56 protein-coding genes, 1 pseudogene and 1 CRISPR repeat array (1 of these 58 cut by a window edge) are annotated in these 56,704 nt (G+C 58.6%); of the genes and pseudogenes, 29 read left to right on the top strand and 28 right to left on the bottom strand.

Annotation, left to right across the window (positions count from 1 at the left end; translation table 11 throughout):
- The first annotated feature begins 50 nt into the window (after positions 1-50).
- Positions 51-818: direct repeats of the CRISPR family, unit length 36 nt; unit sequence GTCCCCACTCGCTGGGGAAATCTATAAATTGGAAAC.
- 54 nt (positions 819-872) lie between these two features.
- Genes NZ705_05600 through NZ705_05610 form a run of 3 tightly spaced genes read left to right on the top strand, consistent with a single transcriptional unit; the run spans position 873 to position 3,840 of the window.
- Positions 873-1,472: a nicotinate-nucleotide adenylyltransferase gene (locus NZ705_05600; protein MCS7292437.1), complete on the top strand. Its 600-nt coding sequence runs from the start codon at positions 873-875 to the stop codon at positions 1,470-1,472.
- Positions 1,469-2,140, top strand: a complete 672-nt coding sequence (locus NZ705_05605) for a hypothetical protein (protein MCS7292438.1) — start codon at positions 1,469-1,471, stop codon at positions 2,138-2,140. Before NZ705_05600 ends, NZ705_05605 begins: the two co-directional genes overlap by 4 nt.
- Positions 2,137-3,840 (top strand): NAD+ synthase, encoded by a 1,704-nt coding sequence (locus NZ705_05610; protein MCS7292439.1) that lies wholly within the window; start codon positions 2,137-2,139, stop codon positions 3,838-3,840. The genes NZ705_05605 and NZ705_05610 overlap by 4 nt, the downstream gene beginning before the upstream one ends.
- Here NZ705_05610 and NZ705_05615 read toward each other — a convergent pair.
- A complete protein-coding gene (locus NZ705_05615; protein ID MCS7292440.1) occupies positions 3,837-4,589 on the bottom strand; it encodes a phycobilisome rod-core linker polypeptide in 753 nt (250 codons plus the stop codon). The genes NZ705_05610 and NZ705_05615 overlap by 4 nt on opposite strands.
- A 467-nt stretch (positions 4,590-5,056) precedes the next feature.
- Here NZ705_05615 and NZ705_05620 point away from each other — a divergent pair, with 467 nt between their 5' ends.
- From NZ705_05620 to NZ705_05640, 5 genes are all read left to right on the top strand, one after another.
- A complete protein-coding gene (locus NZ705_05620; protein ID MCS7292441.1) occupies positions 5,057-5,575 on the top strand; it encodes a phycocyanin subunit beta in 519 nt (172 codons plus the stop codon).
- 56 nt (positions 5,576-5,631) lie between these two features.
- Positions 5,632-6,120, top strand: coding sequence for a phycocyanin subunit alpha (gene cpcA, locus NZ705_05625; protein MCS7292442.1), 489 nt, complete (start codon positions 5,632-5,634; stop codon positions 6,118-6,120).
- A gap of 85 nt (positions 6,121-6,205) precedes the next feature.
- The gene (locus NZ705_05630; protein ID MCS7292443.1) at positions 6,206-7,057 is read left to right on the top strand and encodes a phycobilisome linker polypeptide; all 852 of its coding nucleotides are present in this window, start codon (positions 6,206-6,208) and stop codon (positions 7,055-7,057) included.
- A 161-nt stretch (positions 7,058-7,218) separates the two neighbouring features.
- Complete coding sequence (secF, locus tag NZ705_05635; protein ID MCS7292444.1) at positions 7,219-8,142, top strand: protein translocase subunit SecF; 924 nt, start codon at positions 7,219-7,221, stop codon at positions 8,140-8,142.
- Positions 8,123-8,446 carry a DUF565 domain-containing protein gene (locus NZ705_05640; GenBank protein MCS7292445.1) on the top strand — a complete coding sequence of 108 codons (324 nt, stop codon included), beginning with the start codon at positions 8,123-8,125 and terminating at the stop codon, positions 8,444-8,446. Before secF ends, NZ705_05640 begins: the two co-directional genes overlap by 20 nt.
- Here NZ705_05640 and hisG read toward each other — a convergent pair.
- The 5 genes from hisG to NZ705_05665 all read right to left on the bottom strand — a co-directional run bounded on the left by hisG (position 8,366) and on the right by NZ705_05665 (position 11,024).
- The gene (gene hisG / locus NZ705_05645; GenBank protein ID MCS7292446.1) at positions 8,366-9,049 is read right to left on the bottom strand and encodes an ATP phosphoribosyltransferase; all 684 of its coding nucleotides are present in this window, start codon (positions 9,047-9,049) and stop codon (positions 8,366-8,368) included. The two genes, NZ705_05640 and hisG, sit on opposite strands and share 81 nt — an antisense overlap.
- A gap of 2 nt (positions 9,050-9,051) precedes the next feature.
- A complete protein-coding gene (locus tag NZ705_05650) occupies positions 9,052-9,243 on the bottom strand; it encodes a hypothetical protein (protein ID MCS7292447.1) in 192 nt (63 codons plus the stop codon).
- A gap of 110 nt (positions 9,244-9,353) precedes the next feature.
- Positions 9,354-9,614, bottom strand: coding sequence for a hypothetical protein (locus NZ705_05655; GenBank protein ID MCS7292448.1), 261 nt, complete (start codon positions 9,612-9,614; stop codon positions 9,354-9,356).
- The gene (locus tag NZ705_05660) at positions 9,611-9,865 is read right to left on the bottom strand and encodes a LuxR C-terminal-related transcriptional regulator (GenBank protein ID MCS7292449.1); all 255 of its coding nucleotides are present in this window, start codon (positions 9,863-9,865) and stop codon (positions 9,611-9,613) included. Before NZ705_05660 ends, NZ705_05655 begins: the two co-directional genes overlap by 4 nt.
- Positions 9,866-9,893: 28 nt before the next feature.
- Positions 9,894-11,024 (bottom strand): tetratricopeptide repeat protein, encoded by a 1,131-nt coding sequence (locus NZ705_05665; protein MCS7292450.1) that lies wholly within the window; start codon positions 11,022-11,024, stop codon positions 9,894-9,896.
- Between the two features lie 82 nt (positions 11,025-11,106).
- Between NZ705_05665 and NZ705_05670 the strand changes: the two genes are divergently transcribed.
- Genes NZ705_05670 through NZ705_05685 form a run of 4 tightly spaced genes read left to right on the top strand, consistent with a single transcriptional unit; the run spans position 11,107 to position 15,254 of the window.
- Positions 11,107-12,216: a GTPase domain-containing protein gene (locus NZ705_05670; GenBank protein ID MCS7292451.1), complete on the top strand. Its 1,110-nt coding sequence runs from the start codon at positions 11,107-11,109 to the stop codon at positions 12,214-12,216.
- 40 nt (positions 12,217-12,256) lie between these two features.
- Positions 12,257-13,204 carry a c-type cytochrome biogenesis protein CcsB gene (gene ccsB, locus NZ705_05675; protein MCS7292452.1) on the top strand — a complete coding sequence of 316 codons (948 nt, stop codon included), beginning with the start codon at positions 12,257-12,259 and terminating at the stop codon, positions 13,202-13,204.
- Positions 13,205-13,239: 35 nt separating this feature from the next.
- On the top strand, positions 13,240-14,304 hold the full coding sequence (gene bchI, locus NZ705_05680; protein ID MCS7292453.1) for a magnesium chelatase ATPase subunit I: 1,065 nt from the start codon (positions 13,240-13,242) through the stop codon (positions 14,302-14,304).
- On the top strand, positions 14,289-15,254 hold the full coding sequence (locus tag NZ705_05685; GenBank protein ID MCS7292454.1) for a TAXI family TRAP transporter solute-binding subunit: 966 nt from the start codon (positions 14,289-14,291) through the stop codon (positions 15,252-15,254). The genes bchI and NZ705_05685 overlap by 16 nt, the downstream gene beginning before the upstream one ends.
- Positions 15,255-15,298: 44 nt before the next feature.
- Here NZ705_05685 and NZ705_05690 read toward each other — a convergent pair whose 3' ends face one another.
- The 3 genes from NZ705_05690 to trmFO form a co-directional block, all read right to left on the bottom strand.
- Positions 15,299-15,892, bottom strand: coding sequence for a peroxiredoxin (locus tag NZ705_05690; GenBank protein MCS7292455.1), 594 nt, complete (start codon positions 15,890-15,892; stop codon positions 15,299-15,301).
- Between the two features lie 61 nt (positions 15,893-15,953).
- Positions 15,954-16,988, bottom strand: coding sequence for an S-methyl-5-thioribose-1-phosphate isomerase (gene mtnA / locus NZ705_05695; protein ID MCS7292456.1), 1,035 nt, complete (start codon positions 16,986-16,988; stop codon positions 15,954-15,956).
- A 30-nt stretch (positions 16,989-17,018) separates the two neighbouring features.
- The gene (gene trmFO / locus NZ705_05700) at positions 17,019-18,353 is read right to left on the bottom strand and encodes an FADH(2)-oxidizing methylenetetrahydrofolate--tRNA-(uracil(54)-C(5))-methyltransferase TrmFO (protein MCS7292457.1); all 1,335 of its coding nucleotides are present in this window, start codon (positions 18,351-18,353) and stop codon (positions 17,019-17,021) included.
- Positions 18,354-18,701: 348 nt separating this feature from the next.
- Here trmFO and trmD point away from each other — a divergent pair, with 348 nt between their 5' ends.
- Positions 18,702-19,406, top strand: a complete 705-nt coding sequence (gene trmD, locus NZ705_05705) for a tRNA (guanosine(37)-N1)-methyltransferase TrmD (GenBank protein ID MCS7292458.1) — start codon at positions 18,702-18,704, stop codon at positions 19,404-19,406.
- Here the strand turns inward: trmD and glgA are convergent.
- From glgA to NZ705_05740, 7 genes are all read right to left on the bottom strand, one after another.
- Positions 19,379-20,875 (bottom strand): glycogen synthase GlgA, encoded by a 1,497-nt coding sequence (gene glgA, locus NZ705_05710; GenBank protein MCS7292459.1) that lies wholly within the window; start codon positions 20,873-20,875, stop codon positions 19,379-19,381. The two genes, trmD and glgA, sit on opposite strands and share 28 nt — an antisense overlap.
- 77 nt (positions 20,876-20,952) lie before the next feature.
- Positions 20,953-22,356, bottom strand: a complete 1,404-nt coding sequence (locus NZ705_05715) for a DUF4189 domain-containing protein (protein MCS7292460.1) — start codon at positions 22,354-22,356, stop codon at positions 20,953-20,955.
- A 61-nt stretch (positions 22,357-22,417) separates the two neighbouring features.
- A complete protein-coding gene (gene tkt / locus NZ705_05720; GenBank protein MCS7292461.1) occupies positions 22,418-24,424 on the bottom strand; it encodes a transketolase in 2,007 nt (668 codons plus the stop codon).
- Between the two features lie 56 nt (positions 24,425-24,480).
- The gene (locus NZ705_05725; protein ID MCS7292462.1) at positions 24,481-25,326 is read right to left on the bottom strand and encodes an alpha/beta fold hydrolase; all 846 of its coding nucleotides are present in this window, start codon (positions 25,324-25,326) and stop codon (positions 24,481-24,483) included.
- On the bottom strand, positions 25,323-27,443 hold the full coding sequence (locus NZ705_05730) for a transglycosylase SLT domain-containing protein (GenBank protein ID MCS7292463.1): 2,121 nt from the start codon (positions 27,441-27,443) through the stop codon (positions 25,323-25,325). The genes NZ705_05725 and NZ705_05730 overlap by 4 nt, the downstream gene beginning before the upstream one ends.
- Positions 27,444-27,581: 138 nt before the next feature.
- Positions 27,582-28,349: a prepilin peptidase gene (locus tag NZ705_05735; protein MCS7292464.1), complete on the bottom strand. Its 768-nt coding sequence runs from the start codon at positions 28,347-28,349 to the stop codon at positions 27,582-27,584.
- Positions 28,346-28,705 (bottom strand): single-stranded DNA-binding protein, encoded by a 360-nt coding sequence (locus NZ705_05740; protein MCS7292465.1) that lies wholly within the window; start codon positions 28,703-28,705, stop codon positions 28,346-28,348. The genes NZ705_05735 and NZ705_05740 overlap by 4 nt, the downstream gene beginning before the upstream one ends.
- A 61-nt stretch (positions 28,706-28,766) precedes the next feature.
- Between NZ705_05740 and NZ705_05745 the strand changes: the two genes are divergently transcribed.
- Complete coding sequence (locus tag NZ705_05745; protein ID MCS7292466.1) at positions 28,767-29,681, top strand: cobalamin-binding protein; 915 nt, start codon at positions 28,767-28,769, stop codon at positions 29,679-29,681.
- Here the strand turns inward: NZ705_05745 and NZ705_05750 are convergent.
- A complete protein-coding gene (locus NZ705_05750) occupies positions 29,642-31,198 on the bottom strand; it encodes a DUF3370 domain-containing protein (GenBank protein ID MCS7292467.1) in 1,557 nt (518 codons plus the stop codon). The two genes, NZ705_05745 and NZ705_05750, sit on opposite strands and share 40 nt — an antisense overlap.
- Before the next feature lie 95 nt (positions 31,199-31,293).
- Here NZ705_05750 and NZ705_05755 point away from each other — a divergent pair, with 95 nt between their 5' ends.
- Genes NZ705_05755 through petA form a run of 3 tightly spaced genes read left to right on the top strand, consistent with a single transcriptional unit; the run spans position 31,294 to position 33,062 of the window.
- Complete coding sequence (locus NZ705_05755) at positions 31,294-31,503, top strand: LapA family protein (GenBank protein ID MCS7292468.1); 210 nt, start codon at positions 31,294-31,296, stop codon at positions 31,501-31,503.
- A 49-nt stretch (positions 31,504-31,552) separates the two neighbouring features.
- Positions 31,553-32,098, top strand: a complete 546-nt coding sequence (locus tag NZ705_05760) for a cytochrome b6-f complex iron-sulfur subunit (GenBank protein MCS7292469.1) — start codon at positions 31,553-31,555, stop codon at positions 32,096-32,098.
- Positions 32,099-32,120: 22 nt separating this feature from the next.
- Complete coding sequence (gene petA / locus NZ705_05765; GenBank protein MCS7292470.1) at positions 32,121-33,062, top strand: apocytochrome f; 942 nt, start codon at positions 32,121-32,123, stop codon at positions 33,060-33,062.
- Between the two features lie 110 nt (positions 33,063-33,172).
- On the opposite strand, the gene NZ705_05770 is transcribed toward petA, so the two are convergent.
- From NZ705_05770 to cobM, 5 genes are all read right to left on the bottom strand, one after another.
- Positions 33,173-33,610, bottom strand: a complete 438-nt coding sequence (locus NZ705_05770) for a hypothetical protein (protein MCS7292471.1) — start codon at positions 33,608-33,610, stop codon at positions 33,173-33,175.
- A gap of 12 nt (positions 33,611-33,622) precedes the next feature.
- Entirely contained in the window at positions 33,623-33,775 is a 153-nt protein-coding gene (locus NZ705_05775; protein MCS7292472.1) for a hypothetical protein, read from the bottom strand.
- A 49-nt stretch (positions 33,776-33,824) separates the two neighbouring features.
- Positions 33,825-34,496, bottom strand: coding sequence for a thiopurine S-methyltransferase (locus NZ705_05780; protein MCS7292473.1), 672 nt, complete (start codon positions 34,494-34,496; stop codon positions 33,825-33,827).
- A gap of 80 nt (positions 34,497-34,576) precedes the next feature.
- A complete protein-coding gene (locus tag NZ705_05785; protein MCS7292474.1) occupies positions 34,577-35,923 on the bottom strand; it encodes an FAD-dependent oxidoreductase in 1,347 nt (448 codons plus the stop codon).
- Between the two features lie 427 nt (positions 35,924-36,350).
- Positions 36,351-37,091 (bottom strand): precorrin-4 C(11)-methyltransferase, encoded by a 741-nt coding sequence (gene cobM, locus NZ705_05790; protein ID MCS7292475.1) that lies wholly within the window; start codon positions 37,089-37,091, stop codon positions 36,351-36,353.
- Positions 37,092-37,220: 129 nt separating this feature from the next.
- Here cobM and NZ705_05795 point away from each other — a divergent pair, with 129 nt between their 5' ends.
- The 7 genes and pseudogenes from NZ705_05795 (at position 37,221) to NZ705_05825 (ending at position 43,170) form a co-directional block, all read left to right on the top strand.
- A complete protein-coding gene (locus NZ705_05795) occupies positions 37,221-37,499 on the top strand; it encodes a helix-turn-helix domain-containing protein (protein MCS7292476.1) in 279 nt (92 codons plus the stop codon).
- Positions 37,500-37,818: 319 nt separating this feature from the next.
- Positions 37,819-37,911, top strand: a pseudogene (locus NZ705_05800) (transposase).
- A gap of 635 nt (positions 37,912-38,546) precedes the next feature.
- Positions 38,547-38,966 (top strand): archease, encoded by a 420-nt coding sequence (locus NZ705_05805; GenBank protein ID MCS7292477.1) that lies wholly within the window; start codon positions 38,547-38,549, stop codon positions 38,964-38,966.
- 119 nt (positions 38,967-39,085) lie between these two features.
- Entirely contained in the window at positions 39,086-40,465 is a 1,380-nt protein-coding gene (locus NZ705_05810) for an RtcB family protein (GenBank protein MCS7292478.1), read from the top strand.
- A 672-nt stretch (positions 40,466-41,137) separates the two neighbouring features.
- Entirely contained in the window at positions 41,138-41,380 is a 243-nt protein-coding gene (locus NZ705_05815) for a hypothetical protein (protein MCS7292479.1), read from the top strand.
- Between the two features lie 565 nt (positions 41,381-41,945).
- Positions 41,946-42,707 (top strand): 23S rRNA (guanosine(2251)-2'-O)-methyltransferase RlmB, encoded by a 762-nt coding sequence (gene rlmB / locus NZ705_05820; GenBank protein MCS7292480.1) that lies wholly within the window; start codon positions 41,946-41,948, stop codon positions 42,705-42,707.
- A 145-nt stretch (positions 42,708-42,852) separates the two neighbouring features.
- The gene (locus NZ705_05825; protein ID MCS7292481.1) at positions 42,853-43,170 is read left to right on the top strand and encodes a DUF1816 domain-containing protein; all 318 of its coding nucleotides are present in this window, start codon (positions 42,853-42,855) and stop codon (positions 43,168-43,170) included.
- On the opposite strand, the gene NZ705_05830 is transcribed toward NZ705_05825, so the two are convergent.
- Positions 43,128-44,309, bottom strand: coding sequence for a glycosyltransferase (locus NZ705_05830; protein MCS7292482.1), 1,182 nt, complete (start codon positions 44,307-44,309; stop codon positions 43,128-43,130). The two genes, NZ705_05825 and NZ705_05830, sit on opposite strands and share 43 nt — an antisense overlap.
- A 39-nt stretch (positions 44,310-44,348) precedes the next feature.
- Here NZ705_05830 and ubiG point away from each other — a divergent pair, with 39 nt between their 5' ends.
- From ubiG to NZ705_05855, 5 genes are all read left to right on the top strand, one after another.
- Positions 44,349-45,116, top strand: a complete 768-nt coding sequence (ubiG, locus tag NZ705_05835; protein ID MCS7292483.1) for a bifunctional 2-polyprenyl-6-hydroxyphenol methylase/3-demethylubiquinol 3-O-methyltransferase UbiG — start codon at positions 44,349-44,351, stop codon at positions 45,114-45,116.
- Between the two features lie 79 nt (positions 45,117-45,195).
- Complete coding sequence (locus NZ705_05840) at positions 45,196-47,634, top strand: phosphoketolase family protein (GenBank protein ID MCS7292484.1); 2,439 nt, start codon at positions 45,196-45,198, stop codon at positions 47,632-47,634.
- Positions 47,635-47,716: 82 nt separating this feature from the next.
- Positions 47,717-48,727, top strand: a complete 1,011-nt coding sequence (locus NZ705_05845) for a 2-hydroxyacid dehydrogenase (protein ID MCS7292485.1) — start codon at positions 47,717-47,719, stop codon at positions 48,725-48,727.
- Between the two features lie 19 nt (positions 48,728-48,746).
- Positions 48,747-50,381: an alpha-D-glucose phosphate-specific phosphoglucomutase gene (locus NZ705_05850; protein MCS7292486.1), complete on the top strand. Its 1,635-nt coding sequence runs from the start codon at positions 48,747-48,749 to the stop codon at positions 50,379-50,381.
- Between the two features lie 122 nt (positions 50,382-50,503).
- Complete coding sequence (locus NZ705_05855) at positions 50,504-51,040, top strand: rhomboid family intramembrane serine protease (GenBank protein MCS7292487.1); 537 nt, start codon at positions 50,504-50,506, stop codon at positions 51,038-51,040.
- Here the strand turns inward: NZ705_05855 and NZ705_05860 are convergent.
- The 5 genes from NZ705_05860 to NZ705_05880 all read right to left on the bottom strand — a co-directional run.
- Entirely contained in the window at positions 51,035-51,868 is an 834-nt protein-coding gene (locus NZ705_05860) for an SH3 domain-containing protein (GenBank protein MCS7292488.1), read from the bottom strand. The two genes, NZ705_05855 and NZ705_05860, sit on opposite strands and share 6 nt — an antisense overlap.
- A complete protein-coding gene (locus NZ705_05865) occupies positions 51,849-53,390 on the bottom strand; it encodes an AAA family ATPase (protein MCS7292489.1) in 1,542 nt (513 codons plus the stop codon). The genes NZ705_05860 and NZ705_05865 overlap by 20 nt, the downstream gene beginning before the upstream one ends.
- Before the next feature lie 2 nt (positions 53,391-53,392).
- Positions 53,393-53,902, bottom strand: coding sequence for a DUF177 domain-containing protein (locus NZ705_05870; GenBank protein ID MCS7292490.1), 510 nt, complete (start codon positions 53,900-53,902; stop codon positions 53,393-53,395).
- A 39-nt stretch (positions 53,903-53,941) separates the two neighbouring features.
- On the bottom strand, positions 53,942-56,071 hold the full coding sequence (locus NZ705_05875; GenBank protein MCS7292491.1) for a DUF839 domain-containing protein: 2,130 nt from the start codon (positions 56,069-56,071) through the stop codon (positions 53,942-53,944).
- 122 nt (positions 56,072-56,193) lie between these two features.
- On the bottom strand, positions 56,194-56,704 hold the end of the coding sequence (locus NZ705_05880; GenBank protein MCS7292492.1) for a GTP-binding protein. 989 nt of this gene lie beyond the right edge of the window; 511 of the gene's 1,500 nt are visible here — the last part of the coding sequence; the start codon falls outside the window, past its right edge; its stop codon occupies positions 56,194-56,196.

Raw genomic sequence — 56,704 nt, forward strand, 5'->3', positions numbered from 1 at the left:
TAAGGCTTAGACATGAAAAACCTCTATGAACTCATTAGCCCTATTCTATGCCAAGCTAAACGTTTTTAGCTATATAAATTGGAAACACAACGGTTGTGCTGACGACGGTCATAGCAATACCTCCTAAGTCCCCACTCGCTGGGGAAATCTATAAATTGGAAACAGAAAAATAAAATCCGTTCAGAGCTTAGAGAAATTAGTCCCCACTCGCTGGGGAAATCTATAAATTGGAAACAAGGCAAAGGCCGCAAAGACCCCCGATAGTCTTGCTTGTCCCCACTCGCTGGGGAAATCTATAAATTGGAAACTAACTGGTACTCCAAGGCCTGTTTGCGAAAACTCTTGGGTCCCCACTCGCTGGGGAAATCTATAAATTGGAAACTGACAGGAACCTAAATCAGGGGAATAGTTGATCGCAGTCCCCACTCGCTGGGGAAATCTATAAATTGGAAACCAGTTGTAGGCCGTGTCCTCGCTTAACCCTAAAACTTCGTCCCCACTCGCTGGGGAAATCTATAAATTGGAAACCCCAGAAGGGCCTGCGGGAGTGCCCCGCCTGGAACTGCGTCCCCACTCGCTGGGGAAATCTATAAATTGGAAACTCCATGCGAACGTAGTGAACCTTGTACTCTACCCTTGTCCCCACTCGCTGGGGAAATCTATAAATTGGAAACGATTACGAAAGTCTCCCCGCTGGCCAGGCGGGGTTGAGTCCCCACTCGCTGGGGAAATCTATAAATTGGAAACGCAATACCCCCGCCGCCCTGAAGACCTGCGCGAACGTCCCCACCCGCTGGAGAAATCTATTTGGAAACAAATCGTTGGATTTTTGGTTAGAATCACTATAATTTCGAGGGCGGCCTGAACCAACCATGACGACTCCCCTACGGCTAGCGCTGTTTGGCACCAGTGCGGACCCGCCGACGCTGGCCCATGCCCAGATCATTCGCTGGCTGGCTCAGGAGGACGAGTTTGACCAGGTGCTGGTGTGGGCAGCGGATAACCCCATGAAGCCGAACCAGACGCCCTTGCCGCACCGGATGGCGATGCTGGAGCGCTTGGTGCAGGAGCTAGGGGAACCGAAGGTGCGCTTGGCGCCGGAGTTGAGCCACCGGTTTACACGGGTGAGTGTGGCGCGGGTCAAGGAACAGTATCCCCAAGCAACAATTACCTTGGCCTTGGGAGCGGACTTGTTGCCCCAGTTGCCCCGCTGGCACAAAGCGGAAGAGTTATTTCCCCAAGTGGAGGTGGTGATTATTCCCCGCACGGGTTACACGCTGGCGCCTGCCGCCCTGGATTGGTTGCATCAACACAGCCCTCGCGTGCGCATCGCCCCGATTACGGTGCCGGACTGGTCATCGCGGGCGTTTCGGGAGGGTCAATGCTTTGAAGAACTCAGCCCCGCCGTCCGGGCCTACATCCAGGAACACGGACTCTATCAGGAGGTGCAGGTGCCTACCCCACGCCGATGACCGAACTCCAGATCACGGTGGATGTGGTGACAGTGATTTTTTCGGTAGATACGGAGGCGCAGCGCCTGCTGGTGCTGTTGTGCATGGGAGAACCGGCGCGGTTGCCAGGAATGCCCCTCAGCCATGAACTCACCCTAGCGGAACAGGCCTACCAAGTGCTGGCCACCAAGGTGCAAGTGGAACATCTGTACCTAGAGCAACTGTACACGTTTGGCGGACCGGGCCGGGATGAGCGGGAAAGTCCTACGCGCCGTTGCCTGTGTGTGGCCTACTTTGCCCTAGTGCAGTACCAGGAAACGGTCTTGTTGCCAGGGCCGGAGCCGGTGCAGTGGGTGCCGTTTACGGAATTGCCGCCCCTGGCGGGAGACCACGCCGAAATCGTGCGCTATGGGTATCAACGGTTGCGCAATAAGCTGGAGTACAGTCCAATTGCGTTTCAGGTGCTGCCGGAGTTGTTTACCCTGGGGGAACTGTATCAACTCTACACCACCATCTTGGGGGAAGATTTCAGCGATTATTCCAACTTTCGCGCCCGCCTGTTGAAATTGGGCTTTTTACAGGACACGGGCCAAAAAGTCTGTCGAGGCGCGGGGCGACCGGCGAGTTTATATCGGTTTGACCGCGAAGCGTTCTTACCCTACAAGGACAAGCCGATGGTGTTTATATGAGCGAATTGCGGCTGGGGTTGGCCCAACTGAACCCGACGGTGGGGGACCTGGTGGGCAATAGCGAACAAATTTTGCAGGCGGCTAAACAATGCGCCTTCCAGTCGGTGTCGCTGTTGATAACGCCGGAGCTGTCCCTGTGCGGGTATCCCCCCCAAGACCTGGTGCTCGACCCCCTGTTTGTGGAGAACTGTCAAACGGCCCTGCACAATCTAGCCTTAAAAATTCCTCCCAAAATTGGCGTTTTAGTCGGGACAATTCTCCCCAATCCCGACTGGTGGCAAAAGGGCGAAAAACCGCTGTTCAACGGTGTAGCGCTCCTGCTGGATGGCCGGATTCGGTACACCTTTTACAAGCAGCTCCTACCCGATTATGACGTGTTTGACGAGCACCGCTATTTTCAGCCGGGCGCTCAGGTGAATGTGTTGCGCTGGCGGGGGGTGCGTCTTGGCATTACCATCTGCGAAGACCTGTGGAACGACGAGCAGTTCTGGAGTGGTCGCCGCTACCCCGAAAATCCGGTCACGCGCCTGATGGAGCAGGGAGTGGATGTGCTGGTCAATCTGTCAGCGTCGCCCTACTGGCTGGGCAAAGGGGCGCTGCGGGAATCCCTGCTGGCTCACCACGCCCGCAAGTACCACGTGCCGCTGATTTACGTGAACCAAGTGGGGGCCACCGACCAGTTGGTCTTTGACGGGCGCAGCGTGATTGTAGATGAAACGGGACAGGTTATCCACCGGGGGCGGGCCTTCCAGTCGGAGGTGCAAATTGTCACCTACCGCCAGGGTCAATGGCAGGATACCCATGTCCATCCCGCGCCGGACCCCTGGGCCGAGGTCTGGCAAGCGCTGGTGCTGGGCCTTCGGGATTACGTCCGCAAAAGCGGCTTTCAGCGGGTGGTCCTCGGTCTCAGCGGCGGGATTGATTCATCGCTAGTGGCGGCGCTGGCGGTCGCAGCCTTGGGAGCCGAACAGGTCTTGGGGGTACTGATGCCGTCGCCCTACACCTCGGAGGCCTCCCTCGCCGATGCGCTGGCCTTGGCCGCTAACTTGGGGATTCAAACCGAGAAGATTCCCATCCACGACCTCATGGCGGCCTACGACGCGGCCCTGGCACCCTTATTTGCCGGCTATAGCCCCGATGTCACCGAAGAAAACCTGCAATCACGGATTCGCGGCACGTTGCTGATGGCCCTGGCCAATAAATTCCACGCCCTAGTGCTGGCCACTGGGAACAAGTCGGAGCTGGCGGTGGGTTACTGCACCCTGTACGGGGATATGTGCGGCGCGCTGGCCCCCATCGGCGACCTGTACAAAACCCAGGTCTATGCCCTGGCTCGCTGGTACAACGAACAGATGCGCGCGCAGGGGAAAACCGCCCTGATTCCCGAACCTATTTTCACGAAGGCCCCCAGCGCCGAACTCAAACCCGGCCAGACCGACCAGGATACCTTGCCGCCCTATCCCGTCCTGGACGACATCCTGCAACGGTGGCTGGAGCAACGCCAGACCCCTGAACAGATCACAGCGGCGGGCCATGACCCTGCCCTCGTCGCCCAGGTGATGCAGATGGTGCAACAGGCGGAATTCAAGCGGTTTCAAGCAGCGCCAGTGCTCAAGGTTTCCGAGCGCGCCTTTGACCGGGGCTGGCGGGTACCAATAGTTGCCCAACCCCCCCGCCACCGACTGTCTCTCGACCCCTAGCGACGCCGGGGCACCGCGGCCAGGAAATCGTCAGGGATGGAAACGGTCGCCGGCGGCGTTTTGACCGTGTAGATAAGTAGGCGCGCCAACTCGCGGTAATCGGCGGGATCGCCCCCCTTGCGGCCCCGGTCGGGGATCCGTTTGGCGGGAAGACCAGCCCCCAACTGGGGAAAGCCCAGTTTCTTGCGGTAGTAGTCTCCATAGCGAGGTGTCTTCAAGTTAAAGGGCGTTTCCCCCTTCTCCCGCTGGGGCAGAATCCGCCGCCGCTGATACGGCACCGTATTGTCGCCGAAATTCTCCATGTACTCGTCGCTGTTGAGCAGAGCGTCCACAAACCCCTTGATGCCCTGGGTGCCCAGCACAATGGACCAGGCAATTTTTTCTCGCTCATTGTAGACATCCCGCCCTAAGACCCGCTGCACCACCAGTTCCACAAACCGGTAGTTGTCGTTGCAGTCGTAGTTATTGCGCCGGAACGCCTCCGAAAGCAACAGCCCCCGGATGAAATCCCGCACTGTGATCTGGCCGTAGCGCAACTGGGACTCCAAAATCGTCTGGCGGTTGAACTTGATGATCTGGTGCTCGCTGAAAATTTGCCGGTAAGCCGCCCAAATCAAGCCATCCATGTCGCTGGGAGACAGCAAATTCTCCGTGGTAAAGATGCGGGGCTGCTCGTCGCTCCCCACTTCGTAACCCACTACCCGCTGGTTCTGGCTGGTCGGCCCATAACTGAGCAAAGGTAACGCCATCGTGCCTCTCTCCAAAAATTGCGCGTTACTCTCGATAATACTCAAGAATCGTCGGCGTAACCCGCCAGCCCGAATTGTTAAAAAATAAGAACAAAATCCCCCCGCCGCCCCACCCCTAAGCCGCCTACCTTTGCGTTTTACTAAGGAAAGTAAAGTTTTATTGCGGAAATAGGGGGAATTTGGTTCAGGGGCTGGGCAAGTGGAACACGGGTAATACTGGCTTGGTGTGGGTTTGCGGCGGTTTGTGCTGGGCAATACTGCCTGAGGAGCCTGTAATGATTCTTAAAAAAGTCCGTTCTAATCTTCAGTTATAAAGGGTTTTGGGGAAGCACGGCTTCGGTGTCCCCTTGGGACTCTTCTGAGAAACCATCGCGTTTTTGAGAGGAGGGACGAGGGGAGCCAGGAGTGTGTGACTTCCGCCGTAACAACTGTCTAAAGAAGATTTCGTTAAAAGGAGATTCACATCCATGTTGGACGCATTTGCCAAAGTGGTTGCCCAAGCAGATACTCGGGGGGAATTTATCAGCGCCGCTCAGATTGACGCTCTGTCGGCGATGGTGGCCGATAGCAACAAGCGGTTGGATGCCGTGAACCGGATGACCTCCAATGCGGCGACCATCGTGACCAATGCGGCGCGCGCCCTGTTTGCCGAACAGCCCCAGTTGATCCAGCCGGGCGGGAATGCCTACACCAGCCGGCGGATGGCGGCCTGCCTGCGGGATATGGAAATCATCCTGCGCTATGTGACCTATGCGACGCTGGCGGGCGACCCGAGCGTGTTGGATGACCGCTGCTTGAACGGGCTGCGGGAAACCTACCAAGCGCTGGGGGTGCCGGGGGCTTCCGTGGCGGTGGGTATCCAGAAGATGAAGGAAGCGGCGATTGCCATCATCAATGACCCCACGGGCATCACGCGCGGCGATTGCAGCCAGATTGTCTCTGAAGTCGCCAGCTACTTCGACCGGGCGGCGGCGGCGGTGGTCTAACACCGGATGGCTCTGATTGTTGTGTTGAGTTGTTTTTCTGAAGGAGTGGATCGATCATGAAAACCCCTTTGACTGAAATCATTGCGGCAGCCGACAGCGAAGGCCGTTTCCTGAGTAACACGGAACTGCAAGCGGCGTTTGGCCGGTTTGGTCGGGCGCAAGCGGGTCTGCAAGCGGCCAAGGAACTGACGGCCAAGGCGGAGCAGTTGATCAAGGGAGCGGCCCAAGCGGTTTATAACAAGTTCCCCTACACGACCCAGATGCAAGGCCCAGAATACGCCTACGACGAGCGGGGCAAGGCCAAGTGCGAGCGGGACATCGGTTATTACCTGCGCATGATCACCTACTGCTTGATCGTGGGCGGCACGGGCCCGATGGATGAATACCTGATTGCCGGTTTGGATGAGATCAACCGCAGCTTCAACCTGTCCCCCAGTTGGTACATCGAAGCGCTGAAGTACATCAAGGCCAACCACGGGCTGACGGGGCAAGCGGCGACGGAAGCCAATAACTACATTGACTACGCCATCAACGCCCTGAGCTAACGTCTGAGGGCGTGAACGAACCCGGTGGGACAACCTGCCGGGTTTCTTTTTGCAGGGGCTGTTGCATTTTGGGGGAAAGCGTTTTATGACCACATCCACGTCGGCGAAAAATTTGGGGATTAGCGAGTTTAACCGAGACGAACGCATCGAACTGCGCAGCAACCCGACCGAAGCCGACTACGACCGGGTGATCCGGGCGGCGTACCGGCAAGTGCTGGGGAACGACTACGTGATGGCCTCGGAACGGTTGCGGTTTGCCGAGTCGCAACTGCGCAATGGCAATATCACGGTGCGGGAGTTTGTGCGGGCGCTGGCCAAATCGGAACTGTACAAGCGCAAGTTTTTCTATCCCCATCCGCAGGTGCGCTTTATCGAGTTGAACTACAAGCATCTGCTGGGACGGGCGCCCTACGACGAGCTGGAAATCAGCTTGCACAATGATATTTACGCTAACCAGGGCTACGACGCAGAAATTGACTCCTACATTGACAGTCAGGAGTACGCGGATAACTTTGGTGAAAATATCGTGCCCTACTACCGGGGCTTTTGGAGTCAGCGGGGCCAGAAAACCGTAGGCTTTACGCGCATGTTTCGCTTGTACCGGGGTTACGCCAACAGCGACCGGGCGCAGGTGGAGCAGCGCAATCCCCGTCTCATTTGGAATCTGGCCCGCAACACGGCCAATACGGTGATTCCCCCGTCGGGAGTGAGCGACGCCTGGGCGTTTCGTCCCACGCCAACGGCAGCAGGGCCAGCGCGGCAAGGGGCCTTAGTGGGCGATAGCAGCCGGGTCTATCGGGTGGAAGTCACCGGGATTACAGGTCCACGGGTGCGGCGCAGTACCCAGACGTTACTCGTGCCCTACGAGCAACTCTCGATGCGGATGCAGCAAATCCAGCGGCAGGGAGGACGGATTGCCAGCATCACCCCGGCCTAGAAAGGTGCTGGAATCGCTGTAACTTCCAAATCATTGGACAGGCCCCCTAGGGGTCTTTTTTTCTGGTGTCGGTAAAATGGTGGGGTATATGGCGTAATTCCTGGTTTTCCAGTCCCCTTTTTTGGAAACGAAAGTAGCTTGGCGGTAGCAAAGAGGCGGCAATGGAGACAACCTGGCGAGTCACGCGGTATCAGCAACTGTGGTGGGGCATCTCCTTGGGGGTGATCCTGGCGGGAGTGGTGGCCATGGTTCTCCTTTGGGTACAAACGGGATTCCCCCTGCGGCCCAGCATTGACTTCATCGGGGGGACGCGGTTGCAGTTGGAGCGGGATTGCTCGCAAGGGTGTCCGGAACCTCTGACGTTGCCTCCATTGCGGTCGGCGCTGACGGAATTGGGATTGGGCAGCAGCAGTCTGCAAATTGTGGGCGGCCAGGCGGTATCGGTGCGCACGCGGTTTTTGACGCCTCAAGAGCGGGAACAGGTGCAGGCCAAATTGATCCAGGTGATGGGTAAAATTGACCCCCAAAAAACGCAGATTGACAGCATCGGCCCCACGTTTGGCCGCCAGGTTTTGCTCAGGGGGTTACTGGCGCTGGCGGTGGCGTTTCTGGGAATTGGGGTTTACCTGGCGGTGCGGTTCCAGGTGGACTATTCGGTGCTGGCGTTTGTGGCCCTGCTGCATGATGTGCTGGTGACGGTGGGGGTGTTTGCGCTGCTGGGACTGGTCGCCGGCGTAGAAGTGGACAGTTTGTTTGTGGTGGCGCTGTTGACCATCGTGGGGTTTTCGGTAAACGACACGGTGGTGATCTATGACCGGGTGCGGGAATTGCTCAAGTTGCACAGCGATTGGCCCATTACCCAGGTGGTGGATACAGCGGTGGCCCAGACCCTGACCCGTTCCATCAACACGACGTTGACCACCATCTTGAGCCTGGTGGCGATCGTGTTGTTCGGCGGAGAAACCCTGCGCTGGTTTGCCCTGGCCTTGATCGTCGGGTTTGTCAGCGGCGCCTACTCCAGTATTTTTATTGCCAGTACGTCCCTGGCCTGGTGGCGGAGTCGTCATGCAACAAACCCGGCTTAATCAGATTGCCGACCAAGTTGGGCAGTCGGTGCAGCGCTGGGTGGCCTGGCCCTTGAACCGCTGGCTGCTCCACCTGGTTTTCCTGTTTGGAGGGGCGTTTTTAGCCGCCTCGGTTAGCACCAGTCTGGGCGCTCTAGCCCAACTCGATACAGTGGGGATGCTGGTGCTGATAGCGGGCACCGAACTCATCAGCTGGTGGACCTACAGCCGACGGCGGGTGGGTTTACTGCTGTCGCTGCTGAACACCCTCAAGGTGGGTTTTATGGGCGGTATGTACCTGGACGCGCTCAAGCTGGGCAGTTAACTCCTGCACGCCCTGGTAGTTGAGCCGGTAGCTCAAGGGATGGGCGATCCAGCGGGCGGTGCTGTGGAACAAAACGTCGCATTCGACTAAACCGTTCTCCCGCAGGGTGCGACCTGTGGCCACCAAATCCACAATCGCTTCCGCCATGCCCGTCAACGGCCCTAGTTCCACCGACCCCGCCAAGGGCACGAGTTCTACCGGCAAATCCAAAGCCGTAAAAAATTCGCGGGCGCAGCGGGTGAACTTGGTGGCGACGCGGGCGTAGGGAGGCAAATCCAACGCGCAGCGGTAAGGACTGTCCTGGCGCACCGCCACCGACATCCGGCAATGGCCAAAGCCTAAATCCAGTAATTGCGCCACGTCCGCCCCCGATTCCCGCAGCACGTCATAGCCGACAATGCCCACGTGGGCCTGGCCCCGCGCCACATACACCGGCACATCCTGGTTGCGCACTAGCAGGGCCTGCACGCCGGTCTGAGGGTCGCGCATTTGCAAAAGCCGGTTGTCCGCCGCCAGTAAGGGACGAAAGTCCAACCCTACCTGGTACAAGCGGTCAATGCTCTCGGCCAGCAGGGAACCCTTGGCCAAGGCAATCACCAGCATCGTTACCCCAGCATTTGCCGGGAGATGAGTTTTTCCAAGTCCGCCTGGGTCTGGCTGAGCATTTGCTCCCGCCCATCTTGACTCTGGGGTGAAACTGGCGGCACGAGATTGCGAAACTGCAATGCCATGTGCACCTGGAGATGGGCGACGTAATCCCGTAAATCTTCCCTCAGCGCTGAACTGGGGGTTTTCATAACGGCTATCCCTCAGTTGGATACGAACGCAACAGGCTCTAGTAAGCTAACACAGATGCCCGGTACTGTTACCGGCCCCTTTATCAAGCTTAACAAGCCGGTCAAAGTTCCTAACAGGATGTAACAGGAGGCGTTTCTTGCCAGGGGCGTTGGTAGCGGCGGGCGTAGTAGTCTAGCAGGCGTTGCAGGCGTTCACCCTGTTCTGGGGTCTGCCAGCGACAGGTAATGCCTCCCACCTGGCTGTGTTCGTAGGCAAACGGCAGCATCTGGGGGATTAGAGTTGTGTCAATGCCAAAAATAGCGCAGTGAGCCGCCAACTCCCGGTATACCCCCAACGGCAACTCCGGCTGGTAAAACGTCCGTTCCGTCATTCAGGCAGCAGACAGCAGTTCACCCCGTCCACGCAGACCTTCCCCGATTGCAGCGCCCACCGCACCAGGGCAACCCGGTTTTCCGTGGCGGTTTTGGTGAGGATGTTGCTGATGTGGTTGTCCACCGTCCGCTTGCTGATTTCCAAGCGCTGAGCGATTTCCTGGTTTTTCAACCCAGCAGCCACCAGCGCTACAATCTCCATTTCCCGCTCCGAAAGTAATGGCTGACGTTGAGTCGGTCGCTGTGCCATAAGCCCCTACCCATACCGCTATTTATACTCAATTCCCATCATAGGGCAAAGGGGGGACGGGTTCAGGACGTTTGCTCGGTTTAGTTTTGGCGCGAGGCGGTTGGAGCTGTTGTAAAAGCGCTTCCACCTGATGGACCCCCTGGGCGTTCTGCTGTTGATGGTAAAGGCGGCGGGCTGTCTGTAAGGCGCTCTCGGCTTCAGCGTTCCTTTTTTGCTGGTACAGGGCTAAGCCCAGTTGATGGTGAGCAAGAGCCAATTCCGGTTCCAACCGCACTACCTCCTGGTAGGCCGCCGCCGCCTGGTCCCACTGCTGCTGCTGCATGTAGAGTTGGCCGAGATGGGTATAGGCGCGGGCCGGTTGCAATGCAATGGCCTGCTCATAGGTGCGGATAGCCCCCGCCAGGTCGCCGCTGGTCTCCTGCAGGCGCGCCAGTTGGAAATAAAGCTCGACGTCACGGGGGTTGAAGGCCAAGGCCTGGAGAAGAATGCGTTTTGCTCGGGGCACGTCCCCCTGCAGGGCCCAACTCAGCGCGGTCAGCCGTTGAATCGTCGTGTCTCGGGGGGCGAGTCGAGCGGCGCGGGTGAGCACCGCCAGCGCTTGCTGAGGTTGGTTCAGGGTCAACCAAAGCCGTCCCTGGGCCTCCAGCAGCGGTACCGACTGGGGATGCTGGGCAACCCCCCGGGCCAAGGTGGCCAGCGCGGCTTGCGGTTGCCCTAACCGCTCCTGGACAGCAGCTAACCCAAGGTACGCCGTCACTTGCCGGGCATTGACCCGTAAACTGCGGGTGTAGGTGGCCGCTGCCTGGTCCCATGCCCCTAACTCGGCCTGTACCCGCGCGAGGGCATTGAGATAATCCGGGTTCTGGGGATTCAGGCGCACAGCCTGTTGGTACGCCTCCAGCGCCGCCGACCAATCCCGGCGTTGACTGTACAGGTAACCCAGCGTGGCCCATACGGCACCGTCATTCGGCGTCCGCTGGGCAATCTGCTGATAAATCGCAAGCGCCGCCGCCCAATCTCCCTGGCGTACCAACTCTCGACCTTGGCGCAGGAGAGAAGCGACGGAATTCGTGGGTTGCGCCACCACCCAATGGGGAGTTGCTGCCAGCGTTGCACCCACAACAAGCAGACTGCCCAACCCGAGCTGTTGGAGGAACATTGGGGGGGGAGTGTACGTGGACTTTGGCAACCCAGGATACAATGACGGCCAGATTGAAAACAACCCGGTGCCAGTGTTGAGGATGGAACAAACAACTTTCTGGCAAGACGTTCAACGCTGCAGCGACCGCTATTGGCAACGCTGGCAAAACCGGCTGGGTACGCCGCCGGTGGGGACGTCTCCCTACTGGTCGGTGGTGATTATCGGACGACCGGGTGTGGGGAAGTCCACCCTGTTGCGCCACTTGATTCACCCCTTGACCCTGGCGACCGGCCCCACCTGCTGGCCGGTGAGCGTGTTAACGCCGGACCCGCCCATCCTGTGGACGGATACGCCGGGTTGGACGCCGGAACAAACCCCGGTGATTCAGCAGGCCTTGGTGGCTGCTGACCTGTGCCTGTGGCTGGTCACGCCGGGATATCCCCCGGAACTAGAGCAGCTCTTGCGGGACTGGGGACGGCCCGTGATCCGCGTGGTACCCTGGGGAGTCGGCGACCTTTCCGAGCCAGACCCGCCCTTAGCTAACTGCATCGCCACCGTTGTGGTGCGTTTATTTCCCGGGACGCAGCGGGTGCGCACTGAGTGGCCGGACGGTCGAGGGGAATGGAGCGAGCTTCCCCTGCCAGTGGACGTGAGCGCCCTACAAACCCTGGTGTCGGAGGTGCTCCAGTACCGGGTCGCCATTCGCTGTGTGAATCAGTTGCTGGTCCTAGCCCGACGGGAGCGGGAATGGGTCGCGCAGCAGCGCCAAACTCCCCTGCCCTGGGGACCGGTGGTGGTCAAGGCCCTGGCGATGGCCCTGACGCCGGGACTCCTGTTGAAGCTGGCGGTGTCCTGGTTGACTGATTTATGGACCGTGGTGTGGCTGAGCCGCGCCTATCAATTGCCCATCACCCGCCATGGGATTGAGCGGCTGGTGGTGGCCCTCGGTCTCAGCAGCGGCGCCATCGGTCTGGCAAGTTGGGCGGTGTGGGCGGACGGCGGGTTCGCCCTATTCAACGCTAGTCTATGGGGCGCACTGACCGGTTATGGGGTGCAACGGGTAACGCGCGCATACCTGCAACAGGGCCTAGCCTGGGCGCCCGACGGTCCCCGGACCCTCCTAGAGCGCATTTACCGCCAACTGCGACCAGGAAACTGGCTGCACACTTGGGTCGGCCACTGCCTGCATCTCGTGGGCGACCTGTCATAATAAAAAACGTTGCCGCCGTAACAAATTTTGTGAATGGTTTATGAATCTAGTGGTTTTGCAAGATTGGCTGGACAATGGGGCTTTTGTCCTGTTGCTGCTTACGACGGGGGTCTATTGGGTGAGCCTGGCGTTTCGCCGCAACTGGCTTGCGTGGGGTACGGCGGGCATGGTGCTGGCAAATCTCACGACGGCGGCGCTGTTGTTGGCCCGTTGGCTGGAGGCGGGCCATTTTCCCCTGAGTAATCTCTACGAATCGTTATTTTTTCTGGCCTGGGGCCTCACGGCGTTTCACCTGCTGGTCGAACGCTGGAGCCGCAGCGCTTGGGTGGGCGCCGTAACCGCTCCCGTTGCGATGGGGGTCACGGCTTTTGCCACGTTGTCTTTACCGCCCCAGATGCAGCGGTCAGCTCCCCTGGTCCCCGCCTTGAAGTCCAACTGGCTGATGATGCATGTGTCGGTGATGATGCTGGCCTACGCGGCATTGCTGGTGGGTTCCCTGCTGGCGATGGCGTTCCTGGTGGTGACGCGGGGACAGGAGCCACCCTTGCGGGGGAGTTCCGTTGGCAGCGGCGCTTACCGGAGACAACCAACCGCGTTGACCTTGCCGGCGCGCCAGGAGCCTACTGCCGTACTGACCCGCCCAACCCTGGCCCTCACACCGGAGCAGTGGACCCTGGCGGAGACTCTAGACAACTTGAGCTATCGGGTCATTGGTCTGGGGTTTCCCCTGTTGACGCTTGGGATTATCTCGGGTGCGGTGTGGGCCAATGAGGCCTGGGGTGCGCCCTGGAGCTGGGACCCCAAGGAGACCTGGGCGTTGATTACCTGGCTGGTGTTTGCCGCCTATCTGCACGCCCGTATCACGCGCGGCTGGCAAGGACGACGGCCCGCCCTGTTGGCAACGGTAGGGTTTGCTGTGGTTTGGGTGTGCTACCTGGGGGTGAACGTCCTAGGCAAGGGGCTGCACAGCTACGGCTGGTTCTGGTGATGGCACAATAGACCTGGAGCGTTGCGCATTGCCCGATGGTCGTGACCGCTACCCGTTCTCTGACGCGCCCGGTGTTTCCCTTCAGCGCCATCGTCGGCCAGGAGGAGATGAAACTGGCGCTGTTGTTGAATGTAATTGACCCCAAAATCGGCGGGGTGATGATCATGGGGGACCGGGGCACGGGGAAATCCACGACTGTCCGGGCGCTGGTGGACGTCCTGCCAGAGATTCGCGTGGTGGAGGGCGACCCTTTCAACTCTGACCCGGACGACCCGGAGTTGATGGCGGAAACCGTGCGCCAGGCCAAGGAGCGGGGCGAACCCTTGCGTGTTGTGTTCAAAAAAGTGCCGATGGTGGACTTGCCCCTGGGGGCAACAGAGGACCGGGTCTGTGGCACGATTGACATCGAAAAGGCGCTCACGGAAGGCATCCGAGCCTTTGAACCGGGGTTGCTGGCGCGGGCCAACCGGGGGATTCTCTACGTAGACGAGGTGAACCTGCTAGACGACCACCTGGTGGACGTGTTGCTGGATGCAGCGGCGTCGGGCTGGAACACGGTGGAGCGGGAGGGCATTTCCCTGCGGCACCCGGCCCGGTTTGTGCTGGTGGGGTCGGGCAACCCCGAAGAGGGGGAATTGCGGCCCCAGTTGCTGGACCGGTTTGGGATGCACGCGGAAATTCGCACCGTCAAGGACCCGGCCCTGCGGGTGCAGATTGTGGAGCAGCGGACCGCCTTTGACCGCGACCCCTGGGGATTTCTGGAGCAGTACCGGGAGCAGCAGGAGCAATTGCGGGCCCGGATTGTCCGAGCGCGGGAGTTGCTTCCCCAAGTCCAAATCGATTACGACCTGCGGGTCAAAATCTCGCAAGTGTGCGCCGCCCTGGATGTGGACGGGTTGCGGGGCGATATTGTCACCAACCGGGCCGCCAAAGCGCTAGCCGCCTGGGAAGGCCGGACGCTGGTCACTGAAGAAGACATTCGCCGAGTGCTGGTGTTGTGTTTACGCCACCGCCTGCGGAAAGACCCCCTCGAGCCGGTGGATTCGGGGTATCGGGTGATGCAAGTCGCCAAGGAGGTCTTCCAGTGGGCCGAGGCCTGAGACGCCGGTGGGTCTTGGGGGTGCTGGCGGCGACCGTGAGTGCCGTTCCCGCCCTAGGGCAATCAAAAGCATCTTTAACCTTGCTGACCGCGCGCCCCGGTAGCCTGTACGAACGGGCGGGCCAGGCGTTTCGTAAAGTGCTGCAACCCCAGGGCTTTGACGTGGTGGTGAAAGAATCGCCAGGTTCGATGTTTAACCTGGAACAACTGGCTCAGGGGAAAGCGGATTTGGCGCTGGCCCAGATGGACGCCTTTGTGCTGTTCAAGCAGCAGCATACCCCCCGGCGCGCTCGCGTGGACAACCTGACCGTGATCGGCCCGGTGAACGAGGAACTGGTGCATCTACTGGTGCGTCCAGGGATTCGGTCGCTGGGGCAATTGCGGGGCAAACGGATCGGTGTGGGACCCCAGGATTCCGGCACCTACGTCAGCGCCCTGCTGGTGCTCCAGATGGCGGACTTGGACGTGACGCGCGAGCGGCTGGTCACAGGAGAGATTCGCCAGGGCGTTCGGGAGTTGCAGGCGGGTCAGTTGGATGCCCTATTTGTGACAGCGGGCATCGGCGCGCCCCAACTCCAAGCCATCCCTGCTGGCGCTCCGGTCGAACTGCTGGCGTTGGACCAAGCGCTGCTGAACCAGGCAAAAAACAACTTCCCCGAAGCGGCGGCTCTGTACCAGCTTAGGTCTCTTCCTGCGCGCACGTATCCCTGGCAATCCCGCCCGGTCACCACGCTGGCGACCTATTCCTACTTGTTTGCGCGGCGTTCCTTGCCCCAAGCGCTGGTCTATCGCTTGACCCAGACCCTGGCCCGACACCAACAGGCCCTGCGCCAGGCGCACCCCTTCTGGGCGTTGTTGACGCTGGACCGACGACAGGAGACCTTTGCTGCTGGTTTGACGTATCACCCCGGCGTGCAACAGTATTTGAACGAACAAAAAGTCCCCCGTTGAACTACAGGGGACCGGCGCGTTGGACTCTGTAACTACCAACTGTTTTACACCGCCGCGAAGTATTCTTTGGCCTTCGCCGGGTCAGGAATCATGGTTTTTTCGCCGGGCTTCCAGTTGGCCGGGCACACCTCGTCGGGGTGGCTTTGCACGTATTGGATTGCCTGCAGCGTGCGCAGGGTTTCGTCCACATTCCGGCCAAAGGCCAGGTTGTTGATAGTGGCGTGTTGGATGATACCCTCCTTGTCAATGATGAACAACCCCCGCAGGGCCACCCCCTCCGGCGTCAACACGTTGTAGGCCTGGCTGATGGTTTTCTTCAAATCCGCAATCAAGGGGTATTTCAACTCGCCCACGCCCCCGTCTTTGCGGTCGGTTTGGATCCAGGCCAGGTGGGTAAATTGACTGTCTACTGACACGCCCAGGATTTCTGTATCCAACCGGGCAAAGTCCTCGTAGCGGTCGCTAAAGGAGGTCAACTCCGTCGGGCACACAAACGTGAAATCCAGGGGATAAAAAAGCAAGATCACATACTTTTTACCCCGGTAGTCCGACAGCCGGATGGTCTTGAACTCCATGTCCACCACCGCTGTCGCCTCAAAATCGGGGGCCATTTGCCCCACCTGCAAACACCCTTCCATGCTTTTGCCTCCTGTCACGCTGGACACCTCTGACTATATCATACTCGTAACGATTTTGAGTTTAGGGTTGAAGCTGGTGGAGCTGGTCGGGGCTGACCACGCCCCGTTCGGTGATGATGCCGGTGATGTAGCGGGCGGGTGTGACGTCGAAGGCGGGGTTAAACACCTCAATCCCTGGCGCGGTCAACCACTGCTCGCCAATGCGATAGACCTCGTCAATGTCCCGTTCTTCGATGGGGATTTGGGAGCCGTCGTCGATACGCCAGTCCACGCTGGACAGGGGGGCCGCCACGTAAAAGGGAATCTGGTGTTCCCGCGCCAGCACCGCCAGGGTGTAGGTGCCAATTTTGTTGGCCGTGTCCCCGTTGCGGGCGATGCGGTCGGCTCCCACCACCACCGCGTGGATGAGTCCTTTGGCCATGCAGTAACCGGCCATGTTGTCGGTAATGAGCGTGGCGGGGATGCCCTCTTGCACGCACTCCCAGGCGGTTAGGCGAGCGCCCTGCAGGCGGGGGCGGGTTTCACACACATAGACCTGGAGCAACCGTTGCGCCGCATGGGCCGCCCGCACCACCCCTAGCGCGGTTCCATAGCCCACCGTTGCCAGCGCCCCGGCGTTGCAATAGGTCATCAGGTTCAGGCGGTGGGGCTGTGCTGGAAGACAGGCCAGGCCGTGTTCCCCAATGCGCACGCAGGTGTTGTACTCGTCAACGGCTAGCCCTTGGGCTGTTTCCACCAGCTTTTCCTTGAGAAAGGCGACGGGGCCGACCGTTTGCCGCGCCGTGTTGAGCATCTGGTCAATGGCCCAGAACAGGTTAATGGCGGTGGGACGCGTGTGGCGCAGGGCTTGGGCGACGCTCTCCAGGTGTTCTAAAAATGCCTGGCGGTCGTCGGTGTCTACCTCTTGAGCGGCCAGGGCGATGGCAAACGCAGCGGCAATCCCAATGGCCGGCGCCCCCCGCACCATCATAGTTTGAATCGCCGTCACCATATCTAGCGCCCGGCGGATTTCTACGTAGGTGAGTTCCAGAGGCAAGCGGTTCTGGTCAATCAGGCGCACGTGGTCGTAGGCCCACGCGACAGGCAGGATCGTCATGGCACGCGCAGTTACGGTTCACTTCCCAGTCTAGGGGCAAGCGGCAACGCTTGTTTGCTGTCGCCAGGCGGCCAAATCCGTTAACGCCCGTTGACTGTAAGCCTGATAGCGAGCGGCTTTGTGCTTGGGTGGTGGGTCCAGCGGGGGTAAGAGGCCGAAGTTTGGCGGCATGGGTTGGAAATCGGCGGACGCTGCCGAGCTAATGAAGTGGAACAACGCTCCCATCATGGTCGTGGGCGGCAGCGTGAGTAACGGCCATCCTTTGGCCAACCGCACGGCATTGGTACCCGCCAGCCAGCCACCTGCCACTGCTGCAGCGTAGCCTTCAGTTCCCGTGAGTTGCCCTGCGGCAAACAGGTGGGGGTAGTCCCGAAATTGCAACGTGGCCTGGAGCAGTTTCGGAGCGTTGAGGAAGGTGTTGCGGTGCATGACCCCGTAGCGGACAAATTCTGCCTGCTCCAGTCCCGGAATCATCCGAAACACCCGCTGTTGCTCGCCCCAGCGCAGGTTGGTCTGAAACCCCACCAGGTTCCACAGCCGTCCTTCTCGGTCTTCAGGGCGCAGTTGCACCACTGCATAGGCCCGCGTTTGCGGATGTCGCGGGTCGCGCAGGCCCACTGGTTTCAACGGCCCAAACCGCAAGGTGTCTTTGCCCCGGCGCGCCAGCTCCTCCACCGGCAGACAGGCTTCAAAAAATTTCCGTTCCGCCTGCTCAAAGTCCTTCAGGGGAACCTGTTCGGCGGTCACTAGCGCTTCCCAGAACCGCTCGTACTCCGCCTGGTTCATGGGGCAGTTCAGGTAGGCTGCTTCCCCCTTGTCGTAGCGGCTGGCGAGAAAGGCAATCTCCCGGTTGATGGACTCTCCCAGCACAATCGGGCTGGAGGCGTCGAAAAAGCTCAAGTAGTCCTGGCCGGTGAGCTGTTGCAGGCGCGACGCCAGGGCGGGACTGGTCAACGGGCCGGTCGCGAGTACGACGATGCCAGGAGGAAGGTCGTGCACCTCTTCACGGCGCAGGGTAATCAGGGGATGTTGGGCAATCAGGTCGGTCAACGCCCGGCTGAAGTGAACTCGGTCCACCGCGAGCGCCGCTCCTGCTGGTACCGCGTGCTCATCGGCAACCCGGATGACGAGCGACCCCAACTCCCGCAATTCCTGGTGCAGCAATCCCGTGGCCCGGTCCACCGCCCGCGCTCCAAAGGAGTTGCTGCATACCAACTCGGCCAATTCCCCCGTGTGATGGGCGGGTGTTTGCTTGACAGGGCGCATTTCCCACAGGGTTACCGGCCATCCCGCCTGAGCAATTTGCCAAGCCGCTTCCGTCCCGGCTAACCCGCCGCCAATCACGTGGATGGGCGTTGTCGGCATGGTTCAACCCTGAACACCTGCTGTTCCATCGTAACAAGCGACGGCTGAGACGGGGCAAGACGCCGAGATTTGGCAAAATGTGAGTAGGCCAACCAGGAAACCAGTGATGTCGTCTGCGTTTTCAAGAGCAGGTCCTGGCGGAGCTACGGCATATCAACGCCCGATTGGACAGAAAATTAACCCGGCTGGATGCGGAAATTCGCAATCTCAACACCAAACTCGATACCGACAACGAGCAGCTGGAAACCTATCCAAAATTCTCGGATGTGATTGTCTCAGCAACGGTTGCTTTGGCTGTCAGCGCCCTGACCTTGATTTATTCCCCTAGGGCTATCCCCAGGCGAAACGATGCGCTTTGACGTGGTGACCCTGTTTCCGGAATTTTTCACCAGTCCCCTGGCGACCGGCCTGATTGGGAAGGCCCTGGCCAAGGGTGTGGCGACGGTGGTGTTTACAAATCCCCGCGATTTTACCACGGACAAGCACCAGCGGGTGGATGACGAACCCTATGGGGGCGGCGTGGGCATGGTGCTAAAACCGGAACCCATTTTCGCGGCGGTGGAATCCTTGCCCCAGTTGCAGCCGCGCCAGGTGATTTTGCTCACACCCCAGGGGGAACGTCTCACCCAGGCCCACTTCCGGGAGTGGTGCCAGTATGCCCAACTGGTGCTTATCTGCGGGGCCTACGAAGGGTTTGACGAGCGAATTCGCTACCTGGCCGACCGAGAGATTTCCTTGGGAGATTTTGTGCTCACCAGCGGGGAAATTCCAGCCCTAACCATCATCAATGGGGTGATGCGCCTGTTGCCGGGCACGGTGGGCAAGCCTGATTCCCTAGCCTCCGAAAGTTTTAGCAACGGCCTGCTGGAGTATCCCCAGTACACCCGCCCGCCGGAGTTTCGGGGGTGGCGCGTTCCCGACGTCTTACTCTCAGGCAACCACCAGGCAATTGCCCAGTGGCGCGCTGAGCAACAACGCCTGCGCACCCGTGAACGTCGCCCCGACCTATTGCCGCCCGACGACCCTCAGACCCCAACCGGTACGGCTTCCTGACGCTCTGGCGCCTGGGACGGTTGTCGTTCCTTCTGCTCCTCGAGTTTTTCTCGTTCCTCGGGGGGCAGGAATTCTGGCGGCAACCCGTGGGTGGGGGGCAACCCGTAGATGGAGTTGTACAGGGCATGGTACTGGCGCGCCGATTCTTCCCAGGTGTACCGCGCCGCCATGCCCCGCTGTTGCAACGCCCGCCATTCCTTGGGGTGGCGATAGGCCTCCCACGCTCGCACTAAGCAAGTGTAGAAGTCTAGGGGTTCGTAGCGGTCGAAGCAATAGCCATTGCCCGTGCCCGCCGCCGGGTCGTGGTGAAACACCGTATCCACCAGACCCCCCGTCCGCCGCACCACCGGCACCGAACCGTAACGCAGGGCAATCATCTGGCTGATCCCGCAGGGTTCAAACCGCGACGGCATGATAAAGGCATCGGTTCCCGCATATATCCGCCGCGCCAGGGGGTCATTGAACAGGATTTGCACCGCTACCCGCCCCGGATAGCGCGACGCCATTTGCCACAACTGGGTCTCGTAGTAGCGGTCCCCCGTCCCCATAATCACAAACTGGGAATCCGTGTAGGCCAGGAAGCGGTCCATGATTTGCAGGAGCAGGTCAATTCCCTTTTGCTCCACCAACCGGGAGACCATCCCAATCAAAAACTTGTCCCGGCTCACCTCCAGCCCCACCTCTTCCTGCAGGGCCAGCTTGTTGGCGACCCGCTTGTCTAAAGTGTCCGCGTTGTAGTTCTGGACAATGTGGGGGTCAGTTTCGGGGTTGAATACTTCCGGGTCAATGCCGTTGAGAATCCCTGTGACTTTATCGCCCAGGTACCGCAATAGACCGTCCAGCTTTTCTCCGTATTCCGGCGAGCGAATCTGCTGGGCGTAGTTGGGAGACACCGTATTGACCCGGTCAGCGTACTGCAACGCCGCCGCCATCACGTTGTGCCCCTGCATGTACCAGGGACACCAGGTCATGCGCTCCAGCTTCCAGCGCCACGGGCCTTGGTACGCCAGGTTATGAATCGTAAACACCGTGGTGATGTCGGGGGACTGGTGCATCCACACCGGAATCATGCCCGTGTGCCAGTCGTGGCAATGGATAATGTTGGGTTTCCAGTAGTTCCAGGCAAACTCCGCCGCCCCATTGGCAAAGAGCGTAAACCGCCAGTCCTCGTCCTCCCCGTAGTAGATGCGCCGGGGCATGAACGCCGGGTGACCAAACAGGTACAAGGGGACGTCGCTATTGGGTAAACGGGTTTCATAAACGTGAAAATACTGAAACATAGCATACCCTTCCCAGATGGGGGTTTTGGGGATGTCCAGCTTTTCCGGCAAAAAGCCGTAGTAGGGCAAAAACACCCGGACATCGTGCCCCATCTTTCGGAGCACTTTCGGCAACACCCCCACCACATCGGCCATACCGCCCACCTTAGCAATCGGGTGGGCCTCCGCAGCCACAAACAAGATACGCATTCTTTTATTCCTTACCGTTTGCCCGAAATCATACTCCCTATTTAATACTACGTCACCGGCAGCCCAACTGAAGACCATCACGGGCTTTTGGTGCAAACTGTTTCAACCACCACGCAGTCGGCCCCACCGACGCTATGACACGACGCCAAGGCCTCTTGCCGGGCAATTTCTGGGGTTGTCCCCCAACCCCCGCCGGCGTAATTGCGACTGTCACGGGCAAGCGCGCCGCAAGCATTGTGAAACCAGACCAGGACTTCGCAGGGTTTGCCGCCGGAGACCTGTTCACACTCCTGGAGCGCCCGCTTTTCCGCACTCGCCCGGTCGGGAAAGTTGTAGCCGTAGCCATACACCCCGTCTACGTTGTTGTAGGCAATTGCGCCAAAGAGTCCGGTTGGCGAGTCAGGGGTGGGTTCGGGTGGGGGCGATTCCTGCGTGATGGGTTCGGGAGTGGATAGGTCCCCCGGCTCTTCGTAAAAAAGCGCCACCAGCACGATCAATCCCACAAACGCCGCTCCCAGCAACCCCAACCCGATAAACACCCAAGCAATACAGGGCAATCCCCGGGACGATGGGGACTTCGCCGGTGGGACGGTCGCCAGGGGAACTGTCGGAGGGATAGGGGCGCGAACGGGGGCGGTTGGTTCCAGACCAGGCGTAGCCGTCGTCAGTTCCTGAACCGCCTGCAGGGCTTCCGTGGCGCTGGGATAGCGTTGCCGCCAATCGGGATGCACCATTTTTTCCAAGACGGCGCGAAGGGCGGGACTCACCTGAGCGTGGCGTTGCCAGTGCAATTCGCCCGTGTCAAAGTCCTCCATCTGGCTGGGAGGAAGCCCTGTCAAAGCTTGGATGGCCACCGCTCCCACGGCATACACATCGCTGCTCAGGCGCGGTTGGCCCCGGAATTGCTCGATGGGCATATAGCCCCGTGTGCCGATTTGGGTGCCAATGGCCGTCTCGCCCCGGTTATCGGCAATAAGAGTCCCTACCTCCTTCACCGCCCCAAAATCAATCAGCACAATTCGCCCGTCCGACTGCCGCCGCATCAGGTTGGCGGGTTTAATGTCCCGGTGGATGATATGCCGCTGGTGCACCTGGCTCAACACCTCCAGCACATCCAGCAGAAATTGTTTCACCCAGCTTTCCGGGTATTTTTTACCGGGGGTGAGTTCCTGGCTCAGGTCGTGGCCCTCGATAAATTCCTGCACCAGGTAAAACTCCTGGTCCTGCTCGAAGTGGGCCAGCAGGCGGGGAATGCGGTTGACTGTCGAACCCAATTGGTAGAGCACTTCCGCTTCCCGGTTGAACAGGCGGCGGGCCACCTCCAGCACCTGGGGATTGGTGGACTGGGGTTGCAATTTTTTAACCACGCAGCGGGGATGACCGGGAAGAAATAAATCCTCTGCCAAAAAGGTCTGACCGAAGCCCCCACTACCCAGGGGTTTAAGGATGTGGTAGCGACCCACCAGGGTAATGTCGGTCATGCCACCGCGCCGGAAATACTACTAGTTTAAGGCAAAGCTCCGGCCCGCCGGTTTGATGGAATCATGGCTGCGCCAGTAACGCCCGTGCCGTCTGCACCAGGTTGTCCACCGTCATGCCAAATTTCTCCATGCACACGGGACCCGGCGCCGATGCCCCAAACCGGTCAATCCCTAGCACCTTGCCATCCAAACCCACGTACTTGTACCAGAAATCGGTGACACCCGCTTCGATGGCGATCCGTTTGCGCACCGCCGGCGGCAGGATGGCATCGCGGTACTCCTGGGGCTGGGCGTCAAACAGGCGCGTGCAGGGCATGGAGACCACCCGCACTTTGTAACCCTCTAACCGGGCCGCCGCCTGCACCGCCAACTCCAACTCCGACCCCGTGGCAATGATAATCAAATCGGGATGGTCGCAGCCGCAGTCCACTACGATATAGGCGCCCTTGGCAACTCCTTCGATGGACGTGCCAGGCACCGGGTTCACCGCTTGCCGGGTAAAGACCAGTACGGAAGGGGTTTCCTTGGCTTGCAACGCCACCTGATAGGCTCCCACTGTTTCCCGCGCGTCCGCCGGGCGAATCACGTACAGGTTGGGGATCAACCGCAGCGACGACAGGGTTTCGATAGGCTGGTGGGTCGGGCCGTCTTCCCCTAAAGCCACTGAGTCGTGGGTCATTACGTGCAACACCCGCGCCCGCGACAGGGCCGACAACCGGATTGCCGCCCGCATGTAGTCAGTAAAGACCAGAAACGTGGCGTCGTAGGGAATCAACCCGCCGTGCAGGGCCATCCCGTTAGCAATCGCTCCCATCGCGTGCTCCCGCACCCCAAAGCGGAAATTGCGCCCGTGGTAGGAACCCGCCTGGAACTCGGGAATCCCCTTGAGATAGGTCATGTTGGAGTGGGCCAGGTCCGCTGAGCCGCCAAGCAATTCGGGAATGGCCTGGGCCAGCGCATTCAAGCACATCTTGGAGATGTTGCGAGTGGCTTCCCTCCCCGTTTCGGCAATGGGCGTTAGAGCTTCTTGCCAGCCCGCCGGCAGTTCTCCCCGCATGATCCGCTCAAATTCCGCCGCCTCTTGGGGATACGCCTGGCGATAGGCTTCAAACCGCGCCCGCCATTCTGCTTCGGCCTTGGCACCCTTGTCAATGGCTTGCCGGAAATGACGCAACACCTCTTCTGGGATATAAAACTCGGGTTCCAGGGGCCAGCCCAGATTTTGCTTGGTCAATTTCACTTCTTCGGGTCCCAGGGGCGCGCCGTGAACCGCTTCCGTCCCCGCCTTGTTGGGCGACCCGTAGCCAATCGTGGTTTCCACAATGATCAAGGACGGCTTATCGGTGACCGCCTTCGCCTGGGCAATCGCCGCGCGGATCGCCGCCAGGTCGTGGTTGCCGTCCTCTACCTTTTGCACGTGCCAGCCGTAGGCCTCGTAGCGCTTTGCCACGTCCTCGGTAAAGGCAATGGCCGTGTCCCCGTCAATCGAGATGTGGTTGCTGTCATAGAGCATGATCAGCTTGCCCAGCTTCAGGTGACCCGCCAGCGACGCTGCCTCCGACGCCACCCCCTCCATCTGGCAGCCATCCCCCAGGATCACATAGGTGTAGTGGTCCACGATCGTGTGACCGGGCTTGTTAAACCGCGCAGCCAAGTGGGCTTCGGCAATGGCTAATCCCACTGCGTTGCCTACCCCCTGACCCAGCGGCCCCGTCGTGACTTCTACCCCCGGCGTCTCGAAGTTTTCCGGGTGACCAGGCGTAATCGAACCCCACTGGCGGAATTGCTTGATGTCTTCCAGCGTCACGTCGTAACCGGTCAGGTGCAACAGGGCGTACTGCAGCATGCAACCGTGCCCCGCCGACAGGACAAACCGGTCGCGGTCCGGCCAGTTGGGATTGCGGGGATTGAATTTCAAAAATTCTTGCCAGAGTACATAGGCCATCGGCGCCGCCCCCATCGGCAGGCCTGGGTGACCGGATTTGGCTTTTTGGACGGCGTCCACCGCCAGGAAGCGAATCGTGTTAATCGCCAATTGCTCGAGATGTGTCGGGGCAGCAACCGTCATAGCGTTTACCTCTCGGATGTCATCGGCGCGGTCAGTCCCATTGTGCCATAGGCGCGTCACAGGGAAAACCATTCATCCAGCAATTGATTCACCTGGACAGGCGCTTCGTCCTGGGGACAGTGACCCACCGGCAGTTCCACCCACCGAATCTGGGGGAATTGTTGCGCCCAGCGACGTCCCCGGCGAACTGACACTAGCCGGTCATGGGTTCCCCAGATCAACAGGGTAGGGGTAGAGAGCGCCGCCAGTAAGGGAGCCACGCGCGGAGCATAACCGGGACGACTGCTCGCCTGAGCCAACCGGCACAGGGTCCAACCGGCGTCCACGTCGTGGGCGGGCTGGGCAAACATGCGCACAAGTTCATCGTTTACCGCCTCCTGCTGGTGATACACCTGGGCACGGCACACCCAGCGGATCACCCCTGGTTGCCGCAGCAGGTAAAACAACGGCCAGGTCACGACAGGGATGAGCGACCGTTCAATGCCCCCCAACCATGCCCAACCAGCAGGCAGGGATGGTCGTCCCTCCGGTAAGCTCAGCAAGGCTAAGCGCTGCACCATGTGGGGGTGGGCCACCGCTGCCGTCAAGGCCACCAGTGCCCCCAGGGAATGCCCCACCAGCCCCACCGGCTCGCCAATCAACGCCCGCCAGAACTCGTACAACTGGGCCACCCACAACCGCACGCCGTAGTTAGCCGCCGCCTTTTGTGCCTCGCCAAACCCCAGCAAATCCAGGGCGTACACAGGGCGATGTTCCCCCAGTACCGGCAAGTTGTACCGCCAATGCTCCAGCGCCGCCCCAAACCCATGCACAAACAGCAGCGGCAGGCCATCGCCCTGGCGGTTCTGGTACACGTACCGCACCCGGTAGCCCCGCCAGAACCAGTACCGCTGTCGCTTCACGACACACACAGGTGGGGATTGACCCGCTGGCACACCGCTGGGTCGTATAGCCGCAGGTAATTCCAGTAATTGCCGAACACCTGGCGTACATAGTCCTGGGTTTCGGGGAAGGGAATATTTTCCACAAATTCATCCCAGTCGCCCTCGCCAAAGCGTTGCACCCAGGCGTCCACATTCCCCGGCCCGGCGTTGTAACTCGCCACCGCCAGCAGGCCGTTGTGCTGGTAAAGACTGTCCGTGTACTGCAAAAACCAGGTGCCCGCTAGCAGGTTTTCCCAAGGCTGCGTCAGTTGAAAGGGGGAACGCTGTAATTGCTCGGCGATCCATGCGCCCGTTTCCGGCAACACCTGCATCAGGCCCACCGCCCCCGCGCTGGAGACAATCGCCGGTTCAAAGCGCGACTCTTGCCGGATCAACGCCGTCACCAGCAGGGGATTCAACCCGTGTTGCGCCGACGCCTGCTGCACCTCGGACCAGTAAGCCAACGGATACAGCGCTTGCCAATAGGCGGGGTCCCGCTGCACCTGCGCGTACTGCTGCTGGTCTTGGGGCGTTTGTACCCGTCGCTCCAGCGTGGACAGCAGGAATAGTCCCTCCAGCCGGTCGCCAATTCCCACCCGCAGCACCCCGTCGGTGAGTTGGTCAACCAAGCGAGGTTGTTGCCGCTCGGTAAATTCCAATTGCCATTGCTCCCAGGCGTCCTGGTACTCCCCCAACCGGTACAACTCCTGCAGCGGCGGCGAACCGCTCAGCAATTGCAACGTCACCCGTTGGAACTGCACGGTGGGCTGGGTTTGCACAATGCCTGCAAAATCCCCTACCGGCCAACCCAACCGCACCGCCGACCGCCAAGCGTAGTAGGAATCGGGATAGCGCTCGATGACTTGGGTGTACAGGGTTTTAGCCCGTTCCGCTTGTCCCAGTTGTTTGGCCCAGGCCGCCAGCCAAAACCCCGCGCGAGGCGCCAGGTCACTCTGGGGCGTATGTTCCCAAATCCCTTCGGCAAAATGCATCGCTTGCCGGAGATTCCCCCGCTGCTGTTCACTGCGAGCCAATTCCCAACGCAATTGGGCCGCTGCCTGGGTCTGGGCATAACGCGCTAACAATTCGGTGCGCGCTTGGCTGACCCGCTGGGCCTGTCCCGCCTTTTCCCACAGGGGCAACCGCTCCCACAGCACCCGCGCCGCTCGCTCGCTATCTCGCTGCTGCAACTGCTGGAAATACAAATCTCGTTGGGGTGCCGGCGCCAAGTGGGACAAGTGATACAGCGCCAAGACCGCCTGGGGGCTTTCCCCGAACTGGCGCACCAAATCCTGGTAATAGCCCATGGCTTCGGTCGTTTTACCGCCCAGTTGATGCCCCCGCGCCGCGCGATAGAGATTCTCCACTGTCAGGGGCGCCAATAGATAGGCTCGGCCCGCCTTCAGGTACTGCTCTTTTTCCCAGTAGGCAAAGGCAATCGCTTGCCACTCGTCCGGCGTCAACTGACTGCGGTACAAATGCACCAGGCGGTCCAGGTACACCGGCAAGTTGGGCAAATGCAGGCCGTGACGCGCTACATGCAATAACAATTGCCGGTCGTGGGGATGTTTCTCCAGGGCCTTTTGCACCCAGGCCACCACCTGGGGATGGGCCGGATACCGTTGTTTGGCTTCTTCCATGCGGCCCAGGGCCAACAACGCTTCGGCGGCCAACTCCTGGTCTGGGTATCGCTCGACAATGTGTTGCCACCGCCGCTGCGCCGCCGCCCGATTGCCCTGCTTCTGATAGGCCCGCGCCTGGTGCCATAACACGTAAGCCGATAGCACCGGATAGTCCCGTTCCAAACCCTGCAACAACTGCAACGCCTTTTTGGGGTCTCCCTGGTCCAACGAATCCACCGCCAATAAATACTTGGCCCGCTGGCGCTCAACGCCTTTGCCCTGAGCGGTTAACTGGGTGAGCGCTTGCCGACGGGCGGGGGGAGACTTCGGCACCCAGGGTTTCAAGGCACCCAAATCTGCTGCTTCAGCGACGGGTGGGGGTTCCACCTTCGACCGACCCTGGTGCCACACCCAGCCACCGACCACGAATAGGGACGCTGCTCCCACCAGCCATCGCCACCACCGACGGGTCACCCCTGCGTCACTCCCCCAACGACTTGCTAACTTTTAGTTATTCAGTGCTAAAGCAAACCTAAATCTAGCACTAATTTCGTGAGCGAGCGGCTTATCTCCCCGGCCTTTAGTCCCATATTACCACGTTTTTCCCCAGCGTCAAGCCGCCTGCAACCATTGCCAGTAGCGTTCCCACAGCGTGGCTCCCCACAGCACCGCGACCGCGCCGCCCAGCGCCAGAAACGGCCCGAACGGCATCGGTTGGCCTGCAGCTAATCGCCCTGTAACGCGCCCGCCTAACCCGACCACGGCGCCCGTCAGGACAGCAACAAAGAGCGCCACCAGCAACGCCGGCATCTGCAACCACGTGCCCAACAAAGCCGCCAGTTTCGGGTCGCCGCCCCCCAGCGCCGGTTGTCCCATGACGATAGACGCCACCCAACCAATGACATCCAACAACCACAGGCCCACGACCATCCCTAGCACGCCAGCATGGAAATCCGGCCAGCCGTGGATACCTTGCCAGAGTAAACCCGCCGCCAGCCCCGACTTCAACAGACTATCCGGCAACGTCAGGGTGTCTAGGTCAATCAGGGCCAACGCCAGCAGCCAACTCCCGAGCAGCACCGCCGCCACCAGGGAATCGCTCGTCCCAAACCGCCACCAGGCTAAAGCAAACCACAGTGCCGTCGCCAGCTCTACCAGGGGATAGCGGGGGGAAATCGGCCTCTGGCAATACCGGCAACGTCCCCGCAACCAGAGCCATCCCAGCACCGGTACATTCTCCCAAGGGCGCAAGGGCGTTTGACAGTGGGGACAATGGGACGGGGGATGCCAGAGCGAGAGTCCTTGGGGCAGCCGGTACACCACCACGTTGAGAAAACTCCCGACGCAGGCGCCCAGCACCAGCAGTAGCGCCAGAGTCACCCGATGTCGTCCTCCTCCAAGTCATTGGGGGTTTCGTCGCGACGGCCCCCTAGCAAATCCAACTGGTCCACCCGGATCAAAAACCGCTGGCGTTCTTCACCGGTATTGCGGTCGGTCCAGCGCTCGCACTTGATGGCCCCTTTGACCCCAATCAAACTCCCTTTGCGCACGTAGTTGCCGGCCACTTCCGCCGTTTTGCCCCACATCTCTAGTTCAAACCAGTCCGGTTCCTCGCTGCGCTTGGAGCGGCGGTCGACCGCCAGGCTGAAGTTGCATTTCACGCTCCCCGATTCGAAGTATTTGATCTCCGGATCGCGCCCGACCCGACCTACCAGGGAAACCACGTTGATACCCATGACCGTCTCCCGAAATTTCTTTAGCCTAGTTTTAGCATAGCGGTTGTGACGGAGTCTCCCCATGCGCCTGGTTTCCCTGTTGCCCAGCGCCACCGAGATTGTCCATGCCCTGGGCTTGACCCCTTATCTGGTCGGTCGTTCTCACGAGTGCGATTACCCGCCGGCTGTGCAGGCATTACCGGTGTGTACAGCGCCCAAATTCAATCCCCACGGCAACAGCCAGGCCATCCACGAGCGGGTCACCGCGATTTTGCAAACAGCAGTGAGCGTGTACGACCTACGCTGGGACATCCTGCGCCAATTGCGTCCGACCCACATCCTCACCCAAGCCCAATGCGACGTGTGTGCCGTGAACTTGAGCGATGTGGCATGTGCGGTGGCAACCCGCCTGGATACGGCACCCCAGATCATTTCCCTGCAACCCCAAACGCTTGCCCAGGTCTGGCAGGACATTTGTGACGTGGGGGAACGCTTGGGGGTCAACGCCCAACCGGTAGTAGCCCACCTGCTAGGCCGAGTCGCCGCCATTCACCAATCGGTTCAGGGTTTACCTCGGCCACGAGTGTTGTGTGTGGAATGGCTGCAACCCTTGATGAGTGCGGGGAACTGGGTGCCGGAACTGGTGGAATTGGCGGGCGGCGAACCCCTCTTGGCGACGGCGGGCCAGCATTCTCCCTGGCTGACCTGGGAACAGGTGCAAGCGGTGGACCCCGATGTGATTGTCCTGATGCCCTGTGGGTTCGACCTCACCCGCACCCTGCAGGAATGGCACGATTCGCCTTACCCCTGGTCAACGTTGCGGGCTGGGCAAACGGGCCGGATTTATGCCGCTGATGGCAACGCCTTTTTCAACCGCCCAGGTCCCCGCCTGGTGGAGTCCCTGGCCCTCCTGGCGGAAATTCTGCATCCTGGGGTGGACTGGGGCATGTCTGCTTACTACCGTGCCTGCGCCGACGTCGTTCCTGTCTTGTCTTGACGGAGTTGGGTCACTTGGGGGGACAGCGTCTGCACCGTTAACACCTGGGGCGGCGTGGCATCCGGCGGGTACAGGTAATCCACTTCCACCAGCCGTTGTTCCTTGGGCGCGAGATGCAAGGTGACCAGGGGTTCCCCCTGTTGCCCCCGTTGCTTGACCACATGGACGTAGCGAACTTGGGGCGTGCCGTCTTCCCCAGGAAACCGCAGGCGAATCGTGCCCCGGAAAAAGATGCGCGGTTCTGGCGGTTCGAGAAATTGCAACCCCCCGCGCGGCGCGTCATCCTTGAGCGGGCACTGGATAGAAATCGCCACTGTCTGGGGGAAATTGCTGGCGTTGTACAGGGGCAATTGCAACTCGTAGTGCACCCCGTAATTCCCGTGGGCCATGAACGCCGTATCGGGGTACCGCACCAGCAGCGGCGCGCTCTGAATCTGTCCCGTGCCAAACGTGCCCCGGTGTAAAGTGCTCAACCCGTAGGAAAAGGCCTGTCCCGGCGGGGGAATCGTTAATACATCAGGTTGGGGGGCCGGCAACCCCGCTGCTTCATCCGTCAACCGCGCCGACCAGCGAGACCCCTTGGCAACACCGGCGACCCGTCCGTAGAAAAATTGCGCGGCATTCGTAGCGTGCAACGGTGTGGGGGGAATATCCCGCGGCCCCGCCAGCCCACCGTTGGTCAGCAATTGCACCCAATCCTGCGTCGTCGGCGCCAGTTCCCGGCCATCCCAGGTGCGCGGGGCAAACATCGCCAAGCTCGCGACATGCACAGGTCCATCGCTCCGTAGGCGGGCAAAGGTAGAGCGGCCATTGGACGACGGGTAACTGGGAGGTTCGGGCCACACGTCCCCATCCGTTTGGGCCAGGAGCGGGTTTTGCAGCGCTGCGATCATTCCCTGCGTCAGCGTCAATTCCGCTGGAACTGGCACGCGGGGTGTCACCGTGCGGGGCAGACGGGGCGCTGGAATCGGCAAATTGGCCAGCAACCGGTACTCGCCTGGTCCTAGCGTCACCTGGGCGGGCCAATTGCGCTGGCGGATGCCCCGCAACACGGCATTCATTGTGCGGCTCCCTGGCCCGGAATAGATATAGCCCCGCCCATTATCCACATAGGACGGCAAATCCACAAAGGGCGCTTCCGGCGTGCTCAAGAAACTGGCGGCTTGGCTAATTTGGACTTGCACAAACTGTTTCGTCGGATTGTACAGAATCAACCCCAGAAACAAGGTGGGCGTCGTTTCGGGATGGTTGGTGCGGAAAATGTGATGAGCAAAAAGGGTGAATTCACCCTGCAGCGGCAGATTCAGATGCGCCTGGGGCACCCGTTTACCATCCGGGGGCAGCGTCGAGAGTAGGATGCCTTCTTGCTGCACCACTTCGGGACTATTGCTGTTGAACATGGGAACATCGTCCAACTGTCCCGGCAAGGGTCGCACTGGCTGGGGGTTGAAAACGAGCCGTCGCACCACCGCCGGGGGCGTTGGGGTCGCTTGAGCCAGCCAAGGCACCATCCACATACATCACACCACGTGAGCGGGGAGCGAATGACCTAAAGGCTATAATAAGGCCATTGTTTCGGCGTGTTTCAAGTCGCAAAGCGGTTTCAGACGCAGTGACCACCCTTGGGTTAGCCAGTTTTTTGGCGCTGCTACTTTTATTCACGGCTTTATTTTCTGTACAAAATGCCACTTTGGTTTCCTTGCGCTGGCTGGTGTGGCAGTCTGTCCCTTTACCGCTGGGTCTGGTGTTGACCTTCGGTTTTGCCATGGGCCTGCTGCTGGGGGCAGCGATGCGTGTCGCTCGACGATTCTCCCGCCGGTGATACACTGAAAAAGGTGTATCCGAAAGGTAACGCAACAGGATTGAACCCTATGGCTTCCGTCTCTCCGAGCGCCGATGTGCCCGATATGGGACGCCGCCAGTTCATGAACCTGCTGATGACCGGGGGATTGACCACGGTGGCGCTAGCGGCTCTGTATCCATTTGTGAGCTTTTTTATTCCCGCCGGTTCGGGTGGGGGGGCTGCTGGTGGGGTCATCGCCAAAGACGCCCTAGGCAACGACATCAGAGTAGATGAATACCTGAAAACCCATCCCCCCGGTGACCGGTCCCTGGCCCAAGGCCCTAAGGGCGACCCGACCTACATTATCGTTACTGACGACGGGCAGATTGCCGAGTACGGGTTAAATGCGGTATGCACCCACTTGGGTTGCGTCGTGCCCTGGAACGCTAGCGAAAACAAATTTATTTGTCCCTGTCATGGTTCCCAGTACGACAAAACCGGCAAAGTGATTCGCGGCCCAGCGCCCCTATCCCTGGCTTTGGTGAAGGCGCAAGTGACCGACGATAACAAAATCCTATTTACCACCTGGACAGACAAGGACTTCCGCACGGGTCAAGACCCTTGGTGGACGTAAACCTAGAGAGCGTGATGGAGCAATGAACATCCAACGGTTTTTGCGACAACTCCTGCTGGTGGGTTTAGGCATCTTCCTGTGGTGGGGATGGACGCCAGCGCCGGCCTATGCCTATCCCTTCTGGGCGCAACAGGCTTATGAGAACCCCCGGGAACCCACCGGTCGCATTGTCTGCGCCAACTGTCACCTGGCCCAAAAACCGGTGCGACTGGAAATTCCCCAGGCGGTGTTACCCAACCAGGTCTTTGAAGCCAAGGTGAAAATTCCCTACGACACCAGCCTGCAACAGGTGTATGCCGATGGCAGTCGGGGACCCTTGAACGTAGGGGCGGTGGTCATTCTTCCTGAAGGTTTTACCCTCGCGCCGGAAGACCGCATCCCGCCGGAGCTGAAGGAAAAGACGGAAGGGATTTATTATCAAACCTACAGCGAAGACAAACCCAACATTTTGCTGGTGGGGCCATTGCCCGGCGACCAGTACCAGGAAATCGTTTTCCCTATCCTCGCCCCGGACCCGGCGACCAACAAGAACGTGCATTTCCTGAAATACCCGGTGTACGTAGGCGGTAATCGCGGGCGCGGCCAAATCTATCCCACCGGTGAAAAGAGCAACAACACCATCTTTACGGCGTCGGTAGCGGGACAAATCACTGCGATTACACCCCAAGAAGACGGCGGCTACCAAGTCACTATTCAGCCCGAAACGGGTGACCCGGTGGTGGAAACAATCCCGCCTGGGCCGCAGTTAATCGTGTCCGTTGGGGATACGGTAGCAGCGGATGCGCCGTTAACCGATAACCCCAATGTGGGGGGATTTGGGCAAGCCCACGGGGAAATTGTGTTGCAAAGCCCCACCCGGTTGAAGTGGTTGATGGCATTTCTGGCGACCGTCGCCCTGGCGCAAATCCTACTGGTGCTGAAAAAACGCCAGTGGGAAAAAGTGCAAGCCCAAATGGAATTTTAAGCGGGCCAATCAGCAGCTCAAACTGATGATGACTAGGGGGCCTTTAACGCTCCCTATTTTTGCGTCAAGGTCACAGGGCGCAGCTCCATCCTAGGTTTTCCCAGTCATCTTCAATTACAACTCACCTGTTTTTCCACCGCTTGATAGAGCGCCTTGAGCGCTGCATTTTCATCACGGGTAATCCGTTGGTCGAGCAGGGCCAACCCAATCGCTTTGGAGAGAATAAAGGCGCTCAATTCCGGTTCCAAATGCTCCATCAAGTCGTTTAGGTCAGTTGGCACTTTTAACGCAGCGTGAATCCCGGCAATCATGTCGTCTGATAACCCCAGGCGTTGGAGTTGGGGCGCCAGGGTTGGCCACTGTTCTAGGGCTTGGGGCTGACCCGCACGGATCACATTGGCGAGTATGCGTTGCACGCGACTTTGCTGAGCGGGAGTTAACTCCAGTTCCGTCATGACCGGTGTTGCCGCTGGCGTCAGTGGACTGTTTTGGAGATTGTTCAGAATCATGCGCCATTCCGCTTCGGTACACAGTTCCGGTCGGCCCACGCGCAGGGAAACCTAGATGTGTTCGCCACAGGTGGACAGTTCGGTGACGTGCGCCTGCACTCCCAGGTAACTGAGCCATTGGGACACCATCCCCACCAATTTCGTCCCCGCCGATTGCGCCTGGGTCAACAGTTGAATTTGGGAACGCACCAATTGCGCCAGCATAACACCCGCAAGTTGACAATCACTCTCATCCTAACAGGGCAGCGTCCAGTCACCGGAACCGAAGCGCAAAAACGTGCTCCCGCAACTCGCGCACACCCCGCGCTTGTAAACCAGGGTGCAGGGAAAGGGCCTCTTCATCACACCAGTGTTCAATATCGGCTGCTGCGCCGTAGAGCTGGTGGACTTCCGCTGGCGACACGCTAAAAGGGGGGCCTGGGAAATCCGTTTGGGGATAGGCAAACGTCAACAGGAGCATTCGGCTCCCGGAAGGCGCCAACGCCCGCATCTGAGCCGCATAAGCCCGACGCCTTGCGGGGGGTAGAGCCACCAGGGCAGCGCGGTCGTAGATGGCCACCGCACAACTGGCCGTTTCTCCCCATACAACGGCAGGCGTCAGGTCAAAGTAATCCCCGCACAGGAGCCGGAAGCCATCCGTTGTGTAGCACGTAAAGTCACCCTGTTGTTCTACCTGGGGGGTCATCCCGTTTTCGGCAAAAAACTGTTGCACCGCCAGGGGACTAATTTCCACCCCCACCACGGTGTGACCCTGTTGACGCAACCACACCATGTCCAGCGACTTGCCGCACAGGGGCACAAACACCATCGCTTCTGTTGGCATCTGCAACTGGGGCCACCAGGTAAGCAAGCGTGGGTTTGGCGTGAGCAGGTGAAAGCCGATTTCCCCTTTTTCCCAACGGCTGTGCCAGTACGCCGGTTCCATCCCTCTACACCAGCAACGACCCGTTGTGATTGTATAGCGAAGTCATGGATGCTCGTCACGTCTTGGGTCGCAGGGCAACTTTACTTCCGCAATTGACGGTGAATGAGTTGAGCCGCGCGCCGTCCGGTTTCTGCTCCTCCGTTCATGTAACCTTGATAGTCCAGGCTCGTATGTTCACCGGCAAAGAACAATCGTCCCACAGGTGCAAATTCCGCCCCGGCAATCGTCGTGTATTGCCCCACTTTCCAGCAGGCGTAGCTTCCTCTGGTAAAAGCGTGGCTGGGCCAGTGGAAGCGGGTGACCTTCCCCGTGTATTGCTTCGTTGCTCCAGGAAACAAGCGTTCGATAGCAGGTAAAAACTGGGTTGCTTGCGTTTGGGGCGTCCCTTGGCCAAGTTGCACTCCCGGCGTCCCACCCAGAAACAGGGTCAAGCTCCCAGCCCTAGGCCGTTGCAGCCGACTGCTGTCCCAACCGCTCTGGAAGGGAGCATCGGTAAAAAAGTCACCGTTATAGCCTGCTGAACGCCAGAAGGGCGTCTGAAAGCCCAGGATGAGTTTGGCGTTGGTCCCATATCCCAGCTCGCGAATGGCCTGTTGCTTCACCTTGGGTAGATTTACCTTGAGTTCCACCTTCCGCAAAACTGTAAACGGCAAGGTCAGGAGCACCACATCCGCTGAAACATCCACATAGCGCCCCCCTGGACGTTCAAACGTCATGCGATAGCCGGAGTCCGCTTCTCGGAGTGCGACCAAACGGTGCTCCAAGTTAACCTGCGGCGCTAGCAGGCGGGCCAGGCGGTCCACAATTTGTTGGTTGCCCCCCCGAATCTTATAGCGCTCGTCGCTCTCGCCATACAGGTTGAAACCATCGCTCAAGTCTGTGTCAATCATCAAGACCAAATTCAGACAAGACTGTTCCCCCGCATCCAGACCGTACTCCGTGACGTAAGCGACTTCCAGTAACTCGTAGAGCCAGCCGCTCAGTCCCAACCGCTGCAGGTATTCCGATAGCGATAGCCGGTCTAGGGTGCGCGCGTGGGGCGTGTGCTGGTTATAGGTCACTGTATCCCCCACTTTCTGGGCGTCCTGGGCGATGCGACGGGCCACGGGGCGTAGTGCCTCGATAATTTGTGCTTCTGTATAGCTCTGGCCATTAAAGACGTAACGCGTTTGCAGATTTTTCTCGGATGGGGCTTCCAAGTCAATCAAGTCGAGCTTGAACTGGCGGGCAAACCAGAGCATATCTTCATGGGAGCTATCAATGAACTCGCCCCCCAATTCCGTGACCAGTCCCGGCGCAAATTGGCCCGCTACAGAAAAAATGCGCCCCCCGATGCGATTGCTGGCTTCGTAGAGCGTGGCGTGCCAACCCAGGCGACGCAGGTGATAGGCTGCACTCAATCCGGCGATGCCCGCTCCCACAATCACAATCCGCGGTGATGCAACTGCCCGACCGATAGAATGCCATAGACCACCAGCCAGAGCACCTGTCGCAAAAGCTCCGGCAGTTCGTAGAAATCTGCGACGGGAGCGGCGTTCCCAGACGCGCTCGAATTGGTCAGGCGTTAGGGTGGCGGCGTTGAGCCAGCGTTGAACACAGCGAAACAGCGGAGTTCGTCCTGAGCGCCGGGATGAACGCGGATGAACCATGCCTGGGATGAACCATTTGGGCTATCAGCCAGCCTTCACCAGCCTACCAGTTCTGCGTGGTACGTTGCAATTTGCCGGTGCAGACCGGTGCAATCAAAACTCAAGAATCCCCCCCGCGTAAAGGATTTACCGTTGTTGTTTGTCATCCCTTAGGTTGCAGCCCTGTTGTTGGTTCTCTCTGACAAGCTCCACAGTTTTCTATCCCTCAGGGCCGAAACAGGTGGCGATGGTCTGGGTGATACAGGCGGGAGCGTTGCCCCTGCGCATGAAACACGGGACTAATCACGTACAACGTGGTGCGCGTCAGGTTTTCCCGGTGGGTCAGGGGGGCCATTTCCGCCAGCGGCACCAGCCAAATCCGCTCCTGAGGCCATCCCAGGCGATGACAAACTGCTACTAGCGTATCTGTAGGGTAATGCTTTTGTAATTCAGCTTGCGCTTGGTCCACCCAGCGGGCGCTTAGGTATAGGGCCAACGTCGCGCGATGGGCGGCAAGGTCAGCCAGCTTTTCCGGCATCGGTGTTACTCCTGGGGCGCGGGTGAGAATTACCGTTTGCACCACCTCCGGCAGGGTCCACTCAGTCTGTAGCCGGGCAGCGGCCAACTGCAACGACCCAATCCCCGGCACCACTTCTACGGCAACGCCGGCCTGGCGCAACGCTTCAATCTGTTCAGCAATTGCCCCGTAAATGCTCACATCCCCTGAATGCAAGCGCACGACCAACTGGTTCGCCTGCGCTCGGGACACCATCAATGGGACGATTTCCTCGAGCGTCAAATGTTTGGTCGGGATGCGTTCACAGTCGGGACGAGCCAAGGCTACGATGGCTGGGGGAATCAGGGAATCGGCATACACTAGGACATCCGCCTGCTGGATCAACCGCTGCGCCCGCACTGTGAGTAATTCCGGGTCACCCGGCCCTGCACCTACCAGGTAAACCTTCATGACCAGGTAAGACGTACAGGCTTTTATCCTAACGAATCAAGTCAGGTTGCTCTCGTCTCTCCTGGCCATTGTTATAGCCAAGCTTTTTAAGGTTGTCATATAATAAACGTGTTGCTAGGGAGTGAGAAAATGCCCAGACCATATAACTATGATTTGCGTAAGAAGGCGGTAGAAGCCATCTCGAATGGCGCCACTATCATGGAAGTCAGTCGGTTCCTGAACGTCAGCTATCGAACGGTACAGCGCTGGCTCAGACAATGGTCAGAAACCGGCGACGTTCACCCCAAGGAAGGCTATCAAAAAGGCCATAGTCATAAGCTGAAAGACCTAGAAGAATTTCAGCAGTTTGTGGATGCCAACCCCAGCCTGACTCAGCGGGAGATGGCCGCTCACTTCGGTGTGAGTTAAGGCCCTGCAAAAGATAGGCTATACCCATTTCTATCAAGAGCGAGACCCCAAAGAGCGACAGGCTTATTGTGAGTTAATCCAACAGATACCACCAGAGCAGGTGGTCTATATGGACCAATCTGGCGTAGATTACCGAGATATTGATGAATACGGTTGGGCGCCGAAAGGAGAGAGAGTTTAATCGTGGAGAACGAATTAGCATGATGGCGGCTTACCCATCAGGGCGTGTGATGGAACCATTTACTTGGATAGGCTATTGGTTAAGTGAGAGACTTTTACCAGCGATTGGTCCTGGGAAATTTTTGGTACTGGATAATCTGCAGCGGTCAGAAAGGTGGTGGAAGCGGCTGGATGTCGCTTGGTTTATTTACCAAGATATTCACCTGATTTGAATCCGATTGATAAAAGGTGGGTTAACCATGCGTGGAGTTTAACCAAACGGAACCTACGTTCTCTCGTGGATGAAGCTGTCTGTCTTCTATGTCAACCTTTGTCAGCTTAGCTATAATAGAGCAGACAAAGCGCATTGTTTATATTAACCAATCCGGCGTAGACTACCGAGATATTGGATACCCAGGAAGCAAGTCAGGACGTATGATGGATGAAGTGAGAAACTTTTGCCAGCAATAGGACAAGTGGCGGAAGCAGCTGGATGTCACTCATCGCTGGATTGGAATCTGATTGAGCAGGTCTGGCCTCAGCTGAAATAGTGGGTTAATTATGCTTGAAGTTTAATCAAAAAGAACCCATGTTACCTGGTAGGCCAAGCTGTCTGTCTTATATGTTAAGCTTTACCGGCTTAGCCGCAACACTGGGATGGAGCACTCGACCATGATCGCTCGGGCAGCAGATGTTTCCGCATTGGTTGCTTCTCAAGGGCGGCGACCTAAAGGTTTTCTGCCGTAGAAATATTGTGGCCGCTGTTCTGGACCAGCCGAAAAACGTCTCATTTTTTGTTTTTGTAAGATATGGGTGGAGATACGTACAAAGCCGGATTACAGGCACAATAGACACGGGAAGCACCTGCCTGGCTGAATAATAGAATATATGGAGAACTCATGGGGCCAAGGCTTCGAGGAGGTTCCCCATACGGCTGATGTGGCGTTACGGGTCTGGGGGCAAGACCTGAAGGAACTTTTTGTCAATGCAGCACGCGGGCTGGCTTGGCTGACGGCGGACCCGGCATCTGTTTGCCCTGAAAAGGAAACGTCGCTGGACCTGAGCGCGTCCGATGCGGAAACGTTGCTGGTCACTTGGCTGGGGGAACTTATTTACTTGAATGAGCGGGAGGGTCTGGTCTTTACGGAGTTTGACCTGGAAGAGGTCACGCCCATACACTTGCAAGGCGTGGTTCGCGGCGGCCGACCGACGGAAACCCGTCATCTGGTCAAGGCTGCTACATTCAGTGGCCTGTCTATCCGCTCCACTGAGCGTGGGTTGGAGACAACCGTCACATTTGATGTGTGATAGTTTCGACGCGGCCTTAGCGCTTTTGGTAAGGAGGTGAAAAAGTCATGGTGGAGAAGAAGGACTTTCGCCGGCTAGACAAAGCCGTTTGGGAATTGCCAAAAGAGGCACACCCAGATATGCGAGTTCCCGCCCGCATCTTCGCCAGTGCGGAGATGTTGGATGCCGCTTTCCGCGACCGAACGGCACAGCAGTTGGTCAACACAGCTACTTTGCCCGGTGTTCTCAAATATGCGATGGTGATGCCTGATTTCCATGAGGGCTACGGTTTCCCTATCGGTGGTGTCGCAGCAATGGACGCGAAGACGGGTGTTATCTCCCCTGGCGGAGTCGGCTACGACATTAATTGCGGCGTCCGGCTGATGGCTTCCCACCTAGAGAAGGAGGAAGTCATGCCTTACCTTCGGGACTTGACCAACGCCCTCTACCGGGCTTGCCCCAGCGGTGTGGGTGAGTCTGGGCGCATTGAGGTCTCCTCACGCGAACTGGATGAACTCATGGTAGAAGGGGCCCGCTGGGCGCTGAAGCAAGGTCTAGCGCGGGAGGAAGACCTGGCCCACACCGAAGAGGAAGGTACGCTCCCCGGCGCTGACCCTAGCAAGGTGAGCGCCCGCGCTCGGGAACGGGGTGGCGACCAGATTGGCTCGCTGGGTGCGGGCAATCATTTCCTAGAGATTGACGTTGTGGAGGAAATTTTTGATCCCGAAGTAGCGAAAGCCTTCGGCCTGCAGGAAAACCAGATTGTCGTTCAGATTCACTGTGGTTCTCGCGGCTTCGGCCACCAGATTTGCGACGACTACGTCAAAGGTTTCCAGTCATCTGTCCGCAAGTACGGCATTTCCATTCCCGACCGGGAACTGGTCTGCGCACCTATTGACTCTCCAGAAGGCCGGGCTTACTACAGCGCCATGGCTTGCGCGGTCAATTACGCCTTTGTCAACCGTCAAGTGTTAGCGATGGGTGTCCGGGAGGCCTTCCGGGATGTCCTTCGGGGCAAGGTTCGCAACTATGACCTCTACCAGGTCTACGATGTGGCCCATAACATCGCCAAATTTGAAGAACACGAGATAGATGGCAAGCAGGTGAAGGTCTGTGTCCACCGCAAGGGAGCCACGCGCGCCTTTGGTCCAGGCCGTCCTGAGGTGCCGGAGGCGTACCGAGACGTAGGCCAGCCAGTCCTTGTCCCTGGTTCTATGGGGACGGCGTCCTACGTACTAGTGGGGACCAAGAAGGCCATGGAACTCTCCTTCGGGTCCACCTGTCATGGTGCGGGGCGGGTGATGAGCCGAGCCCAAGCACTGAAGAAAATCTGGGGTCCAGACCTAAAGCAAGAGCTGGAAGAAAGAGGGTTGGTCATCCGGGCTGGAAGCACCAAGGGATTAGCAGAGGAGGCGCCAGTAGCCTACAAGGATGTCAGCCAAGTCGTGGAGGTGGTCCAGAGTGCTGGATTGGCTCGGAAAGTCGCTCGGTTGCGTCCCTTAGCTGTCATTAAGGGATAGTCTGGTTTCCAAACGAGTGGGGACAGGCAAAGGCCCGCAGCGTCAGGGTCATGTTTTAAGTCCCTGAGTGCAAATGCCTATAGCTAAGCACATAATGCTTGACATAAGGGACGACTGAAACCTCTGCAGTTACAGGGTTGGCTGCTACTTGCGTGCGACAAATTAAGTGCTTTCTGCTCTAATATAGCTAAGCACACAATGTTTGGCATGAGCTACAACTGGAGACCTTGACGCTTCTGCCTTGCCCGCCGTCCAAACACGCCAACTTAAATGTTTTCTGCTATGGCAATAGAGCAGCGGCTATTTCGGTCTGATTGACTGCTATTTACTTGTTTAAAGTGATTGAGAAAGCACCTGGTTTCTTTGTTAAGCTTAACTACTTCCAAGTTAGACGGTAGTAAAATAAACAGGACGGGCATTAAGTAAAAATTAAACTGAGAAAGGTCTTTATTAAACCAATCTTTAACTGCTATGGCTAAAAACGTTTAGCTTGACATAGAATAGGGCTGATGAGTTCATAGAGGTTTTTCATGTCTAAGCCTTACAGCACAGATATGCGTCAGAAAGCCATTGAAGCGGTTGTGGGGGGTGCGACACTGGTCGAAGTGAGCTAGATGTTCAACATCGGGTATCATATGTTACAACGCTGGCTCAAGCAATGGTCTGAAACGGGTGATTGCTTACCAGAAGGAGCATAGTCATAAATTTCGCAAGTTTGTCGAGGCGAATCCCAGTCTGACCCAGAAGGAAATGGCGGCTAGTATGACGATTTGTAGGGCGCTTAATCAAGAGCGACAGGTGTATCTAGAGAGAATGAAGGATGTGAAGCCGGAAGAAGTAGTTTATTACCAGCAAGCAGTTTATGAGTATGGCTGGGGTGTAAAAGGGGAAAGAGTTTATGGCAAAAAAGAGTGAGTATGATGGGTGGTTATTATCTGGGGAGATTAATTGAACCATTGATATGGATAGGTAACTGCAATTTACAGCTGGTTTTAACTTGGTTATGTGAGTGGTTACTACCAGCCATTGAACATGGTAAAAAGATGATGTTGGATAATGCTAGTTTCCATCGGTCTAAGGTCATCAAGCATGTGGTGGAGTCGGCTGTGTGTGAACTGATACATTTGCCCAGATATTCACCAGATGTGCATCCGATTGATTGAGCAAAAGGTGTATAAGCTACAGGTGAATGCAATCGAAAATCTGCAACCTTATGGTCAATGAAACTATCCGTAGATTATGTCATGTTTTGTGATTTTATCTATAGGATAACGGTAACCCAAATGCAACCGCGCTTTGAGCATTAGGTTTTACTGGCTTGACTCCCTGCGGGTTCGATATGGTTCGATATACTGATGAGAATGTACTGACGGTGGATGACTCTCGAATGCCGGCTTCTGCTCCTGTTCCGAAACCCAAACGACGTGTCATAACCCGCCCCCGACCGGCGGCGAAACCGTCCCCTTCTAACCCGCCCGAATTGACGGACTACATTTACGGGCGGCACACGGTCTTGGCGGCATTGGAGCAAAACCAGCCCTTGAACCGGGTGTGGATCCTGCCGCAACTGCGCTATCACCACCGGTTTCAGCCCTTGCTTACCCAGGCCCAGGCGCGCGGCACCGTTATTGACCAGGTGGACGCTCAGCGGTTGGACCAGCTGACCCACGGCGCGAACCACCAGGGCGTTGTGGCGCAGGTCAGCCCCTATCAGTACTGGGATTTGGGGCAATTTCTGGAGCATATTCGTTCTCAGCCCCAGCCCTTGGTGGTTCTGGCGGAGGGCATTATGGACCCCCAAAACCTGGGAGCGATTATCCGCACGACGGAGGCCATGGGCGGTCACGGCGTCATCATTCCCCAGCGGCGGTGTGTGGGAGTCACCAGCACGGTGGCGAAGGTAGCTGCCGGTGCGCTTAGCCATCTGCCGGTGGTGCGCGTGGTCAACCTGACGCGGGCGTTGGAGGAGCTGAAAACGGCTGGGTTCTGGAGCTATGCCCTGGTGCCGGAAGCGCCGACGCCTCTATACGACGTGCAATTTGCCAACGCCGTGGCCTTGGCGGTGGGTTCCGAAGGCCCTGGGTTGACCTTGAACCTGCGCCGCCACTGCGATGTGTCTCTGTGCATTCCTCTGAGCGGCAAAACTCCTAGCCTGAACGCAGCTATCGCCTGCGGCATGGCCCTCTACGAAGTCCGTCGCCAACACCAACCCGCTCGGCTGCTCACACCTGTCGCCAAGTGACCCACAGCAGGCAGCATCGAAACAACCGGCCAATTCGCTACAAAAGTTTAAGAAGAGTTACAAAAATTTAGTATCGCTTTAGGTAGAATCTAGGTAAAACGCTTTGGGGTTGGGCAACTTGCGTGTGGATGTTGCGGGTGGGATCATGAGATTTAAAGATTCGTTTCGGGAACTGTATATTTCGGTGCTGGAGCGGGTCGGTTTGGCCTGGTGGGTAGAGATGCGGACAGCGCAGCCCCCTTGCCTGTACTACTTTGGGCCGTTTGCCACCCGCGCGGAGGCGGAGGCGGCGCAGCCAGGGTATTTGGAGGACTTGCTGGGGGAACAGGCTGAAGGGATTACCTGGACGATTCGCCAGTGTCGTCCATCGGTGCTGACGATTGAAAATCCACCAGGGGACGCACCTGCCAGCGTCAACGGTCAGTCAGCGGCGGCTCCCAAGCCAGAGCTGCCTTTGGGATAAACTCGGCCTTTCCAGGCGCTGCCTTTTCCCTGCCAATGACGGCGAGCGGAGTCCAGGGTCATCAAGGTGTAGAGCGCCGCCGCTAGGGGCAAGGTGAACCCCCAGTGCCAGGGTAAGTTGTACCAGCGCAGGGTGGGGGCATACAGCGCTGCCATCAGTCCCCAGGTCGCCAGGGCAAGGGCCGCCCACAGCCACTGTCCGGTCAGACCGCCCCACAAGCTTCCCACTGGCGGCCCCAGGTACACCAGGCTCATGCCCAGGACGGTGCCCAACAGCCGCCAGGGAGAGTACTGCAACTGGGTAAACGCGGTGCGGGTCACCATTTGCCAGATGCTGGCCAGGGAACCGTAGCGGCGCACGCTCACCGTTTGGTCTGTCAAGCCTAGCCACAAGGAAAACCCCAACCCCTTGACTCGTTGCGCCAAGGTGCAGTCGTCAATCAGGGCGTTTCGCAAGGAAGCAAATCCCCCCAGCCTCCGGAGAATCTCGCTACGCAGCAAGATACAACCTCCAGCGGCAGCAGCGGTTGGACGCTTGGAGTCGTTGACCCAGGGAAACGGGTAGAGCTTTTGGAAAAAGAACACAAACGCGGGGAGCAGCAGACGGTCCCACCAGGACACACAGCGCAGCTTCACCATCCAGGACACCAGGCCCAGGTCTTCCGTTTCCGCCTTGCTCACTAAACGCCGGAGGCCATCGGGCGCATGACAAATATCAGCGTCCGTCAGCAACACATACTGATATCGTTCGCCTTGGGATTGGATTGCTTGCCAGCCCTGCTCCAGCGCCCAAAGTTTCCCCGTCCAACCCGTCGGCAGGGGCACCCCAGCCAGCAAGTACACCGGATGTCGGCTCGTCTGGGCGATGGATTGAATGATGCTGGCCGTCTCATCGTCACTCTGGTCATCAATGACCCAGATGGCCAAGGCGCCGGGGTAATCCTGACACCCGAGGCTAGGCAGGGTCTGGGGCAAGGTCTCTGCTTCGTTGCGCGCCGGGACCAACACGGCAACGCTCGGCCAGGCACGGAGCGTTCTCACAGCAGCCGGCAGCACCTGGTCCGCTCGCCAGAAACCGCCTCGGAACCAGGCCATCCCGAGCCAGGCCAGTCCCGCCAGTCCCACCAAAAGCGCCAGCATCTTGCTATCGTCAAAGCGTCTCCCTTCATTATCCCGGCTATGCGCCGCAACAATCTCGCCTACTACGACCAGCACGCCGACCAGTGGTGGCAACCTGGCAGTTCCCTAAACCTGCTGGCCCATCTCAACCCCGGTCGCTTCCAGTTTTTTGACCAGTTTGTCTCCGACTGGCGGGGCGTGCGCGTGCTGGACGTGGGCTGCGGCGGCGGCCTGACCTGCGAATTTTTGGCCCGGCGAGGCGCCCTTGTCTCCGGCGTTGACCCGTCAGCGGCTTCGATTGCGGTGGCGCGGGAGCATGCCCAACGTCACGGGTTATCCATTGACTACCGCCTGGGGGTGGGGGAAGCCCTGCCCTATCCCGACGGCACCTTTCAAGTCGTGGTGTGTGTGGATGTGCTGGAACACGTCCAGCGGGTGGACCAAGTGGTGCGAGAGTGCAGCCGCGTCCTGCAACCGGGCGGCCTGTTCCTTTTCGATACGATTAACCGCACCTGGGAATCCCAGGTTTTGATGATCTGGTTGTTAGAAGATGTCCTACGCCAAATTCCCCCGGGAATTCACGACTGGGAGAAATTTATTACCCCTGCAGAACTGACGCAATTTTTACAACAAGCCGGTTTTGAAAATATCTGCTACCGCGGGTTTGACCTGACCAACGGCGGTGACTGGCTGACCCTACTCAGGCTCCTGTTTATGGGCCTGCGACGGGTTGCTCAGCAGGGTTTATTGAAAGTACGATTTAATGACAATACCCGTGTGATGTACATCGGTAAAGCGGTCAAAGGCGCGGGTGTTCCCAAACCTTAAACCCATCTAAATTAATGCCGGTTTCCTGAGTCCCTAAAGCTAGAGTGATAGCAACGGCAATGCGCTGAGGAATTGAGTTATGGTTGCGACGCCGACAAAGTCTGAAGTGAGCGATTTGAGCGCGTTTGGTCCTGCCCGTTCCACCATTACCGGCGCACCCCTGTCGCCGGTGGAGTTGCAGCAGTTACACGCCTTCTGGCGGGCGGCCAACTACCTAGCCGTCGGGATGATTTATCTCCAGGACAACCCCCTGTTGCGGCAGCCCCTGAAGCCGGAGCACATCAAAAATCGTCTGTTGGGCCACTGGGGGTCTAGCCCGGGGATTGCCTTTGTCTATACGCACCTCAACCGGGTGATCAAAAAGTTTGACCAGGATATGCTCTACATTGTGGGGCCAGGGCATGGTGCGCCTGGATTCCTAGCGCCCTGTTACCTGGAGGGCAGCTACAGCGAGTTTTACCCCAATTGCAGCTTGGATGAAAGGGGGCTGCGGCGGTTTTTCAAGCAGTTTTCGTTCCCTGGCGGCATCGGCAGCCACTGTACTCCGGAAACGCCTGGTTCCATCCACGAGGGGGGCGAGCTGGGCTATGCCCTGTCCCATGCGTTTGGCGCCGCCTTTGATAACCCTAATCTGATTGTGGCGGCTCTCGTAGGAGATGGGGAAGCGGAAACCGGTCCCCTGGCGACTGCCTGGCACTCCAACAAGTTCCTCAACCCGATTCGCGACGGGGCGGTGCTCCCCATCCTGCACCTGAACGGTTACAAGATCAATAACCCCACGGTGCTGGCCCGCATCAGCCATGAAGAACTAGAAGCTCTGTTCCGGGGCTATGGCTACACGCCCTACTTTGTGGAGGGGTCGGAACCCGAGAGCATGCACCAGGCGATGGCAGCAACCCTGGACCACTGCATCACCGAAATCCACCGGATTCAAGCGGAAGCGCGCTCGACGGGTCGAACCGTACGTCCTCGCTGGCCAATGATTGTGTTGCGCACACCCAAGGGCTGGACCTGCCCAGCCTATGTGGACGGCAAAAAAATTGAAGGGTTCTGGCGCTCCCACCAGGTGCCCTTGGCAGACGTGAAGCAGAATCCCGAACACCTGCGCATCTTGGAGGCATGGTTGCGCAGCTACAAGCCAGAGGAACTGTTTGACGAGCAGGGCGCGCCTCGACCGGAGGTGATGGCTGCTGCTCCCACTGGCACCAAACGCCTAGGTTCGACGCCCTACGCCAACGGAGGACTCCTGCGGCGGGATTTGCGGATGCCGGATTTCCGCGACCCGAAATATGCCATCCAGGTCCCCAAACCAGCCACGATGGAGGCCATGAACACCAAACCCCTGGGGGCCTTCCTGCGGGATGTGATGGTCCTCAACCCCCACAATTTCCGCGTGTTTGGCCCGGATGAAACCACCTCCAACAGGCTGGATGCAGTGTACGAGGCCAGTAAAAAATTCTGGATTGCCGAGTATTTCCCCGAGGATGCCGACGGCGGGGAATTGGCACCCGATGGCCGGGTCATGGAATATCTCAGCGAACACACCCTTGAGGGCTGGCTCGAGGGGTACTTGCTCACGGGACGGCACGGCTTTTTCTCCACCTACGAAGCCTTTGTGCATGTCATTGACTCCATGTTCAACCAGCACGCCAAGTGGTTGGAAATGAGCAGTCACATCCCCTGGCGCCAGGCGATTTCCTCGCTCAATATCCTGATTACTTCGACGGTGTGGCGGCAAGACCACAACGGGTTTACGCACCAGGACCCAGGCTTTCTCGACTTGGTGGTGAACAAAAGTTCCAAAGTGACCCGGATTTACCTGCCGCCGGATGTGAACTCGCTGCTGTCGTGCGCAGACCACTGCCTGCGTAGCAAAAACTACGTCAATGTCATTGTCTGCGACAAGCAATTGCACCTGCAGTACATGAACATGGACGAGGCGATTCGCCACTGCACCAAGGGGCTGGGCATTTGGGATTGGGCCAGCAACGACCAGGGCAGCGAACCGGATGTGGTGATGGTCGGCTGCGGCGATATTCCCACCCAGGAGGCCCTGGCGGCCACCGCGCTCCTGCGCCAGGAGTTCCCCGACTTGAAGATTCGGTTTATCAACGTGGTGGACCTGTTCCGGCTGCAGCCCGAGAGTGAACATCCCCATGGCCTAAGCGACCGGGATTTCGACAGCTTGTTCACCCTCGATAAACCCATCATCTTCAATTTCCACGGCTATCCCTGGTTGATTCACCGCTTGGCCTACCGGCGGCATAACCATCGCAATTTGCACGTGCGGGGCTACAAGGAAAAGGGGAGCATCAATACCCCCTTGGAGCTGGCGATTGCCAACAACATTGACCGGTTTTCTTTGGCGATGGATGTGATTGACCGGGTGCCGAAGTTGCAGGTCGCTGGGGCGCATGCCAAGGAGAAATTCCTGAACATGCAAATTGATTGCCGCAACTACGCCTACGAGCACGGGACAGATATGCCAGAATTTGCCAACTGGCGCTGGCCGTTCTAGTCGCTCCACAAAGGGGGAGAAGTGCGTTTTGTTGCTGGCTTTTCCCCCTTTTTTGTCCTGATTAGGGGCAGGAGGAACGGGGATGAAAGTGGCCGTATTTAGCACCAAATCCTACGACAGGCAATTTCTAGACGCCGCTAACCGGGAAGCGGGTCATCAACTCGTTTACTACGACGTGAAATTAGACGCGAGTACAGCAACCTTGGCGGGGGACGCCCAGGGCGTGTGTGTGTTTGTCCACGATGTGCTCGACCGGGAGACCCTCAGCATTTTGCATCGCCAGGGGGTGAAACTGATTGCCCTGCGGTGTACGGGGTTCAATAACGTGGACTTGCAGGCGGCGGCGGAATTGGGATTAACCGTTGTGCGGGTCACGGCCTATTCCCCCTACTCGGTCGCTGAACATGCCATCGGTTTGATTCTCACCCTGAGCCGGAAATATCACCGGGCCTATAACCGGGTGCGGGAGGGTAATTTTTCGTTAGAGGGATTACTCGGGTTTGACTTGCACGCGCGCACGGTCGGGGTCATCGGCACTGGGAAAATCGGCATGGTATTTGCGGAAATTCTCCAGGGGTTTGGTTGTCGCCTGCTTGGTTACGATGTTTATCCCAACGACCGTTTTCCGCAGCTCAAAAACGCCCGCTACGTCATGCTCGACGAACTGTATGCCCAATCGGACATTATTTCGCTGCATTGTCCCCTGTTGCCAGAAACCTATCACCTGATTGACCAGAGGGCGCTGGACAAGATGAAGCCCGGTGTGATACTGATTAACGTCAGTCGGGGGGCGTTGATTGACACGCGGGCGATGATTGACGGGCTGAAGTCGGGGAAAATTGGGGCGCTCGGTCTGGATGTGTACGAAGAGGAAGAAAATTTGTTCTTCCAGGACCTATCCACTCAAATTATCCAAGACGACTTGTTTCAACGGCTGTTGACCTTCCCCAATGTGATTGTGACTGGTCATCAAGCCTTTTTTACCCGCGAAGCATTAACGGAGATTGCCACTACGACCATTGCCAACTTGAGCGATTTTGAGGCCGGTCGTCTCTGTCCCCACGAGATTCGCTACACTCCTAAAACTGCGTAGCCAACTGTGAGGTCGAGCCATGAATATCCGCACCGTTTTAACCCAACCGTTTGCGGGTCAGAAACCGGGCACATCGGGACTCCGTAAACCCACTGCCACTTTTCAGCAGCGCCATTATTTAGAAAATTTCATCCAGTCTATTTTCAACACGCTTCCCGACCGGCAAGGTGCCACGCTGGTGCTAGGGGGTGACGGTCGCTTTTATAACCGCACGGCCATTCAAACCATTTTGAAAATGTGTGCAGCCAACGGCATCGGTCGGGTGCTAGTGGGCCGGGGCGGGATTCTTTCGACACCAGCGGCGTCTTGTCTGATTCGCAAGTATCACGCCTTGGGGGGTATTATTCTCTCGGCCAGTCACAATCCAGGCGGACCCAACGGCGATTTTGGGGTGAAATTTAATACCAGCAATGGGGGGCCGGCACCAGAAAAAGTAACCAACCAAATTTATGAATACACCCAAAAAATTGAGGCCTATTGCATCTTGGAAGCAAATGATATTGACCTGGACCGATTAGGGCCAACTCGTTTGGGCAATATGCAGGTGGAAGTGATTGATCCGGTGGATGATTACGCCCAATTGATGCAGCAATTATTTGACTTTGACCGCCTGCGGGAGTTGCTCACCAATGGCCAATTCCGCATGTGTTTTGACGCCATGAATGCGGTGACGGGCCCCTACGCCCATCGCATTTTGGAAGAAATGTTAGGGGCGCCAGCGGGAACCGTGATCCGGGGCACGCCGTTGGAGGATTTTGGCGGCGGTCATCCCGACCCTAACTTGGTCTATGCGCGGGAGTTGGTGGACTTGATGTTTAAGGAAGATGGCCCCGACTTTGGCGCGGCGTCGGACGGAGATGGGGACCGGAATATGATTTTGGGGCGGCAATGTTTCGTCAGTCCCAGCGATAGTTTGGCCTTGTTAACGGCCTATGCGCGATTGGTGCCGGGGTATCAAGCAGGCTTGGCTGGGGTTGCCCGCTCGATGCCAACGAGTCAAGCGGTGGACCGGGTGGCAAAAAAATTGGGCATTGCCTGTTACGAAACGCCGACGGGCTGGAAGTTTTTTGGCAATTTGCTCGATGCAGGCAAAGTCACCCTGTGCGGCGAGGAAAGCTTCGGCACTGGGTCCAATCACGTGCGGGAAAAAGATGGGCTGTGGGCGGTGCTGTTCTGGTTGAATATCCTGGCGGTGACCGGAAAATCGGTGGCGGATTTGGTGACCCAGCACTGGCGGCAATATGGGCGGAATTACTACTCGCGCCATGATTACGAGGGAGTGGACAGCGACCGGGCTAATGCCATGATGGAGCGCCTGCGGGAGCGGTTACCTGCGCTGGTGGGCACCACCCGGGGGCGTTACACGGTGCAGTACGCTGATGACTTTGCTTACCAGGACCCGATTGATGGGAGTCTCACCACGCACCAGGGGATTCGGATTGGGTTTAGCGATGGGTCGCGCTTGATCTTCCGGCTGTCGGGCACGGGTACGCAGGGGGCTACTGTGCGGGTGTATATGGAGCGCTATGAGCCAGACGTGACTCGCCTGAACCTGGACCCCCAAGTCGCATTGGCCGACTTGATTCAAATTGCTGACCAAATCGCCGAGTTGCGCGCGAGCACAGGGATGGAACGTCCGACTGTGATCACCTAAGCGGCTACAATCGGTTTGAACGTTTCTCCCCTGCATCCATGGGCGAGCCGGGTAGCCGAAACCGACGCAGGCTTGCAGAGCCGACTTTTCCGGGGACTATCGCGGCTTCTGTTCTCCAGGAGTTGCGGCGCACCTTTGCGTTGCCATTCTACTTTTTGCTGCCGGCCTGGGGGCAACAAATGGTAGACCAGGTTGTGTTTGGGGGTCGCTGGAATCTGGTGATTCTTCCCCGGCGGCTTGCAGGGATACCGGGCATTTTTTTCTCGGTGTTTTCCCACGCTGACTTTGCCCATTTGCTCGCCAACTCGATTCCTTTTTTGCTCTTCAGTTGGCTGATTCTGGTGCAGAGCTATCGCCGTTATGGATGGGTGTTGCTGGTGGGGTGGATTGGCGGCGGCGTCTGGTGCTGGTTGCTGGGGCCGCATCCGGTGCATGGAATGAGCGGCGTGGTTTACACGCTATTTGGCTATTTGCTGTGGATCGGTTGGCAAGAGAGGCGCTTGGTTTCCCTGGCGATTTCGGTGTTGGTGCTGGTGAATTACGGCGGACTGGTGTGGGGCGTTTTACCCCAAGAACCCTACGTGGCCTGGTGGGGGCACCTGATTGGGTTTCTGCTGGGGCTGGGAACGGCCTATGTTATCGGGCGCAGCGCTTCATAACGGTCGCGTGTAATCGCTTTTGACCCACCCTTGCTGTTGCGTGCGCACCACCATCACCTTTAGCCACTGACCATCGGCGCTGGTGTCTAAAACGAGCAGTGTTTCGTTATCCGGTAGGGTCGTGAGGGGGGTACCGTTCGGCGCTTCCCGCAAAAGCAGACCGGTCGCAGCGTTGACCGCCACTTGTCGGCCTTCCCGTTCGGTGGGGGGAGTAGCGCGCGTGTATTCAGCCTTGACCCAACCGATGGTGCCTGTCGCTGGCACTTGCACCTGCGCCCAGCTTTTGTCGGCGTTGTATGTGAGTAGGATTAACTCCTGGGCATAGGCCAAACCGGTGACGACCGGGGCGGATGTACTAGGTTCGCGCCGGAGCATCAAACCATCCTTTGCCGTGACCCACAAGTTCGGTATGGCCGCCGGTGTGTGCGTTGCCAGGGGTTGTAAATAGCCAGCCCGCACCCACCCGATGACCTGCTGGGCCGGGAGCCGTACCCGTTCCCATTGCCGGTCGGGACTGACGTCTAACCGCTCCACCGTCTGCTGATAGGCGACGGTTCCCACAACGCGACTGTTGGCATCCGGTTGCGCCCGCACTAGTAACCCTTGCGGTTCTGTGACCTGCATCCGCTGGCCAGCGGGAATGACATCGGTCTGGGGCGGATTGGGCTGGAGCGTTGGCGTCTCTGGTTGGGGCATCATCGTCTGGCGCCAGTGCTGTAAACCCAGGCGCACCAGGATAAAACTGGCGGTCATGGGCAACGTGGTGGCTAACACAAAACTGGCGACCCATGTCCATGGCGAAGTGGACTCACGCAGGCGACTCGCCATAATAATCCTGGTCCTCCATTTGCTCGATCCGACGGCTGAGACTGGTGTGGCGAGAAGCGGAACGAATTTTGCCAGTGCTGGCCCACTGTTGCAACAGTTGCACCTGTTCTTGGGCCGTGCGCGCTAACGGAACGATCTGGCTAGCTGCTTCTAATATATCGTCGGTGGTGAACTCCCGGCCCTGGCTAAATCCGATGTGCATGGCTTCAATGATGGCCTGTTCCAGTTCCGCTCCCGAAAAATCCGGCGTTTCCCAGGCCAAGCGCGCAATGTCGTAGGTTTGCCAGGTGTGGGGCCGCAAGCGGGATAAATGCACCTGCAAAATGCTCTGGCGTTCTTCCCAGGTGGGCAACCCCACAAAGAAGATTTCGTCAAACCGGCCCTTGCGCAGCAGCTCTGGCGGCAACAACTGAATTTGGTTGGCTGTAGCGACCACAAACACGGGCGATTCTTTTTCCGCCAGCCAAGTGAGAATCGTACCGAAGACCCGGTTGGTGGTGCCCCCGTCGGAGCGGCTATCGGTGGCGCTAAACGCCTTGTCAATCTCATCAATCCACAGCACGCAGGGAGCCAGGGCTTCGGTGATTTGGATCATCTGGCGGGTGCGGCTTTCCGATTCCCCCACCAACCCGGCAAACAACCGCCCCACATCCAACCGTAACAGGGGTAAATGCCAGTGGTGGGCAATCGCCTTGGCTGTCAGGGATTTGCCCGTCCCCTGCAATCCCGCCAGCAACAACCCCCGTGGGTAGGGCAACCCGTATTCCCGCGCCGCCGGACTGAAGGCCTTTTGCCGCCGCTGCAACCAGAGCTTCAAATTATCCAAGCCCCCCACATCGTTCAAGGTCACCGTCGGGGTGCAAAATTCCAGAATTTGGGTCTGTTGAATAATCTGGCGTTTTTCCAGCAGCACCTCCTCCACATCAGCTTCGGTGAGTTTCCCCCGTTGCGCCAGCGCCCGGCCAATCACCCGTTGCATCCGCTCCAAGGACAACCCCTGACAAGAGCGCACCAAGTCCTCGAGTAGCTCCGGCGACGGCGGCTGCGGCAACCCCTGCACCATCTGGGTCAATTCCCGGCGCAACTCCTCAGCAGTGGGCAACCCAAACGGCAACACTGTGACAATTTCTTGTAACTCCAGCGGCAGACGCACCTCTGGCGCAACGAAAATCACACTTTTGGGCTGGGCCTTGAGCACCCGGTTGAGATTGCGACACTTGCGGGCCACCGATACGTCCTCCAGAAACCGGCTGTAATCCCGCAACACCAACAGCGCCGGCGCATGGGGGGGCAATTTTTCCAAAAACTCCAGCGCCTGCAGGGGATTCCGCCGCGCAAATCCCTGGTCGTTGGGATTGCCCTGGATGCCCTCCACAAAATCCCAAACATAAACGCCCCATTGCCCCAAGCGCCGCGCCACCTGGCCAATCACGCTCTCCAGGCGCTCCTCTTCCACCGTGGGCACGTAGATGAACGGGTACCGCGCCCGAATGAGTAGGCCAAGCTCCTGGGCAAAGTCCATAGCTATTCCGGCCAGTCCAGCGCTGCTAGCGCCGCCCAGCGGGGGTCCGTCGTCTCGCCTTCCTGCTCCACTTCACCCCCGGGCCAGTCGACCTTGCAATCAGGGCGACACAGGGGGTCGGTCGGGAGCGCTAGGGAAATGTGTTCATACAACCACTGGCCCACATCAAACCACCCCTCCGGCGGCAAGTACTCCATCAAATCCGTTAGGGGTACCTCCTGCTCCAGCGGCCAGGCATTCGGGTCGCTCTTGACCGCATCCAACCAGATGATTTCCGACACCTGCAACGGCAGCCGGTGGTTGTACTGGCACAAGCAGCGCCGGCAGGTCAAGGTGACAATCATGCTCACCTGTGCCTCCACCCGCAAGTGCGTCCCCTGGTGCCAAATGTCCACCACCCCCTGCGCCGGTGTCAGCAGGGGCAAACCAGCGAACTTTTGCCGCACCGTCAGGGATAACTTTTTCTCCGGCAAGCGCAACAGGCTGGGAATGGCAATCGGCTCCAGTACCACCTTGGGTCAACCCAAACCCTTCACACCCATCGTAGCGGGTTAGACCAAGGGTTGACCGTCCAGCCGCCGGATGGCCACCACTGCCGGTTTCGGGGGTGCGTTGGGCGTCTTGCTCGGCCAGTTGGACCCCTGGGGCACCACTCGCTCCTGGATGAACCGGTCGCCCTCCGTATCCTGCATCCGCACTTGCAGCACCCGTTTTGCCCCGTCTTTGCGAATTCCGAACCGCTCGCCAGGGTGCTGTACCGCCAAAAAGAGCGTTCTGCCGTCGTCGCTCAGGCACGGTCCCGTCAATTCGCACTCCATTGGCCCAATGCCAAATAGGAACGCCTGGCCCGCCTGCGGCCCGTGGGTCGGGATAAACCACATGGAGTTATTGCCGTAGCGACCGCTTCCTGGAATGTGGGCCGGACTGTTCAAGCGAGACGTACCAATGTCCGTCACCATCCACAGATGCCCCGCCGGGTCCACCATTAGGTTGTCGGGATTGCAAAAGCCCGCGCCCCCCAAAGCCGGTTCGCCTCCTGTCGCCACCATTTCCCAGGTAAACGTCAAAGCGGCGGGTTCGCCGTCTTTCTCTCGCAAGGCCATGATCCAGCCCGGCTCGTAGGAGCGCATATTGGCTGGCCCTATAAACACCCGCTCATCCGGCCCGCCATCAACTGCATTGGGACTCCCCGACGTGAAGGCAATATACAGCGTGCCATCGGCGGCAATCACTGTGTCTTCTGGCCGGGCCGTGCAAGTAGCTCCCGCCGCGCTGGCAGCATAGTGGGCATCAATCAAAATCGCGCCCTGTTTTTCCTGAGGCGTGCCGGTGTAAAGATCGCCCAAGGTCTTGAACCGCTGTTTGTACTGCTCCACTTCGGCGGTGGTCGTAACCGGCGCAAATCCCCCCTCCGGTCGCTTGGGCAAATTAATAAACCCGCCGGCGTGGACTTCTGGGGGGTCCGGATTCACCGGTGTGTCTGGGGTCAAAGGAATCCACCGGCCCGTGCCATCAGGATGAAACTTGGCCGCATAGAGCATCCCATCCGTCAACAGGCGGGAGTTGCTCTTGTCTTTAGGATTGCGCACGACCTCCCGGCTGACGAACTTGTACAGGTGTCCCCCGCGCCGGTCGCAACCGGAGTAAAACGCCAGGGGTTTGCCAGGAACCACCCGAATCCCCACCGCTTCGTGGCGAAATCGGCCCAGCCAGGTGTGTTTGGTGCCGTAGTCATTGGGGTTGGCCGGGTCGACTTCCACCACCCAACCGTACTTGTTGCCCGCCAGCCCCAGCGCGCTGCCATGCCCCGCCAAGTCCCCGTCCGCTGCAATCGTAAAAGGACGGGTTCCCGGTGCAAAGGACGTGCCATCGGGATAAACGGGTTCGGCTACCAAATCCTGAAAATTCTCCTCGCAACTCAGCACCGTGCCCCAAGGGGTCGTCCCGCCCGCACAGTTGCCAAACGTCCCGATAATCTTATCGCCCAAACCGTCGAGATAGCCCTGGCCCTGGGTTTTGGCAAAAATCAGAGTCGCTGGTCCCGTCGCCTTGAGATAGCGTCCATCTTTCCAGCCGGAAATCCCCGTAATACGACGGTCGGCGGGGCTAGGGGCTTTCACCCACCGCTGACCCTCACGCCGAATCGTCATCACCCCTATCCCCAAATCCTGCATGGCCGCCACCGCAATCTGTTCAATGGCCTGACGCAGAGGGCTGTCCCCAGGTAAGCGAGAGACATCAATCGGCCCTGATGCCATTGCCTTTTCCACTTCTGCGATGGGCAACGTCTGGCCGATTACCGGCTGGTAGGTTTCCATCCAGGTGCGGGCGCTGATGTACTCAAAATTCACCGTCAAGTAGGCTCGGTCATTGCCCGCCGAGACAAACGATACATAGTCATTGTTGTACCCAAACCGGCCATCGCCCAACGGGTCGCCCCAGGCCGCCAGCACCTCGTAGGTGTAGCCCTCCGGCAGCACCAAGTCGTCGAGCACTTCCACCTTGGCGTAGACCGTTTTCTGCTGCGCCGGCGTCAAGCCATCGGTAGGAATGGGCATCACACCTCGAACTGGCCGAAACTTCAGGGGTGATGTTGCCGCTTCCGTGCCTCGATACCCCAACGCTGCCACGCCAATCCCGCTCGCTAAAAACAGCAGAGCTTCCCGTCGGCGAATCCCCATACTACTCGTGGATACACAAAGTCGCCGCTATTGTAACGACTGGCGTCATGGTTGGGGTTATCCCCAGGTTAAGAGTGGATGATGTTCTGGCTAACGCTCGTGACACCCCGAACCACCAACGACTAGGGCCGTCGCCCGGATTGCCCCGCCTGTAACCGTTGCCAGGCCATTTGCACCCAGCGGGGCAGCGTTTCCTTTTCTTGCTCCCACTGTTGTCGCACCACCGCCGCCATGCCTCCCTCGCCCCAGCTCTGGTTCTGGCGAAAGTAGGTAATGAAACTTAGACCCGCTACCCGCGTGAGATAGGCGGCACTCACACTCTGTACGGCGGATGTAAACACATAACCCGCGACCGTGGTTTTCAACGTCCGGCTCACCAAGCTGGCAATCCCCCGCGCCACACCTAGAGCCGTCAACGTTTTGGCTAAAGACAGCGCCAGTTCGCGCCCCTGCTCTAGACTCAAGCGGCAGCCATACACCTGGCCCAACTCCACCACCATTTGCGCCTGTACCGCCGCTTGCGCCAGCAAATCCACCCCCGGCAAGGGCGTCAACCACACCACCCCGGCGCCAATCCACTGAAATCGCTCCACAATGGCTTCTGCTTGGCGTCGCCGTTGTCGCTCTAAAATT

Origin of the sequence: Gloeomargarita sp. SKYB120 (genome assembly GCA_025062155.1) — a bacterium.
Lineage (GTDB): Bacteria > Cyanobacteriota > Cyanobacteriia > Gloeomargaritales > Gloeomargaritaceae > Gloeomargarita.

Bases quoted from the DNA above. Each gene is read 5' to 3' on its own strand.
- NZ705_05600 (MCS7292437.1), top strand. From the start codon at position 873: ATGACGACTCCCCTACGGCTAGCGCTGTTTGGCACCAGTGCGGACCCG.
- NZ705_05605 (MCS7292438.1), top strand. From the start codon at position 1,469: ATGACCGAACTCCAGATCACGGTGGATGTGGTGACAGTGATTTTTTCG.
- NZ705_05610 (MCS7292439.1), top strand. From the start codon at position 2,137: ATGAGCGAATTGCGGCTGGGGTTGGCCCAACTGAACCCGACGGTGGGG.
- NZ705_05615 (MCS7292440.1), bottom strand. From the start codon at position 4,589: ATGGCGTTACCTTTGCTCAGTTATGGGCCGACCAGCCAGAACCAGCGG.
- NZ705_05620 (MCS7292441.1), top strand. From the start codon at position 5,057: ATGTTGGACGCATTTGCCAAAGTGGTTGCCCAAGCAGATACTCGGGGG.
- cpcA (MCS7292442.1), top strand. From the start codon at position 5,632: ATGAAAACCCCTTTGACTGAAATCATTGCGGCAGCCGACAGCGAAGGC.
- NZ705_05630 (MCS7292443.1), top strand. From the start codon at position 6,206: ATGACCACATCCACGTCGGCGAAAAATTTGGGGATTAGCGAGTTTAAC.
- secF (MCS7292444.1), top strand. From the start codon at position 7,219: ATGGAGACAACCTGGCGAGTCACGCGGTATCAGCAACTGTGGTGGGGC.
- NZ705_05640 (MCS7292445.1), top strand. From the start codon at position 8,123: ATGCAACAAACCCGGCTTAATCAGATTGCCGACCAAGTTGGGCAGTCG.
- hisG (MCS7292446.1), bottom strand. From the start codon at position 9,049: ATGCTGGTGATTGCCTTGGCCAAGGGTTCCCTGCTGGCCGAGAGCATT.
- NZ705_05650 (MCS7292447.1), bottom strand. From the start codon at position 9,243: ATGAAAACCCCCAGTTCAGCGCTGAGGGAAGATTTACGGGATTACGTC.
- NZ705_05655 (MCS7292448.1), bottom strand. From the start codon at position 9,614: ATGACGGAACGGACGTTTTACCAGCCGGAGTTGCCGTTGGGGGTATAC.
- NZ705_05660 (MCS7292449.1), bottom strand. From the start codon at position 9,865: ATGGCACAGCGACCGACTCAACGTCAGCCATTACTTTCGGAGCGGGAA.
- NZ705_05665 (MCS7292450.1), bottom strand. From the start codon at position 11,024: ATGTTCCTCCAACAGCTCGGGTTGGGCAGTCTGCTTGTTGTGGGTGCA.
- NZ705_05670 (MCS7292451.1), top strand. From the start codon at position 11,107: ATGGAACAAACAACTTTCTGGCAAGACGTTCAACGCTGCAGCGACCGC.
- ccsB (MCS7292452.1), top strand. From the start codon at position 12,257: ATGAATCTAGTGGTTTTGCAAGATTGGCTGGACAATGGGGCTTTTGTC.
- bchI (MCS7292453.1), top strand. From the start codon at position 13,240: ATGGTCGTGACCGCTACCCGTTCTCTGACGCGCCCGGTGTTTCCCTTC.
- NZ705_05690 (MCS7292455.1), bottom strand. From the start codon at position 15,892: ATGGAAGGGTGTTTGCAGGTGGGGCAAATGGCCCCCGATTTTGAGGCG.
- mtnA (MCS7292456.1), bottom strand. From the start codon at position 16,988: ATGACGATCCTGCCTGTCGCGTGGGCCTACGACCACGTGCGCCTGATT.
- trmFO (MCS7292457.1), bottom strand. From the start codon at position 18,353: ATGCCGACAACGCCCATCCACGTGATTGGCGGCGGGTTAGCCGGGACG.
- trmD (MCS7292458.1), top strand. From the start codon at position 18,702: ATGCGCTTTGACGTGGTGACCCTGTTTCCGGAATTTTTCACCAGTCCC.
- glgA (MCS7292459.1), bottom strand. From the start codon at position 20,875: ATGCGTATCTTGTTTGTGGCTGCGGAGGCCCACCCGATTGCTAAGGTG.
- NZ705_05715 (MCS7292460.1), bottom strand. From the start codon at position 22,356: ATGACCGACATTACCCTGGTGGGTCGCTACCACATCCTTAAACCCCTG.
- tkt (MCS7292461.1), bottom strand. From the start codon at position 24,424: ATGACGGTTGCTGCCCCGACACATCTCGAGCAATTGGCGATTAACACG.
- NZ705_05740 (MCS7292465.1), bottom strand. From the start codon at position 28,705: ATGGGTATCAACGTGGTTTCCCTGGTAGGTCGGGTCGGGCGCGATCCG.
- NZ705_05745 (MCS7292466.1), top strand. From the start codon at position 28,767: ATGCGCCTGGTTTCCCTGTTGCCCAGCGCCACCGAGATTGTCCATGCC.
- NZ705_05750 (MCS7292467.1), bottom strand. From the start codon at position 31,198: ATGTGGATGGTGCCTTGGCTGGCTCAAGCGACCCCAACGCCCCCGGCG.
- NZ705_05760 (MCS7292469.1), top strand. From the start codon at position 31,553: ATGGCTTCCGTCTCTCCGAGCGCCGATGTGCCCGATATGGGACGCCGC.
- petA (MCS7292470.1), top strand. From the start codon at position 32,121: ATGAACATCCAACGGTTTTTGCGACAACTCCTGCTGGTGGGTTTAGGC.
- NZ705_05775 (MCS7292472.1), bottom strand. From the start codon at position 33,775: ATGCTGGCGCAATTGGTGCGTTCCCAAATTCAACTGTTGACCCAGGCG.
- NZ705_05780 (MCS7292473.1), bottom strand. From the start codon at position 34,496: ATGGAACCGGCGTACTGGCACAGCCGTTGGGAAAAAGGGGAAATCGGC.
- cobM (MCS7292475.1), bottom strand. From the start codon at position 37,091: ATGAAGGTTTACCTGGTAGGTGCAGGGCCGGGTGACCCGGAATTACTC.
- NZ705_05795 (MCS7292476.1), top strand. From the start codon at position 37,221: ATGCCCAGACCATATAACTATGATTTGCGTAAGAAGGCGGTAGAAGCC.
- NZ705_05805 (MCS7292477.1), top strand. From the start codon at position 38,547: ATGGAGAACTCATGGGGCCAAGGCTTCGAGGAGGTTCCCCATACGGCT.
- NZ705_05810 (MCS7292478.1), top strand. From the start codon at position 39,086: ATGCGAGTTCCCGCCCGCATCTTCGCCAGTGCGGAGATGTTGGATGCC.
- NZ705_05825 (MCS7292481.1), top strand. From the start codon at position 42,853: ATGAGATTTAAAGATTCGTTTCGGGAACTGTATATTTCGGTGCTGGAG.
- NZ705_05830 (MCS7292482.1), bottom strand. From the start codon at position 44,309: ATGCTGGCGCTTTTGGTGGGACTGGCGGGACTGGCCTGGCTCGGGATG.
- ubiG (MCS7292483.1), top strand. From the start codon at position 44,349: ATGCGCCGCAACAATCTCGCCTACTACGACCAGCACGCCGACCAGTGG.
- NZ705_05840 (MCS7292484.1), top strand. From the start codon at position 45,196: ATGGTTGCGACGCCGACAAAGTCTGAAGTGAGCGATTTGAGCGCGTTT.
- NZ705_05845 (MCS7292485.1), top strand. From the start codon at position 47,717: ATGAAAGTGGCCGTATTTAGCACCAAATCCTACGACAGGCAATTTCTA.
- NZ705_05850 (MCS7292486.1), top strand. From the start codon at position 48,747: ATGAATATCCGCACCGTTTTAACCCAACCGTTTGCGGGTCAGAAACCG.
- NZ705_05860 (MCS7292488.1), bottom strand. From the start codon at position 51,868: ATGGCGAGTCGCCTGCGTGAGTCCACTTCGCCATGGACATGGGTCGCC.
- NZ705_05865 (MCS7292489.1), bottom strand. From the start codon at position 53,390: ATGGACTTTGCCCAGGAGCTTGGCCTACTCATTCGGGCGCGGTACCCG.
- NZ705_05875 (MCS7292491.1), bottom strand. From the start codon at position 56,071: ATGGGGATTCGCCGACGGGAAGCTCTGCTGTTTTTAGCGAGCGGGATT.